This window comes from Pseudoalteromonas sp. JC28 (assembly GCF_013319255.1).
Lineage (GTDB): Bacteria > Pseudomonadota > Gammaproteobacteria > Enterobacterales > Alteromonadaceae > Pseudoalteromonas.
Genome location: NZ_QOKX01000005.1, coordinates 403,699 through 449,694, shown reverse-complemented (window position 1 = coordinate 449,694; position 45,996 = coordinate 403,699). Strand labels below are relative to the sequence as shown.

Genomic DNA, 45,996 nt, shown 5'->3' with positions numbered 1-45,996 from the left:
CGGGGTTGCATCTGCGTGAGGCTCAACAATACGCAAACCAAACACCCCAATTTTAGCCTTGGATAACTCAGCGCGGACTTTCGACCATTGTTTTACCAAATACTCTTGGGTTTCGCGTGGCGATGCGTTGTTATATTTGCCGCTACAGGCGTGGTACTTAGACGGCGCAGTAACGGTGTAGAACATGCACGCCATGCCTTTTTCCTCTGCCCATTCTTTATAGCCACGAATGCGAACTATCATTTCAATGCGCCTAATTTCGGGGTTAGAAATGGAATGGTCAAAAACGTGTTTTAGGTCGATGGTTTCGCCGTCCTTGCTTTCAAGCTGCATGGACTCAACCCATTCACGTTGTGACTTTTTGCTGTGGCGGAACTCTTGAACTGCATCTTTGCTGGCATACGGGGAGACCCCTTTTTTAACCAGACCCATAGTGATATTTAAATGCTCAAGCGTGGTGTCGCGTAAACGGTTTAGTTTGCGCAACCACCATTTATCACATTGCATGCGGCGTATACCGCGTTCTAATCGGTCTGCTAGCAAATTGGTATCGCAACGCTCCCAACCCTCACTCGTAAGTTTGGATTTGGCGGCGTTAAAAGTGGCTTGATATGGGGGCGTCACCCCTTGCGACATCGTGAAATCATGCATTGCAATATAACTGGCAAAAACCAGTTGCTCAGCACCTTCAAGGGTTGTGCTTTCATCAAACTCAACAATACCCATTTGCTGGCAAATCGTGGTGATCTGCTTAGCTTTATCTTTACGGGCTTTTTTGCTGTTTAATTCGCGGATAGTAAGTGGCGAACGGTCAACAATTTCAGTGACTCGCTCAATGGTTTTTCGCAGGTAAATATTGGCTGAGCGCTCAGGGTTTTTCGCTGTCTCTGAGTTAAAGCGTTTCGCATACCCATGCGCAGCAATGCGGCGTAAGCGGTTAGTAGGTATTAGCGCCAAGCGTGATTTAACTTGCTCCGCAATCTTATCAAAACCGAACTTACCCCAACAATGCGGAGCAGCCCTAGTAATGGTAATGGGCTGCATCTTTTCGCTATTGCCGACAAGCTCCCAGCAAATGGGAAGTGAACGTGAATCAATCATTCGATTACTTCAACTTCTCTTGCCCATGCTGCGCACTCTTGCCCCGCATGGTCATAAAAGTAATATAAGTCGCGCGATAAGTCGTGCGAAACCTTGTGAACTTCAAACACCTTCCCTTTTTTGGCGCCGTGCTGCTCATCAATAGGTAAGTCTACAAGTAACTTGATTTTCATTTCACCACCCCTTCTACTTTACGAATAACCGAACCAGGAGCGCCGTTTTCTTCAAAGTATTGAATGCAGTCACTACATAACCACCAATCAACCACCTCGCCAGTTGGGGAGTTTTGCGTAACTAAACCAACGACCTCACGGCCAACGCTCTGACACATTTCACAACCCAACAATTCGTCAAGCAGCTCCTGCAGCGCCTCGCTAATATCAATCACTCCGCGCTCGTTAAGTGTGGCAATATCACAGCGAATTAATTCAACAGCCGCCGTGTTCTCCCGCACTACAGCCTTTACCTCTTCCTTTTCTTCTTGGGTTAGTTTTTGGTAACACGAAATAACACCCCAGTAGTGTTCGATTCGTTCGTTTGTTAAAACTAATAGCGATTTCATTTCGACTCGCCACTCACGAGAAATATCACTCATTTCTCTACCCCGCACTTTTCAACCACATTGCAAACGGCTTCATCCACTTTATGTGCAATGTGGTGCATGCCGCACTCGTGAAAGCTATCTACAGTGTCCAACCACAAATCGACAGATGACTGACCAACTGGGTACGTTGTCCCCTTTGTCAAAAATGACAACGTTAAACAAATCCGAATTCCGCCATTAAGATTGCTGTAATATGTGTTTGATTTCATAACACCACCCTTTTGCTTGCGCTCATTCGGTTGCGTGCTGCCATGGCTAGCGCTGATTTCAATAATTGGTTGCTGCGTTCGCCGTTGCGTTGGGCTCGCGTCTCTTGCTCAATGCGTTGCTGCTCAGCTTCGCGCTGTGCTTTGTGTGATTTGATTTGAGCGCGTAATTGGCGGACTTTCATCAGCTGGAAGTCCCAATGTGATGGCTCGGTGATTAACTCGTCGATTTCTACGATTGAATGACTCATGGTTCACCCCTCAATGACCATAAATTTATTCATTAGCGCAAGTGTCATTTGGCAGTCAGCAAGCGCGCGGTGCGCATTAAACTTTGAAGTATCAATGCCCTGTTGCTCACACGCATTGACTAGCTTTTGCCATTTAAAATCACCGTAGTAATTAACTTCGCCGTAATATTCGGCATAGTCTTTCATCACGCAGATAGAATCTGCTATTCGATTCCACAGCAATTGCTCAAAACTGATAGATTGGGAGATAATGCGCAAATCATAGTCGGCATTGTAAATGCACAGAGTTCTTCCACTGATAATGCTTTTAACTTTGGGTAGAATCTCATGAAAAGTTGGCTGGCCTTTTACCATCTCGTTTGTGATACCGTGTATCGCAATTGCCCCATCTGGGATTTCTGCCATCGGGTCAACTAGCGAATTCAGCAACGTATTACCTAAGCCGTCAATTATCGCGATTTCACACACCACAGCATCATCACCTAAGCCCGTAGTTTCTGTATCTAAAACAATGATGTCTTTTCTGTTTATTGTATTATTCATGCCCCAACCTCCAGCGCAATTTCATTGGCAATTGCCGCCATAAAGCTCACTTTTTCATCTCGCGTGGAGCTTTTGCATACCGAAACAATTGGACGCCCCAACCTCTGCCCCTTTAGAGATGAAAATGCAAATGACCCCTCCTTATCTTTGAATACCTGATGTTGAGTCTTGATATCATCCATAGTCACCTCACCACCCGTAAATTCTGCGATTTTCTCAATCACTTCATCTGGTGCTTTTCGGTAGCCGTAGGTGTAGGCCATAACTGCCGCTTCAGAGCGACCCAAAAAAAGCCCTAGCTCCTTTCTAGCGACAGCAGAATCTTTCTGAGATTTAAACCATTCAGCCAAATTCATGTTACCTCCGTATATTAGTAAAGTATTCCGTATAAATTTACCAACCCACACATTACAAAGTCAACAGAATTTACTTACAAATTGACAATTGATAATCACATCATAGGGTTGTAATATCTTTACTAGGTATAAAACACAAAGATCTCACTCATGAAACAAGCACCTTGGGCTAAGGCCGTGCAAGCCATAATGAAAAAGAAGGGAATTAAACAGCGTGACCTCATGGAGGTTTTTGACGTCCGTAGTCAAGGCGCTGTCAGCCATTACTTTAGCGGAAGAAACAACCTATCAGGTGAGCAGATAAAAAGGCTTACCTCTTTTTTGGGAGTTGACGAGAGCGTTTTCCATGAGAGTGAATTTGAGGAAGATTTCGCCACTAGATTAGATGTGGATGCTCTTACCGAGTCATTTCAAACCATCGCTAGGATAGATAATCTATCTGACACAGAAATAGTTAACTTTTTTGATGTTTATGAGAAGATGAACCCCAATAGGGTTGCGGAGGTTTACGAAGTACTTCAAAAAATAAATCAAACTAAGAAAGATGAACTTAGCACCGCTCTAATGTCATTAAAAAAGGCTCCCTAAGGAGCCTTTTTACTTACCAATTACCTCTAGCAACCTATCTCTCCTTTTCAGGAGTATAGTCCTACTTGCTAGACTATCGGCTTTATACACCTCACTCCCCAAACCCAAGGCTTTGCATTCAAGGTAGTGCTCAATATCAACAACATTCGTAAAGTCTGCTGTCGACGCTGACTCTTTATAGTGGGTATGCGAACGACTCACCTCTTTGTACGCCAGATAAGCAGTTAACAACACAACCCCAAAAACAACCATGCCAACAATAAGCTCCATCTAACCACCGTTTTTTACAAATATTCTTCATTTGTGCTTGAAATAACTCTAGGCAGAACAATACACAAAACACAAACAATAAGCAACATAACATTAACAGTGTTAATTGCGTGTGTGTAAAATAACGCAAGTTCGGATGTGCCGAATACTACTTTTTCAAGCAGCCTAATCAAGTGAATGAACACTTGCGAGGCATAGAGATAAATGACCGCTAGAGTCATCTTGCTCATTTTCAACCTGAAGTAGTTATGGTTTATACGGATAACGCACATTGCCAATATTTGAATAGCACAAAAGGCAAGGTGAAACACAGCCTTTGGCACAACCCCAACATTGTTAACAGCGTATGTATAGAGATAAGGAGTAATGTAACTCATCAACAACGAAAACAAGACTAGGTAAGTTAAGGTAACACTATTACTATCTGCCCGCCTGTAAGCAAACAAATACAGCAACCAACAAAAAACATACGCTAAAACAATATGCTCACCAAATCTTAAAAGCTGCTGCTCAACTAACGTTAACATTAGATTTCCTATTTATAGTTTACTTCACCGCTCCACCAGAGTGACTAACGCCACTCTTGCTCACTTCTGGTGACTTTTTGTCTACTGGGTCTAACCCACTCCCACTTGTACCCGCCGCAACCTTTTTGCAACTGACAACATCAATAACCGAACCTTGCTTTACAGAACTAAAACTAAGTTTTACATCTTTCATAAACCCTCTCTTGTCCATTTATATTATCAAATTACTATCAAAAAATATTTTTTACAATAAATTTTACTGTATTACTTTACAATCAAGGTAAAGTTTACATATTATTTTACTCACACCAATGGTGCAAAGTAATCATATCAAAGAACGAACATTAATCAGAGGGCTTTAAAAATGGAAACATACGTACAGCTAGGTTGGGTATTACCACCAGTATTTGAGCGATTAAAAGGGATTAAAAAGGATATGCTGGATTGTCGCCGCAAAGACGGAAAAATCCCAGAGGGGCATATATGGCGAAAAGCGCCAGACGGGCGCGTCTATTACCATTTCGAGCGTTGGAATGAATACGTAGAGAACACGCTGTAATGAGCGATTTAAAGGACTATGCCGACCAGTTCGAAGGCATTGAGATACACGGCAAATGGATTCGTATTTTTTTTAGGTTTCGCGGTGTACGTTGCCGCGAAGCACTAAAAGGCTTAAAGGTTACTAGGTCAAACATTAAGTTTGCCGTTAATAAACGCGCGGCAATTCTCCACGAAATTGCCACCAACACATTTGACTATGCCAGACACTTTCCTGATTCACAGCGCGCGCACATTTGGAGTGCGCCACAAAACGAAATTCCCACCGTTCGTGATGCGTTGGAAGTTTGGTTAAGCGTTAAAAAAACCCAAATTGCACACAGCACGCATCGTTCTTACGACAATAAAATCAAAAATCACATCCTGCCTAAGTGGGGAGCGCATAGGCTCAACCAAATAAAACAGAGTGATTTAAAGGTTTGGATTAGCGTTGACTTGGCGAACCTGAGCAATAAGACCATCAATGAGTTATTGATACCGTTTCGTGGTGTGTTTCATGATGCAAAGGCGGATAGGCTATTAGAGTTCAGCCCATTTGACTACATTGACAATTTAAAGGTGGTTAGGGATGAGCCAGACCCATTTACAAGGGAGGAAATAAACACGTTTGCAAACACGCCTACAAGCCGCCCACAGGAAGTGAATGCGTTTGTATTTTGTTGCTGGACGGGTTTGCGCCTGTCTGAGTTGTTGGCGCTAGCGTGGGAAGATGTAGACCTAGACAAAGGCACTATCAAAGTGCAGCGCGCTATCGTGCTTGGGCGCTATAAAGTACCCAAGACGCGCGGCAGTGTGCGAACGGTACATTTGCTTGCGCCAGCACTTGAAATAATACGCAAGCAATTGGCACTTAGCGCAATGTTAGCACCGCGAAAAATCACAGTGACGCAGCAGGATAATAAAACGGCTAAATCGGAGAGTGTGCGTTTTGTGTTTGTGAACTCACTTTCTCATGACGAACTAAAAGGCGAAGCCCCCTACCGTGACCGCTTTTTTAAAACCCATCTTAAAAAGGCCAAGATTCGTTATCGTGGTCCAAGTCAAGCTCGACACACTTTTGCCAGTCAATTGCTAACTGCGGGTGTTAACGAACGTTGGATTGCAAATCAAATGGGGCATACATCAACCAAGATGATTGAGCAGCATTATGGAAAATGGATGGAACAAGAAGTGCCAGATATGGCTAGTAGAGCAAGCAAATATTTAGGATTTGAAGACACTAAAATCACTCCGCGTATCCCCAAAATGTCCCCAAAATAACAAGCGAGCGTGATAAGTGATTGATTTTAAAGAGGAAAAAATGGCGGAGAGAGAGGGAGTCGAACCCTCGATACGCTATAAACGTATACACGAGTTCCAGTCGTGCGCCTTAAGCCACTCAGCCATCTCTCCGCACTGAATTGCGGGGCTAATACTATGAAAAGCCTCGCACTTTATCAAGCAGTTTTTTGCTTTTAGGATCTATTTGTCTATTAATCCTACTATTTCTGCAAGGATGCAGAAAAATCTAGCATGCGATTGAGCGAACGTAGTGCGCCTTCACGCAACTCCATATCAACGAAGACTTCTTTGCCCTGTGGGCTGATAAGCGCTTCTTCAATTGCCTGTAGGCCGTTCATTGCCATCCAAGGGCAATGGGCACAGCTACGGCATGTAGCGCCTTCACCAGCGGTTGGTGCTTCGAAGAACTCTTTCTCAGGGCAAAGTTGCTGCATTTTATAGAAGATACCGCGATCGGTAGCAACGATAAACTTCTGATTATCCATTTCTTGCGCAGCTTTAATTAACTGACTCGTTGAGCCTACTGCATCCGCTAAGTCTACGATTTCCGCAGGAGACTCAGGGTGAACCAGTACTGCGGCGTCAGGATGTAGCTGCTTCATGTCTTTAAGGGCTTTGGTTTTAAATTCATCATGAACGATACATGCACCGTTCCACATGATCATATCTGCACCCGTTTTCTTTTGAATATAAGAACCCAAGTGCTTATCCGGACCCCAGATAATTTTTTCACCTTGCTCATCAAGGTGCTCAACAATCTCAAGCGCGCAAGAAGAGGTGACAATCCAATCCGCTCTTGCTTTTACCGCAGTTGAAGTATTGGCGTATACCACCACTTTTCTGTCTGGGTATTGATCACAAAACGCAGAAAACTCGTCGATAGGGCAACCTACATCCAACGAGCAAGTTGCTTCGAGTGTTGGCATCACAACGGTTTTGTGCGGTGTCAATATTTTTGCCGTTTCGCCCATAAAGCGCACGCCGGCTACGATGATCATGTCTTTGTCTTCTTGCTTAGCGCCAAAGCGTGCCATTTCTAATGAATCAGCAACACAGCCGCCAGTTTCTTCAGCAAGTGCTTGGATCTCAGGATCAGTATAATAGTGGGCAACCAGTACCGCATTCTTTTCAACTAATAGCGCTTTGATACGCGCTTTATACTCTGCTTTTTCTTCAACGGTAAGAGGGGCAGGTTTTGGAGGGAAGATATAATCTTCCGGCATAATACGTTCAGCTAGACTCATTTCTCGACCACTAGTCCACATTGCATAATTAGGTGGAATTATACGAAAAATACAGGGGTAATCCTAGCGATTGTTTAGCTCTAAATGGCGAGTTTAAGAAAGTATTTTGAATAATATATGAAGAATAAGAGGATGGTGGGTCATGATGGACTCGAACCATCGACCAATGGATTAAAAGTCCACTGCTCTACCAACTGAGCTAATGACCCGCTCAAGCATTAAAAGTGCTATTAATTCATCCTGAAGAGGTGTTCTGGCTCGTCGTCCTGACTCGCGTTCAAAAAGCTGCGAAGCGATGCTCCGGTCTTTTTTCACCCAACTGAGCTAATGACTTGCTCAAAACTGAATTAGTATGCTTGTAAAGTGGTGGGTCATGATGGACTTGAACCATCGACCAATGGATTAAAAGTCCACTGCTCTACCAACTGAGCTAATGACCCGCTCAAGCATTAAAAGTGCTATTAATTCATCCTGAAGAGGTGTTCTGGCTCGTCGTCCTGACTCGCGTTCAAAAAGCTGCGAAGCGATGCTCCGGTCTTTTTTCACCCAACTGAGCTAATGACCCGCTCAAGATTGAATTCGTATGCTTGTAAAATGGTGGGTCATGATGGACTCGAACCATCGACCAATGGATTAAAAGTCCACTGCTCTACCAACTGAGCTAATGACCCGCTCAAACATTAAAAGTGCCATTAATTCATCCTGAAGAGGTGTTCCAGCTCGTCGTCCTGACTCGCGTTCAAAAAGCTGCAAAGCGATGCTTCGGTCTTTTTTCACCCAACTGAGCTAATGACCCGCTCAAATATGAATTATAAAGCTTGTAAAGTGGTGGGTCATGATGGACTTGAACCATCGACCAATGGATTAAAAGTCCACTGCTCTACCAACTGAGCTAATGACCCGCTCAAGCATTAAAAGTGCCATTAATTCATCCTGAAGAGGTGTTCCGGCTCGTCGTCCTGACTCGCGTTCAAAAAGCTGCGAAGCGATGCTTCGGTCTTTTTTCACCCAACTGAGCTAATGACCCGCTCAGAATCGAATTCGCAAGCTTATTAAGTGGTGGGTCATGATGGACTCGAACCATCGACCAATGGATTAAAAGTCCACTGCTCTACCAACTGAGCTAATGACCCGCTCAAAATCGAATTCGCAAGCTTATAAGTGGTGGGTCATGATGGACTTGAACCATCGACCAATGGATTAAAAGTCCACTGCTCTACCAACTGAGCTAATGACCCGCTCAAAATCGAATTCGCAAGCTTATAAATGGTGGGTCATGATGGACTCGAACCATCGACCAATGGATTAAAAGTCCACTGCTCTACCAACTGAGCTAATGACCCGCTCAAACATGAATTCTAAAGCTTATAAGTGGTGGGTCATGATGGACTCGAACCATCGACCAATGGATTAAAAGTCCACTGCTCTACCAACTGAGCTAATGACCCACTTAACGCAGCAGTTTTTTGTTACCAATCGCCTGCTGCGGGCGCTTATAATACTTATTTAAATTTTGAGTGCAACTGAAATAGCTAGTTTTTTTCACTTTTTATGACTAAGCGCCTAATTTTAAGGCACTCAGCTCAAAAAGTGATAACTACATCTTCGCTAAACGCTCTGTTGCCAATTTTGCAGGCGTCGTACTTGGATACTCTTTAATCAATTTATTAAGGAGTGTCTTCGCTTCTGCTGCTTGTCCCTGTTTATGTATAATAGTGCCCAGCTTTAACATCGCTTCTGGACGTTTATTCGATTCAGGGAAATTATCAACAACGGTTGCGAAATGAGACTTAGCTTTACCATCGTCAGATTTTATTAAGAATAGCTGACCTAACCAGTAATGCGCGTTCGGCACATATACTGAGTTTGGATACTGCTGCAAGAAACTTTGAAACTCAGGGATCGCCGCATCGTAGCGTTTATCCTTCATTATCATGTTTACAGTACGGTCGTACGCTTCATTCTCTGATAGATTACTGCTAAATGCTTGTTCGGGCGTAACATCTGGCGTTGCCGCAGCAGTTGTTTTTGACTGGTCGTAAGCTTGGCTAACGCGATTTTCAATCTCTTGATACAGCTCACGTTGACGTTGTAGCACTTTTTCAAGCTTATAGCTTTGCTCTTCCGTCACACCGCGTACTTGGCTTACTTCTTCTTGCAGCAGATTAAGTTGTTGCTGTAGCTCAGCCTGTAGCAAATTGCGAGTTCTCATCATACTCTCAAGTTGAGAGACTCGTTCTTCCAGTGTTTGATTTGAATTTGCAGCTTCTGAAACAGGAGCGGGAGCAGCCCAAACTTGGGCGCTCCCGCTCATGAGTAAGAATGCTGCCAAAATAGTATTCGGCTTCATAATAACTCTTTCTTAGTACACCAATACCGCGCGGCGGTTCTTAGCGAATGCTTCTTCTGTACGTGACTTCACTAAAGGTTTCTCTTCACCGTAGCTCACTACAGAAATTTGGCTGTCAGAAACACCAAGGCTTTGAAGGTACTTAGCTACTGCCTTACCACGGCTTTCACCTAGCGCGATGTTGTACTCAGGCGTACCACGCTCGTCTGCGTGACCTTCTACTAGTACTTTCACACTTGGGTTTTTCACTAGGAAATCAGCGTGCGCTTGAAGTAATTCGGCGTACTTACTCTGAATAGTAGATTTATCGAAATCGAAGTATACGATCTGTTCTTGACGTAGTGCTTCGTATTTCTCTCGTAGTTTTTCTTCTGCTGATTTCTCACGAGAAATAGTGTTTACGTCAACAGTGTTATTATCTTGATTGGTTGCCGCTTGATTGCTTTCGCTCGCCGCGCCCTCGTCAACACTTGAAGATGAGCTACATGCTGCAAGTGTCATCACTGGCAACGCGACCATTAAGGCTTTTAGAGTTTTGTTAAGTTGCATCGAGTATATTCCTATATCTTTATAAATCTAACCAGCAAAATTACTGTAAAAACGGCGACCAGGCTGGTGCCTTAACTTGGCCATCCAAGACAGGTAACCTTGCCTTAAAACGACCATCCATAGACACCAATGCCAATACCTGCTTATTATTGTGCAAGGTGCTGTATATTATCATCGAGCCATTTGGTGCAATACTCGGAGACTCATCTAATCTCGTACGAGTGAGAACTTGAAACAGCCCGGAATCTAATTCTTTTTTCGCAATGTGGTAACGGCCAAGCGTGCGGTTAACCATAATCAGACGCTTTCCATCTGGTGTGATCGAACCTGCTAAGTTCATGTCGCCGTCGAACGTCACTCGCTTAGACCTACCAGTTTTTAAATTTAACTTATAAATCTGAGCATTACCACCCCTTTCAGATGTATACACAATTTCTTGACCGTTTGGGTGCCAAGAAGGCTCAGTATCTATACTACGGTGTCGAGTTAAGCGTGTTTCTTGACGAGTTTTAAGGTCAATTAGATAAACTTCTGTCGCACCACCTGAGTCCTTAGAGAGTACCGCAAGTAATTTAGTTCCATCAGGAGAAAACTGTGGCGCACCATTAATACCTGGATGGCTAGTGATCAGTTCACGCTTTCCTGTATAGATATCTTGAATGTAAATTTGGGATTGGCGATTTTCAAAAGTCACGTACGCAAGTTTGTTTGCATCTGGCGACCAAGCAGGCGACATTAACGGCTCTTTTGAGCGCAATAACACCTGCTCGTTGTAACCATCATAATCGGCAACAACTAATTGGTATGGCTTATCCTGTCCGTCACGCACGATAATGTAGGCAATCTTAGTTCTAAATGCGCCTCGCTCACCTGTTAAAGCTTCATATACTACGTCGCTAATTTGGTGCGCGTAATTTCTAAAGCCTGTACTGCTAACAATACTTTGGCGTCCTTCAAGCACATGATCGTCGCTTTGCATTAAGCGACCATTCGACATTATGCGAGTTTCACCACCGGTCAGCTGTGCTCTGATCACGTCAATCAGTTCATACTTTACCAAGTAACGTCCAGCAGATTGCTGGGTCACGGTGCCTACAACTACCGCTTCAACCCCTGCATCGACCCATGCAGCGTAGTCGATTTCCGAGTCAGTTGTTGGTAATTGAGGCATGTCAGCCTCGGCAACAGGCTTAAATTTACCGCTGCGCATCAAGTCTGCAGAAATAACGTCACTTAAACTCGACGGCATTTCACCAGTGCCATTATATTTAAATGGTACAATTGCGATGGGTCTAGCACTGTCTACCCCTTCTGTTATCACAATTTCAAGTGCGGCTTGCGCAAACTGTGAAACACCCAGAGTAAAAACCAGCAATAAGGTTGTGAACTTCTTTAGCATGTTCGTCCTTTAAAAATTTGGTTTAATTGTTAAATTGATATTCTTAAGCTGTTCAAACACGTCTTTATCTTTAGAAACAGGTAAAGTATCTGCCATTTTCACAGCACGGATAGCGGCTTCACATACAAGCTTATCGCCACCCAATGACTCTACATGCGTCACAAGGCCATTAAAGGCAAGACGAATGTTTACTCGGCATTGTTTACCTTTCATTGTTTCATCAATAAGCAAGTTTGCTTGAATGCGTTGCATAATAAGCGCTTTAAACTTATCCACTTCGCTCAATACTTGCTGTTGACGGATCTTAGCTCTTGCTGCCTGCTCTTTGGCAAGCTGGTCACGCAGCATTTGTTCTTCAAGTGCCTTTTGACGTTGACGCTCCGCTTCTTCCGCTTTTCGTTTTTCCTCAGCTTCGCGACGTTTCCTCGCCTCTTCGGCCTTTCTTAAGCGATCTTCCTCAGCTTGGCGTTGGGCAGCAGCCTTTTTAGCAGCTTCTTCCGCAGCGGCTTTTTCAGCTCTCGCTTTATCAGCCTGTTCACGTTGCTTTTTCTCAATTTCGCGAGCGCGTTTAGCTTGCGCCTCAGCTTGGCGAGTCTCTTCCAACTTAGCTTGACGCTCTTGCTCCAGCTTTTTTATGCGCCGAGCTTCGGCTTCACGGTCTTTTCTAGCTTGCTGTGCTCGCTGTTCAAGATCGCGAATACGGCGATCTTCAGCAGCTTGCTTTTCTTCTTCACGCTTCTTTAAATCAGCAATCTTTTTCTCAACCGCTTGCTGATCAACCGACACTGCAGAAACCGCCCTTTCAGGCTTTTGATCTTTCTGCTGTGGATTTAAGGTGACTTCCATCACAGTAGGTGTTTCAACTTGAAAATTTGCCGTAGCAAATAGCAGACCGCCAATCGCGCCATGAAGCAATACTGACTTAACTACGCTGCTAGATAATGAACTCATTACTCATCCTCAAATGATTTAGTCATTAAGCCAACAGAAGGAACACCCGCTTTTTTCAAGAAGTCCATTAAATAGAGTACTTCTTGATATGACACTCTGCCTGAACCTTTGATCATCACAGGAGTATCTGGATTTTGTTCTAACTTTAGTTTAATCACCGCAGCTACTTCTACGGCATCCATCGGTGCTTCAGGATCGGTACCGACAGTAACAAAATAGCGACCTTCAGCATCAATGGTGGCAATAATCGGTGGCGAGTCTTTGGTTTCAACCAATTCAGACTCTTCCATCTGAGGTAAGTCTACTTTTACGCCGTGTTGGATAAGTGGAGCCGTTGCCATAAAAATGATTAACAGCACCAACATAACATCAATATAAGGAACGACGTTGATCTCCGCGACGGGACGACGTCTCTTACGCTGATACATTTTGTTTTGCCTCTACTTGTGTTGCAGCCTGACGATAAAGAATGTTAGCGAACTCTTCCATAAAGTTAATGTACTGAGTTTCTAGCTTTTCTACATTTTTGGCAAATCGGTTATACGCCATAACCGCTGGAATTGCCGCAAACAGACCCATGGCTGTTGCAATCAACGCCTCAGCAATACCTGGTGCAACCATTTGCAGTGTCGCTTGTTTCACTTCGCCAAGCGCGATGAAAGCATTCATGATCCCCCAAACGGTACCAAATAGACCGATATAAGGACTGATAGAGCCAACTGTCGCTAAGAAAGAGAGGCTTGATTCTAACTTTTCAATTTCACGAGAAAGCGCGACACGCATTGAACGGTGAGTACCTTCAACAACAATCGAAGGAGATTGGATATTGCCTTTTTTATGCTTTGCAAATTCTTTAAAGCCGGATACAAATAACGCTTCTAACCCTGTTGCACTACCAGCCCTTGCAGCTATTTCATTATAGAGTTTGCTAAGATCCATACCGGACCAAAATTTTTGCTCGAAATTCTTTGATTGGCTTTGGGCTTGAGAAATGACAGTTTTACGTTGAAAAATAATTGCCCAAGAAGCAATAGACAATCCCACCAGGGTCAACATTACAAGTTGTACCAAAAAACTGGCTTTTAAAATTAGATCGACAAAATTTAGTCCCGATTCCACGTTATTATACTCCCAAAAGTGTTTCGGCAATGGTAGCCATTTATATTCTTGCGCTCTACTGAGCAATATCTAGAAATAGACTAGATTTACTACCAAAAGGTTCAGCTAGTTTAACCACACTACAAATACCTTACAATCTCAATACTGCGAATTCATTGTATTTGACGATAAATAGAGCAAAACAGTGTAACTCCCTTTGCTTTACCCAAACTTAAGCAAATTCGGCAATCTCCATCACAGTCTCTAAATATGACCCAAAACTGCATAAAATAGGAGTTTTATGCACAAATAGAGAATAAAACCTCAAAAAACAAATTGGTCTTACCAATTAACAACAGATTATCTAATATTTACATTTTGCGCATTTAACATACAACCCCATATTTTACATGAACTTATACAAATACATCGCCACATTTAAGCTCACTTTTTAGCCTCAATAAAAATTCTGATATTAGTTTTTTTTATCTGAAAAAAGAATTTTTCTAGTTTGATGAAAAACCAAAACCTCTTTAATATACACCCTGTACTGAGCGAGCAGCTGAAGTTTCAGCAAAGCACAGTTACTTGCAATAGGATTCTGATTTTTCGTATTGCTTAGATGATGCATTTTGTGGATAAAACCCAAAGTAACTCATCTTGTTCCCTGGATTACTTCCTTCAACTTGTTGTTTTGCCCGCATTATTTGCGGGCTTTTTTTTGCCTGAAATTTGGTGCACGCCCCTTATTACTCTCCTCGTTTTCTTTAACACTCGATTATTTTGCGGTTTTTATTTAGCACTTGGTTTAAAGGACGAGGCAATCTACAAATAGTTTAAGCAACGTATAACACACAGGTAAATTACTTCAGCGGTAATGAATCTTGCTTGAATTGAGCTGATACAAAATTATGGATTTATGCAAACGTGATTTGCAAAACTCTAATGTAGAAATGAAATAGCCGAGTGAATACTCGGCTATGAAGAACAAAGGTGTTTGTTACCCAGCTTGGATTATTCTGGCTTGCTTAGCTCAAAATGCATATAGGCTTTATCAGAGACAATACGTCCTCTTGGCGTGCGTTGAATAAAGCCTTGTTGGATCAAAAATGGTTCTATCACATCTTCGATGGTTTCTTTTTCTTCTCCAATCGCCGCAGCAAGGTTATCAAGACCAACCGGGCCACCGGTAAACTTTTCTATGATTGCCAGCAGATATTTGCGATCCATATAATCGAAGCCACATTTATCAACATCGACCATATCCAGCGCCAAGTGTGCAATCTCTTCAGTGATAGAGCCATCGCCCTTCACTTCAGCAAAGTCTCTTACCCTGCGTAGTAAACGATTTGCTATTCGTGGTGTACCGCGCGCTCGACGCGCCACTTCAGTTGCACCCGACTCGCTGATCTCTAGATTTAAATGATGCGCTGAGCGCGTTACAATCGAAGACAAATCCGCAACCGAGTAAAACTCCAAGCGCTGCACAATACCAAAACGATCTCTTAATGGTGAGGTTAATGAGCCGGCACGTGTCGTTGCGCCAACCAAAGTAAAAGGCGGTAAATCCAGTTTAATCGAGCGTGCTGCAGGGCCTTCACCAATCATGATGTCCAATTGGTAGTCTTCCATAGCGGGATAGAGAATTTCTTCCACCTGAGGACTTAAACGATGGATCTCATCAATAAATAACACATCCCCTTCTTCAAGGTTAGTGAGCAATGCGGCCAAGTCTCCCGCTTTTTCAAGCACAGGTCCCGAGGTGGTTTTTATATTAACCTCAAGCTCGTTTGCGACAATGTTCGCAAGCGTGGTTTTACCTAAACCCGGCGGACCAAATATCAGCAAGTGATCTAAGGCTTCCTGTCTTGAACGTGCCGCCGCTATAAAAATTTCCATTTGCTTTTTGACATGCGGCTGACCGGTATAATCATTTAGTAATTTAGGTCTAATCGCCCTATCTACTAAATCTTCATTACCTTGGATCTCAGGTTCAATTAATCTATCTGCTTCAATCATAGTTACATCATCGATTTAAGAGCGTCTTTAATGATACTCTCGGTCGTCATGCCTTCTCTGTTTACGGCTTTTACCGCTTTTTGTGCTTGAACTTGTTTATACCCTAATGCCATTAAGGCTGCAATCGCTTCATCTGCTGGGGTATCACTTACCGTCGGATGCTCTTGCGGCGCAAGTACAGCGGCATCGCTAAACGGTGTGAGTAAGTCATTGCCAAAGTCTTTTAGCTTATCTTTCATTTCAAGCACTAGGCGCTCAGCGGTCTTTTTACCAACTCCTGGGATCTTAACCAAAGTCGTTGCATCGCCATGATTCACGCAGCTAACAAATTGCTCTGCCGACATGCCCGACAAAATTGCAAGTCCGAGCTTTGGACCGACTCCGTTTGCTTTAATTAACGTGCGAAACAATGCACGTGCTATCTTGGTATTAAAACCAAACAGTAACTGCGCATCTTCACGCACCACAAAGTGAGTAAATACGGAAACCGGCTCGCCCACGCTCGGTAATTCATAAAAACAGGTCATTGGCATTTGTACCTCATAACCTATACCTGCAACATCAATTAATATCTCTGGTGGCTGCTTTTCTAACAGTGTTCCGCTTAATTTTCCTATCATCGTTATCTCAACCTTCCTCTTACGGTTTTACGCGCTGCGCCTGCCATTTTTATTAAGTTTTGCCTTGAGTGCGCGTGACAAATCGCCACCGCCAACGCATCTGCTGCATCAGCTTGGGGTGTGCCTGGCAATTTTAATATGCGCTTTACCATTTCCTGTACTTGGGCTTTGTCTGCACCACCGGTACCCGCAACGGCTTGTTTAACTTGCCTTGCCGAATATTCACTCACAACCACTGACTGCATGGTCGCTGCAACAATGGCCGCACCTCGCGCTTGACCAAGTTTTAAGGCTGAGCTTGGATTATGCGCAACGAACACTTGCTCAATCGCAAAGTCGCTCGGCGAAAACTGCTCTATGAGCTGTGTGATCCCTTGATAGATCATTTTTAATCGAGTGGGAAAGTCATGTTCACCAACTTTAATGCAACCGCTCCCCAAATATTGGAACTTTGCACCTTGGTGAGCAATCACACCATAGCCTGTAAATCTTGACCCCGGATCAATTCCTAAAATGACAGCCAAACGCATCGTCTCTTGGTTTTTTGGTTATAATGCCAAAATACTGTATAGATTACCAGTTATAAGCTAGTTCATCTGATCAAAAAAGGCGACCTAAGTCGCCTCTTTTACATCAGGTTGACGAACTTACTCGCCTTCACCTTGCTCTGTTAACTGCTTTTCTATTGAGATAGCAAGCTCTTTTAGCGCATCTGGGTTTGCAGGGCTTGGCGCATCAGTCATCAAGCACGACGCTTGCGTCGTTTTCGGGAACGCAATAACGTCACGGATGTTGTCAGTGCCACACAGTAGCATCACCAAACGGTCAAGACCGAATGCCAAACCTGCGTGCGGAGGCGTGCCATACTTCAGAGCATCAAGTAAGAAACCAAACTTCTCTTGCTGCTCAGACTCTTCAATGCCTAGGATCCTGAACGCAGCCTGTTGCATTTCGTTGTTGTGAATACGAACCGAACCGCCACCGACTTCGTAGCCGTTAAGTACCATATCGTATGCATCAGAAAGTGTACCTGCTGGATTTGCTTCAAGGTCCGCAGCACTTACGCCTTTAGGCGCGGTAAACGGGTGGTGTACCGCGTGTAGGTTACCTTCGTCGTCTTCTTCGAACATCGGGAAGTCAACAACCCAAAGTGGTGCCCACTTAGTTAGATCTGTGATTTCTAAATCAAGACCAATCTTCAGACGTAGCGCGCCCATCGCTTCGTTTACAGTATTACGCTTGTCTGCGCCGAATAGAATAATGTCACCTGTGTTTGCGCCTGTGCGCTCAAGCAGTGCATTGATCACTTCTTCATTCAAGAACTTAGCGATTGGTGACTGTACGCCTTCGCTACCCGCATCACGGTCGTTCACTTTCATCCAAGCAAGGCCTTTCGCACCGTAAATACCTACAAACTTAGTATATTCATCGATTTGCTTACGTGAAAGTTGTGCGCCACCTGGTACTGATAGTACTGCAACACGACCTTTTTCGTCATTCGCTGGGCCACTTAGTACTTTAAATTCAACGTCTTTTACGATGTCTGCAACGTCGATAAGCTCAAGCGGGTTACGTAGGTCTGGTTTATCCGAACCATATTTGCTCATCGCTTCGCTGTATGGCATCACAGGGAACTCACCCAAATCAACGTCTAGGAAAGACTGCCACATTTCACGGATCATTTTTTCTGTCACGCCACGAACTTGGTCTGAGCTCATAAATGACGTTTCGATATCGATCTGAGTGAACTCTGGCTGGCGATCGGCACGTAAGTCTTCATCACGGAAACACTTTACGATTTGATAGTAGCGGTCAAAACCAGACATCATTAGTAGCTGCTTAAATAGCTGCGGCGACTGCGGTAGCGCATAGAAACTGCCTTTGTGGACACGACTTGGTACTAGATAGTCGCGTGCACCTTCAGGTGTCGCTTTCGTTAGTACTGGCGTTTCAATGTCTAAGAATGCATTTTCATCCAAGAAACGACGCACGAAGCTACTCGCTTTAGCACGCATTTTAATGCGATCGCTCATTTCTAGACGACGTAGGTCTAAATAACGGTACTTTAGACGACGCTCTTCAGAGTTTTGCTGATTGAAGTCAAGCGGTAATGGTTCTGAACGGTTGATAATGGTTAAGCCAGTGCCTAAGATCTCAACTTCACCGGTTGCCATGTCTTTGTTTACTTGGCTTTCAGGACGCGCACGGACAACACCTTTGATCTGAACACAGAACTCTTGGCGCAACGTATTCGCTTTATCCATTAAGCCTTCCACTTCAGGATCGAATACCACTTGCACAAGCCCTTCTCTATCTCTTAAATCGACAAAGATTAGGCCGCCAAGGTCACGACGTTTATTGATCCAACCACATAGTTCAACTTCCTGATCTACATGGCTCTTATTTAGTTTTCCGCAGTATATAGAGCGCATAAAATTCCTGTCAGTCCAGTTTGCTCTTACGACTAATCACTTCTCACCACACAATATGAATTCACAGTATTGGTAAGCCAGTCGCTAAGACTCATTTTCAATAACCGCCAATTATATAAAAATACGCTGCATTGTCATCCTCAATCTAAGGATCTGATACACTATTCACACATTTAATCGTTGTTTTGATCACTATGTTGTATCTGGGTTGCCCACAATGGAGTAGCGCACACTGGAAAGGTCGAGTATTTTCCAGCCATTGTAGTGCCACAAATATGCTCAAAGAGTATGGCCAAATTTTTAATAGCGTTGAAGGCAATACGACTTTTTATGCCGATCCAAATCCGCAGACCGTATTAAAATGGCTAGAACAAGTGCCCGATGACTTTCGCTTTACGTTTAAAATTCCTAAGCGTTTTAGTCATGAAATGGCACTTAGCCACTGCCAAGATGAATTATTGGCTTGGTGTAAAAACATGGCGCCGCTGTTTCCTAAATTAGGCGTGTTAATGCTGCAATTACCTGCGCAGTTTGCGCCTGAACATATAAATAAAATGCGACAATTTTTATCTTGGTTGCCCAAAGCGCTAACTGTTGGTGTTGAAGTACGGCATTGGGACTTTTACCGCAAAGGCGATGCTGAGCGCAGATACAACCAATATTTAATCGAAAATAACTACAACCGCATCGTGATGGATACTCGCGCACTCTTCAGCGAGCCTGCCAGTACTCCTGCGATAGTAGATGCACAGCAAAAGAAGCCGCGATTACCTGTGCATGCAATTGCCACTGGAGACAGCCCTATTCTGCGATTTGTTGGTTGCTCTCAGCTTGAGTCTAATAGAGACTTTTATCAGCCTTGGTTAACTAAACTCAATCAATGGCTCAGCGAAGGTAAATCACCTTATGTGTTTTTCCATACCGCAGACAATTTTGATGCGCCATTTTTAGCGAGACAATTTATTGCAGATTTAGAGATACATCATCAAGTAAGCAATCCATTCCCCGCTGAAAAAGAAGCAAAGCAAGAGGCGCTGTTTTAATGTCCCATCCCTATTTTTTAAACTACTCAGAGCAAATCCAGACTCAAGTCACTCAATTAATAGAGAGCAAACGACTCAGTGCTTTTTTCAAAAGCCGCTATCCTGAACCGCATCAAATCAAAAGCGATAAGCTACTTTACGAATATGTGGAAGGATTAAGACAGCAGTACTTAAAAAATACCCCACGGGTATCGCAGGCCAAGTTTGAAAAGCGCAACAATATGGTATTGAATGCGTTAGGAACCCATACGTTCAAAACCACACGACACGGGCAAAAACAAAAAACGTCGCACCAAATACACATTGCAGCACAGTTAAAACACGCACCCGAGGCAGTGCTACGAGCATTGGTTGTACACGAGCTAGCGCACTTTAAAGAGAAAGACCATAACAAGGCGTTTTACAAGCTTTGTCAGCATATGGAACCCCACTATCATCAACTTGAGCTAGAGTTACGGCTATTTATGCTGATGTGTGAAACAGAAGGCAACACCAATTACACTTAACTTAAGGGTAATTGGTGTTTTGAGAAATTAGCGTTTACAGCTTGGTGCAAAACCACCCGTACGCGCTTTGTTAGCGGTTGCTTGGGCAGTTGTCATGTTTGCTTGTAATTGCTTAATTCGATTTTCAGGCGCAGGGTGCGTCGACATAAATTCTGGTGGACGCTGTTCGCTCATTTTCGCCATATTTTGCCAAAGCGCAACCGAGCCTTCAGGATTAAAGCCTGCCTTGGCCATTAGATCTAGGCCGATAACGTCCGCTTCGCTTTCATGAGAGCGGCTAAATGGCAGCGCGACACCATACTGCGCGCCAAGACCTAATCCCTGCATAATGGCATTGCGATATTCGATATTATTCATTTCAAGCACCGCCGCCCCTGCTTGCAGGCCAAACTGCAACACACTGTTTTGCGATACACGCTCATTAGCGTGTTCAGCAATAACATGTCCTACTTCATGGCCCATCACCGCAGCAAGTTGATCTTGGTTTTCTGCAACTTTGAGAATCCCCGTATGAACCCCGATTTTGCCGCCGGGTAGTGCAAATGCATTAGCAGAGTCATCTTCAAATACCACAACTTCCCATTGCTGGTTTGCGTAGTTTGCTGGGAGTTGTGCTATTAAGGCATTTGCAATACACTTAACGTAGCGATTGGTTTTAGCATCAGTATCAACTTTTTGCTCTTGCTTCATTTGTTCAAAGCTTGCAACACCCATTTGGTCCATTTGCTGCTCGGAATAGAGTGCTAACTGAGTGCGTCCGGTAGGCGATGTTTTGCAGCCAGCAAGCGTTGCTGCCACAGCTATCGCGAGAACCAGTTTTTTCATAACTTGTTCCTTTTCTTATTTTATAACTTAAGTTTCTCTAAGTTTACCGCAATTTCGTCACTTAACGAGACTAACTTAGTACAATATAAAAAATTTTTCATGAACTTCTGCTGATCAGAACGCCGTCTTTTCGTTGCTCCACTCTAGTGCACCGAGTTCCATTTCCATATAAAGCGTCTCTGATTGGTGTATTTATTCTGCTTAACATTAACAAGGTAACAATACCAACATATGAAGTCATCAACACTCCCAGCAATACTCTTGCCATTACTGGCTAGTATTGTCGCGATAACGCCTTTGGCTATCGACTTGTATCTCCCCGCGATGCTTGCGATTGCAGACAGCTTGAATAGCCCGCTTGAGCAAGTACAGGTTTCTCTTAGTAGCTATTTAGCAGGTTATGCTGTCGGCATGATGGTGTTTGGCCCCCTTGCTGATAGATTCTCAAGACAGACGTTAGCTATTTGGGGCTTGGTCGGCTTTACAGCATCGTCAATTGGGCTTGCGCTAACGAATGACATCGATATGTTTTGCTTCTTACGTGTTGTTCAAGCATTTTGTGGTGCCGCAGCGACTGTCGTTGTACCAGGCGTGATCCGCTATTATTACAAAGAACACACAGCCAAAGGGATGTCTTATGTTTCGATGATCATGATGATCGCGCCACTTATTGCTCCCTCTCTTGGTGCGTTGATCTTGTTGTACTTTGATTGGCACGCCATTTTTTGGTTCTTAGCGGTTTATGCGGTACTGGTTATCATCGCATTACAGTTTTTCTGTATTGCAATTCCAACCAAAGCCGATGTACCGCTTAGCTTATCGTTCTTCTTAAAAAACTATCGCATTGTGTTAACACAAAAAAAGGCCCGCTACGATATTCTTTCTTCGATGCTGGCATCATTCGCATTCTTTTGCTTTTTAACCTCAGTTTCGTTTATCTATCTTGAATATTATGGTGTGTCGGAGCAGCTGTTTGGAGTGTTATTCGCCATGAATGTGATTGCATTGATGCTCGGTAACTTTGCCAACACGCGTTTAGTGCCAAGGCTTGGTTCTAGGAAAATGCTCAATATCGGTCTTACTATTGGTATCGTCTTCGCGACACTACTGGTCATACTCAGCAGCCAATCAGTCTCGGTTTGGGTGCTAGCTTCTGCCATTGCACCTTTGATGATGAGTTTGGGGATCATTGCCAGCAACGCTGATGCGCTGATATTACTGGGCTTTGAGCATCAAACCGGTACCGCTACCGCGGTGATAGGCACGCTACGATTTGGTAGCGGCGCTTTGGTCGGCCCCTTACTTGCACTCGCGGTTCCTGAGTCACCTTTGCCGTTCTCATGCTTTATGTTCGCTGCCATTGTGTTGACTATCGTCTGCCAATTGTTAAATAGGCGTTTTGAGAAAAGTCTCAACGCCACAGAAATCAAAGAGTAAATCACAAAAAGCCCCGACTTGCGGGGCTTTTCTCTAAAATCGTTATTATATCAGGTTAATTTAGCTCTTTATCTTTCCAGAACTTAGTGCCTTTTACTGTTGCTTGCAGTGCCAAACCACTTTCAGTAAAGGTGTACACAGTAACATCACCATAATAGGCTTCGCCTTCTACCGACGCACCTTTTTTAGCGGCTTTCGCTGCAGCATCTGCATTTCCGCCAAACGTCCAGCCTGAAGTAACAAACTTATTCATTGCTTCAGGAGTATGGAATACCATCACAATACGATAATCTTTTACACCGAGACCAAGACCTACACCACCTTCAGCCATATTCATATAAGTGTTACTTCCTGCCGTATTATCGTGTACGACACCGTAACCTGTTCCAGCTGCAACAAATAGCAGATTAATATTGGCATTAGAAAAAACAGCATAGCCCGGCGCTGCCGCAATTTGCGAACGCGTATCTGGCTTTTTGCTGTAAAGCTGAGTAAGTACATCGTTTTTCATATCTAGGATGGCACGTTGCTTTTCAACCTTGTCACCATCGCCCATTGAAGCACATGCACTAAGCATGACGGCCAAAAAGCCAGCCATTAAATGTTTAACGTTTACCATAGGTTCTTCCTTTCCTGCATTAATTGAAAATAACATTACCTATCATAGACGCTTAGTTTGAATGCTGGATTAATTTAGAGATATGTTTCGAGCCTTGCCAAACCAGCGGCAAAGTTACGCTTGCCCGTTCCTAAACGGAAGTGGCACTCGCTCTCCAATAGAAATAACTTTGCGGGTAACAATAGCGTGTTCGAGGTCTCTGCAAATTGACGTGACCACTTTTCAGAATCCCGTACTGAATTAATCTTCAGTAATGACAACACACCTCCACGAGGCTCAACCCAAGTCACTTTTTGCGAGTATAAACTGACAAATTCACGCATCAATTGGACGTTATTTGCAATGATGTTCGCATTATACGCTAAGATAGTTTCACTATGCAGTAATGCGGTCGTCGCCAATAAATCATCTACTTTACTGCCACAAATGCTTAAGTAACTTTTACCGGCCAACAGCGCATCTGCTAGTGCTTTCGAACCGCAAATTGCCCACCCTACTCGGATGCCAGGTAAGCCCATACTTTTGGATAATACGCCTAACGTAATCGACCGCGGATAAGCCGAAAAGCGCCCACTTACTGCGCGGTCATCGCCATGGCTCTGTGCTGATACTTCATCACTTAAAATGTAAGCACCACACTGCTCTGCTAGCTGCTGTATTTGTCCAACTTCTTTGTCAGTCAAGCCTGTGCCCGTTGGATTATGAGGGGCATTGACGATAATGAGTTTGGTTTTTGTCGTCACTGCGTTTTTGAGTCTTTCTATATCAACCTGCCAGTTGTCCTCTTCTCGCAATGCCACCGTGTTGACGATAGCGCCAAACTGTTTGGGAAGTGTTGCAAGCGATGGGTAACTTGGCGTACAGACCACCACCTCATCTTGTGGGTCTAGTAATTGCGCCATCGTAGTGAAAATAGCTTCTTGAGCACCGCTAAATGACACGATTTGATTAAGATCCACACATGCCGTCGTCGGCAGATGATAAGCTTTAATCGCCGCTTTTAGCCCTTCACTGCCCGCAATCGGATTGTAACCCAGTTCAATGTCTGGCATTTTACCGCCACCAAGCTCAATAAGTTCGCCAAGCGTGACGCCTTGAGCGCAGGAATCACTCAAGTTGATGTCGATGGGAGTAGCCAAGCTTTGACTAAACTTAATGTGATCGGGTAATACTAATTCCATTCTCTAACCTAAAAAGTCATGCCAGCACTTTGGCTGGCATGTGTATCAACGACTATTTAAGACGCCATAGCGTAAGTTGGCATCGCTCTAGTTCAACTTTACGTGCGTTTTTGCTTATGGCGGACATTACTTCATCTTCAGCCAACAGTTCAAAATCTCGTCCCAGTAAAATTTCTAAACCATCACGGCCCGTGACGTTCTCACCACTGACCTTATAACCGCCCAACCAGTTTTGTGCTTGGGTTAGCGCTTTATCCCACTGATAGGCTGAGCTTATCGCAAGGATCCCGCCTGCATTCAAGCGCGATTTAATTTGGTTTAAAAAGGTTTTTGGTGAATATAAGTATTCCACAACACGATGACACAAGATTAAGTCATACTCGGCGAATTGTGGTTTAAGGTTATGCCCATCCCCTTGGCAGAAATGGATACGCTCACTGAGTTCATTAAAACCTAATTGCGAAGTAGACACTTCGTGGAAGTCCACAATTTCACCTTCAATCTCGGTAGCAAAGCGTACCGGCGTGCCTTCTTTTAAGGCCAACGCGTGTTGAATATTGCGCGCAGTAAAATCAATGCCATCTACTTGAGTAAAGTGTTTCGCTAATTCAAAACTTGCACGACCGACCGAGCAACCCAAATCCAGCGCTTTATCTGTATTACCTTGATAATGCACCATTAGCTGTGAAACAACACTTTGCAATGGATTGCCAAAATGCATAACTGGCTTTCCGTAGTGGCTATGTAGCGCATTGGCAACGTCCGCATCCATTTCACACAGGTTGACCTTTTGCACTGGCACTTGTGATTCTTCACTTTCGATGTATCTGAATCCTGCATGTTGGAAGAAGTGGCGTCTAAAGGCATAACGTGAATCTCGCACGGCTTCGTTACCTGTAGAAATCCAGGAGCCACCTTTGATCAAATTGTGTTTACCGTCAAAAGTAGGGGTTGAGAAATCATCGTATAAAGGGTGCACTTTAAAGCCGCTGTATGCGTCGATCGGACTTTCCGTCCATTGCCAAACATTGCCGATGATGTCGAATAAACCTTCAGTTTCAAAACGGTTAACCGGACAGCTTGAAGCACATACCTCAAGGTTGATGTTTCCCGGCGCTTCGCTCCATGTCGGCAGATCAACATCAAGCTTATCGCGTAGTACTTGCCACTCTGCTTCTGTTGGTAAGCGTACAAAGTGCTCACTTTGCTCAGACTTCCAGTTACAAAAAGCCTTCGCTTCAAGGTAATTAACCTCAACTGGCCAATTGAGTGGTAAAGGGATTTCTTCGGCTAAGTTTCGTTGCCAAAATCCTGTGTCTTTTTTTACCCAAAAACGCGGCATGGTTGATTTAGTTGAAGCCAGCCAAGCTTGACCTTCAGCCGTCCAAAACTCAGGCTGATTGTAGCCACCAGCTTCGACAAAGGTTAAAAACTCTTGGTTTGAAACCACATATTTACTGGCCTTGAATGGTGCCACTTTGACGTCTTGTACACCATATTCGTTATCCCAACCGTAGGTTTGATTTGATTCAGGTTTACCGAGGCGAACATCACAACCGCTTACTGAGATTAGGTTGTTGTCAGGTGCATCACCGTACTCATCACACGCTTCCCAACCGGGTTGTAAAGTCAAGTCAGCCAGCGGCAACATCCGCATTATCACAGAAGAGGTTTCTAGGTGGATACGTTCGTGTTCAATACCCATCAAAACAACCCACACAAGGCTATCTTGCGTAATTGGTAGAGTAATATCCATCTCATCGATTAACCCGTTAATAAGTGCATTCACTTGTTGGCGATAAGCACGCACTTCTGGCACTGTTGGCCAATCGTAATTATTGCCATCAAGGTCATCCCAAGACATTTCGTCTACGCCAACTGCACAGGTAGATTCAATGTGTGGATTAACGCGTTGAGTGATATATTTCCCTAACATCAACTTATTAACGTAAAAACAAGCGGTATGACCGAAATAGAAAATGAGCGGATGCCGTAACCGCTCAGCCTTCACAAAATAGGCGTCGTCATTGTTGATATTGCTAAATAATGATTCGTACTGCTGCCAGCTATTGTTGAAGTATGCTTTGATCTCAGCGCGCTTTTTCTCCACGTCGCCACCTGAAAGCCAGATTGGCTTTAATGTATTTGGTCTTTCCATACAATTATCTTCTTTAAACTTGCTACTTCGATACATACACCATTTCAATGCATGCAGCTTTTAAACTTTGCTCACTTTGCCACTTAATGCCAATGGCATCTTGCTATATACGTTTGATAATCTAGCTTAGACCACTGATATCAACTTTTTATGACCTTAACTTATTCACATTTAATTTTCACTGCCGACAAGACTATTTTCGGAAAAAACTTCACTTGGTACATCTGGCATATGTGATAAAAATAAAAAGAGCGCAACTTAGGTCACGCTCTTTTGGCAGCCGGGCTGCATCACAATGAAATTTACGCGACCACGGGCTCTAAAGACTCAGCTGAGCTGGACTCCAATGTCAAAAACACCAGCACCATGATATTGGCGATGAACCACAAGTCTTTAATCACAAATTGTCCTAAACCACCAAGCAAACTCATGTCGCTGAACGCACCGGCTGCGGTAAACAAAAAGCTTTGTGTCATAACAAACACCGCAAGACACCCAAGGCTTGCAACGCCAATCAAGACTCGCTGATTAAACCAAATGCCAATGCCGAGCAAGCCTGCCATCAAAACGTCATAGACGCCTATAACATTTGAGGCTTCTTGCACGGAAAACAAGTCATACATCCAAGACATAAACGGTGAAGTTTCCACTAGCGGCACGATTGCCTTTGCTTCGAGTTCGAGAAATTTCATTCCGCCAATCCAGACTAAAACCAATGCCACCGGGAAATAGTTCGCCCACACTAGCGTTCGCGTGTTGATATGATGACGACAGTATAGAAATAGTGCGATGGGTACTAACGCAAAATACTTGATGATCCCTTGCCCAGAACCAATAACGGGAAAGCCGCCATGAGCTGCTATCCAGCGGTTTTCGGCAAACAACGTCAACAAAGTAAATAAACTAATGATGGCGATTAAGGCAAGCGGCCACGCCGCAGGAATAATCTTACATTGCTGTAAAATGACTAGACCCGCGGCAACCATTAACGCAAAGCCAAATACAATGCCAAGTGTGGCAACAGGCACCCACTCTGTTAACCCGTAAAAGCTAAAGGTACCGGAAATGGTACTTGGCCCAGCGCCAAACAAAAATGAAATGCCAAGCAGTAATAAGCTCACTGCTAACACGCCTGAAATAGAATAATCGATAGTTCTAAACGACATATCTAACCTCTTAATATGCTATTGTCTATAAGACCCGAGGTTTGAGAAAGTTCATTCAGCGTTTGTGAAGTTTATACCCATTGCAAGGTATACTAAGTAGTTAGGTCCACAACCCAGTTCAATGCCAGTGCGTCGCAAAGTCAATGAGTCGCGTTAATATTGGGCTTTGAAATTTATCTTTACGCGTCACCAACCAAAACTGCCTCGGTGCGGCTTTTAAACCTGAAAGCGCCTTAATTCGTTGCTGTGCTATGGCATGTTCAGCGGAGTATTTTGAGATACACGCTAAACCGAGCCCTGCCGCCACACCATTTATAATCGCCTCGGTGGAATTTAACTCAAACGCGGTTCGCCACGACGTAAGCTGCGCTGCAATATTCGCTAAGAAAAATTCTCGACTGCCGGAGCCTTGTTCCCGCAACAACCAACGAGATTGACTTTGTATCAGCGTTTGAAAGTCAGTTACCGCAAAGTCCATTGCACTCACGATACACATTTCATCTTCAAACCAAGGCATGATGTCTAAACCTTCGCCTATCACTCGGCCTTCAACAAAACCAATGTCTAATTCGTAGTCACGAAGCATAGCGCACACTTTCGCCGTATTGGTGATAAACAACTGCTGCTGCGTATGCCCTGTTTGCTGCTGAAAAGCCGCTAGCATGGGAGGCAGCAAATGATTGCCTAAGGTATCGCTGGCACCAATTTTAATTTCGCCATATAGCCTCTCGCTTTCTTTAAATAGGGACTCTAGGAAGCGACATCTATCTAGCACTTGATGCGCATGCGGTAGTAATAACTCTCCGGCTGGATTTATCATTAATCGATTATTTACACGATCGAATAATGGTTGTTCGAGGTGACGCTCTAACTCCGCCAGAGCCATGCTAACAGCAGCCTTAGTTAAACATAGCTTATCCGCTGCAGCCGTGATCGAACGCTCTTGCACGATTACCGTAAATACATTGAGTTGCTTAAGGGTTATCATTGGCGTTAAGAATTACTGAACACTAATTTAAATATATTCAGATATTCTTAATTAAAGCGCAAGCGTATTATTCCCTCATCGAACAATTATTGTGAAATTACGCATGGCTACTCTTCATTCTTACAGTAAAAAACTCACCGCCAATATCCCCACCCCTATGTCTGGTCTTGCTCTTGGGCTGGCTAGTTTAGGCTGGTGTATCAGTAACCTCTTTCCCGCATTTTTTGTGTTAAAACCTTTAAGTGCACTGCTGGCTGGCTTTATTTTATTGCTGTTAGTGCTTAAGTTTATTCATCAACCCGCTCAATTAAGAGCAGATCTCGCGCATCCAGTGGTTGGGAGTGTCTTACCAACCAGCGCCATGACAATCATGGTTATTTCTCATAGCATCGCGGCCTATTCTCACCTTATTGCAACTGTGGTTTGGCTACTCGCCATTGCAGTTCATCTGGGTTTGCTAGCCAGCTTTGTGTATTTTCGCAGCCGCAATTTTGAGCTTAACCAGCTTGTGCCAAGTTGGTTTATTCCCCCAGTGGGGTTTGTCGTTGCCGATGTCACCTTTAACGGCATGTCAGCGTTGCAACCATTGGCGATGGGGCTCTGGTACTTGGGAGTGATATTTTACTTACTGCTGCTACCGTTCATGATTTACCGTTTATGTAGAGGCAGTGCCATACCACAGCAAACCCAACCAACAATTGCAGTCATGGCAGCGCCTGCTAGTCTATGTTTAGCAGGATATTTAAGTGTCCATCCAATGCCAGCGGCTGGCGTGGTGTTTGCCCTACTGAGCGTCGCTATTATTATGACCCTAGCGATATACCTTGCTTTTATTCAGCTGCTACGGCTGCCATTTAGTCCTGCCTTTGCGGCATATACCTTTCCATTAGTCATCGGCGTCACCGCCATTAGTAAAGTCGTCACTTGGCTAAGCAGCGAACACTTAAGCCCAGGCTGGTTAAGTGTGTTGCAATACCTAGTTTGGCTTGAACTTGTCGTTGCGATCGCAGTAATTAGCCACGTTTGTATTCACTATGCGCGATTCTTACTAAAAATAAGCACTGCCAATTCAGAGAGTTAAAGCTAATATTGCAATAACCTAAACACACACCATTTACTTAGCATGCTAACTATTTTAGAATACTTAGCATGCTAAGTAAATATATCTTAAGTTATGTCGTCACTTCCCTTTCATGAAACGCTCGATCTTAGTCTCTGTGGCAAGTTAGGCCGAGTCCATAGAATTTGCCGTCAAGCCGTAACCCAAGCTGTGGAGCCACTCGGTTTTACCCAGCCACGCTGGACCGCCATGATGCATATTCATCATTTGGGTGAAGGTTGCACACAACACCAATTGGCGTGCAGTTTAGATATCGAAATGCCGAGCCTGACTCGCACGATGAAACAGTTAGAAGAAAATAACGTGATAGAGCGCCGCATTGATAAGCAAGACAAACGCTGTCGTAAAATCTACTTCACCGAACACGGGCAAGCCCAGTTAGCGCAGCTAAAGATGCGGATCAGTGAAGTGAAGGCACTTTTATATCATGGGCTTAGCGATGACGAGCTCAATGCTATCGCACATGCGTTGGTCAAACTTGAGAACAATGCTCAGCAATGTTGTGACAATATTTCTGAAAATGGGAGTACCAGTGAGTAAACTTAGTCCAGATCAGCAATTTTCCCGCTACGTAAAGGTTTCAATCGCCCTTTTTGCCCTCTGCTTTAGCTATTTTATCTTTGCTGATCTCTATATACCAATGACGCCTCAGGCACGTGTGTATCATCAAGTAACCAAAGTGACGCCTAAAGTCAGTGGTGAAGTGCTTGCCGTGAATGTCAGCAATAATCAAAGAGTTCAGCAAGGCCAACTACTACTTACTATCGATGAAGCGCCGTATCGTTTAGCATTAGCTAAGACTGAGCTCGCTTTGGCAGAAGTTAATCAACAGAACAAACAATTAGACGCCCAGATAGTTGCCCAACAAGCACAAATAGAGGCTGCTGTAGCCAAGTATGATGAGCAACAGCGACTTTATAAACGCAGCCAATCTTTGCTGTCACAACACGCAATTTCAACGCAGGAATCAGATCAAATTCAAGCAAATTTTGCGACGGCTAAGTCACAGCTCAGTGCACTCAAAGCTAATCTACATGCGCTTGAAGTAAAGCGTGGTGCAACCGACGAACAGAATATTGCACTAATGCAAGCACGAAATGCCGTAGAGCAGGCTAAATTGCAACTCAGCTACACCGAAGTCCGCGCGCCCCATGATGGCATCATTAGTAACTTACAGATCACCACGGGGACCTATGCTCGCACGGGTGTGAGCCTAACCAGTTTGGTTTCGGACAATGTTGACTTAGCTGCGGATTTCAGAGAAAAATCGCTTTACCACGTCAAACTTGGTGAACAAGCGTTAGTGAGTTTTGATGCGTTACCGGGCAAAGTCTACCCCGCCGTGATCCATGAATTTTCTGCTGGCGTCAGTGATGGACAACTCAATGCCGACGGCCAATTAGCTGCTGTTGAGACCTCCAATCGCTGGGTGCGAGATGCGCAGCGTCAACGCGTTCATTTAGCATTTGATGAGCCATTACCTATACTAGCAAGTGGTGCCAGAGCGACAGTTCAAGTCCTGCCTGAAAGCACTTTGCTTGCAACCCTTGCACAAGCGCAAATCAAATTCGTCAGTCTACTTCACTACGTTTATTGATATGAAAGTTGCACTGAACGCCAATGACCTAAGACAGATGCTGCGTATTGCAACTGGGAGTACGCTAGGCTTTGCACTAAGCAAACTGCTCAACTGGCCGTACGGTATCTTTTTTACCGTATATCCCATGCTGCTACTTGGGTTAGTACCAATGTTAAACGCACACATAGTGCGCCAGTTTATCTTAAGTGGGTTGGTCTGTGCCTTTTCGGTATTGGTGCTACAAGGGCTATTTGGCTTCCACCCTGCGTTAATGTCCTTACTCACCTTTGCCTTATTTGCCTTTTTGTTTTTGCAAATGAGCAAAGGCGTTAATTTCTTATTTGGTGCAATGAGTGTGGTGGGACTATCAATCCAACTTCATTTTGCCAGTTATGCTTCAACCAGTGGTGGCTTATATTCACTCATAGCCAGTAACTCTCTGGCTATTATCATTAGTATCGCAACCGCATATGTAATGCATTGGTTATTTCCGGACGTTATTGTGCGTCAATTACCGCCACGGCCAGCAAAAGATGCTGCAAGTATTCGCCATGAAGTCTTACTGTGCGCCACCGTAGCCACACTCTCATTTATGATATTCCAAATCCTAGATTTACAAGATTCCGTTTCCGCCCAAGCGGCATCAATATTAATCCTCTTTCCACTGAGTTGGAAAGCGGCGGGCACAGCGGGCTGGCAACGTGCAGTTGGCACGCTGATAGGTTGTAACTTGGCGTTAGCAGCGCAAATCCTACTGCAAACCTATAGCCAAATTTTACTTTTTCCAATTTTGATTTTATGGATCTTAGTCTTCATTTTTAGTCGCTACCACTTGTTAAGTGGTGGTGCTCCTGGGATTGGCTTTGGTATTATTACCACTTTTGGGATCTTGTTTGGTCAGTCTCTCGCACCAAATCAAGATTTGATCTACAGCGCACTGTATCGCTTCAGTTCGGTGAGCGTTGCAATTACGGTAAGTCTCTGTGCAATCTACCTTATTCATCGCCTACTTAACCACTTTAGTGCAACGCGCCACCATACCTACACCTGAATAAAAGGAATCCACTTGAAGCTTGGAAAACGCTTACAGACTTTGCATGATGTTGTTACTGAAGACTATCAACATATTTGGGACTGCTGCTGCGATCATGGCCAGCTTGGCGCACAGTTTTTAGATTCGAGCCAAGCGCACATACACTTTGTTGATGTAGTCCCAGCGCTTATCGCGAAAGTAAAATTGGATCTCACACGCTTCTTTCCAGAAGCCGAAACGCGCTATAGCCTTTACACCCAAGACGTTGCGAAGCTCCCTCTTGCACAATACTCAGGCAGGCAATTAGTGATCATCGCAGGTGTTGGCGGCGACTTAACCGCAGAACTGATGACAAGTCTTTGCTGCAATTTGCGTGACGAGGTCGATTTCTTGCTTTGCCCAGTTCATCATCATTATACCCTGAGGCAAACCTTGCAATCTTTGCCACTTAAGCTGACCCATGAATCACTGGTTGAGGAAAATCGACGTATTTACGAAGTGCTCTATCTTACTTCAGGTAAGACTGGCGCTGCCATAACCCCGTTGGGCGAAGCGATTTGGCAACAAGGAACGCTTTCCAAACGCTATTTAGAGAAAACGTTGGATCATTATGCACGAGTTGCCAAAGGCAAACCCGAAGCGCAAGCCATTTTATCGGCTTATCAACACCTTACACTATAAAACACAGCGCACTCAGCCAAACTAACTGAGTGCCATAACTTAATCGCTGATAGAGCCCACTATTACGTTTTTGTTTGTAAGCGTTGGCAAGCTGATAGCTAAAACCGACACAAACAAGTACACAAACGGTAGAAAACCAAGCAAATAGCGAGTTTAACGGGCTTACAAACCAGACCAATAAAGGGGCGATGAGTAAGCTTAATAGCATTACCATGCCCGCGAAAGAATGAATAGTACACGCTCGACTTGGCGAGGTTGTGTATGGATCGGGATCCATAGGAAAGAAACCTGCAACAGCGGTTGCTAGACCATGACAAACAATCAAACCGCCAATAACACCTAACGCCCAGTTCCCTTCGGGTACCAAGATGATATAAAAACCAAAACAACAAAATAGCAAGGCTAAGGGGTAATTATTAACTGCGGGAGACAATCGTTCTGTTGGGCTACCACTGGCACCTAACTCACTACAAAATTGATTTTTGTGACTATAATTTGGATAACGCTTGGCAACGCCATACACCCCTACCAGCATCCATATACTTGCTAGTATGCCAAAATAACTCACCAACTCTTGCAACATCACGCCTATCCTTAATGCGCTAAATTTATGTCTACACACTTTATACTAATTTAGGAACATACGAAACCAAGCAGCTGCATTCAATTTAGTGTATTTTCCAGCGCTCCAAAATAGCTTGTTGTTGACCACTTTGACTTAATTCCGCTAGTGCGTGCTGCAGGCGGTTCGCAAGCTCATTGGGAAACTCTGCATTCACCGCCAGAGCCAACTCACTTGGGAAATGCTCAAGAAGTAACTTATGCTCAATTGCTTTTGGGTCCAGCTTAAGGGCGTTTAGTTCTTTCTCGAGTGTTAGTGTGTTGGTTAGTACAAAATCAATCCGGCCCTTAAACAATAAATTCCAAAGACTTTGGTAGTTTGACACTAATACCAACTCATAACCTTCAGAAAAGCCAGCTTGTTTGAGAAAGGTTTCACTATAGTAACCGCGTATGGTTCCAGTACGATAGCGCTTTGCAGCGTCAAGATCGTTTATTGGCGTTTGAGATTGTTTCAGGCCAATAAGTGATGCGGACGTATGGCACATTGTCCCCAAAAAGCGGAAATAGACTTCTCGAGTTGGTGTTTTTAGCCAAGATAACAGCACCACATTAGGTTTAGTTTCTAATTCGTGTAACGCACGTGCCATCGGCATTATTTCAATTTTAGCAGTAACATTTGCTTTATCTGCTACCGCTTGAGCAAGCTCAACTAGGCCACCATCCACTTCTCCTTGGCCATTAATAAAATGATAGGGAGGCAAGTCTTCCGCTACAAAATGCACTGTTTCTTGCGGCGAAGCAATTATTTTGGTTGATGCAAGTAGCGCTACAAGGAATAAAATTTTCCTAATCATTTTATCTCAATAAATTAAATAATCATTCGGTCAGTGTGCCCGTATTTGCATTGCAATTCAATCAGCAGCAATGGCTAGATTGCTTCAGAAAGTATTTCATTTGATAATCCAGTACATCATGTAGTAATGGTTTTACCTCGCCATGGGTACAGTTAGCTACTTATGACCCGCGTTTACCGCTGCCAGACCTTGCCAATCTTCTAAATCTTGTTCTGGCTTTTCAGCACGAAATTGTTGATACAAGGCAATACCTTGCTCATCTTCTAAAATATCGACTTGTACGCCCTTACTTTCAAGTAACGGCTCATTGCCTGAAGCATTAGTGATATCCCCTACCACGACTCGCTGAAAACCACGCATGTAGAGTAATGTTGCGCATACGTCACAAGGACTTAGGCTGGTATACAAAGTGGTTTTACTAAAATCAATCCGTCCCGCATCTCGAATTGCCGAGGTTTCACCATGGTTATATGGGTGGCTCTCTTGCACTAACGTATTATGTCCTTTACCTACAATTTGATTGGTCTCGTTATCAACAATAACCGCACCAATTGGGCAACCTCCCTCTTCATAACCCTTTTTTGCCAGCAAAACAGCAATGCGCATAAAGTCTTGATCGCAAAGCTTACGCGTAAAGTCGCTATCGAGTAATACGCCAAGACTCTTGGTTGGCATATGTGCAATGGCATTGAGCGCTTCGCTATTTACTTGGGTTTCTGCGTTGAGTAATACAGTCATTTTTTTATTCCTTGTTGTATTATCTGAACCGAGCTTAACACTATAATTTGGCGCAATTATGAAGTACCCAATCACATAGCTTATCTAACCAAGGTTTTGCCACATCAAGCGGCCAACCACAATTGATCCGCAGATGATCTTGATACAACTCACGACTTGTAAATAAGCTGCCTTGGCGAATTTCAACACCAAGTTCAGCGAGCCGTAAAGCGAGTGCATCACAGTCAATATTAGGCAGTTTCAGCCATAAAGCCATCCCGCCCTGAGGGGAAGATATTTTACAGCCCTTTGGTAAACGCGATTTCAAATAGCTTTGGTAAGCGAAGCAGTGTGCCGCTAAGGTGCGATTAAGCGTCCGTAAATGGCGCTGGTAATGTCCTGTCTCAATAAATCGTGATACCGCCATTTGTAAACATTGATTTGGCATGCCGTGAAATGCCTGCATGAGCGCGGCCACTTGGCTTTGATAACGCCCAGCTTCACACCATCCAACTTGCAAGCCCGGCGCTAACGTCTTAGACACTGAGCTACACCAAATTACATATCCGGCTTTATCCCACGCCTTTATCGGTAAAGGCATTGTGTGATTATGGCTCAGCTCCCCAAAGACGTCGTCTTCGATAATCGCCACTTGATACCGCACAGCAAAATCCGCAAGCCACGCTTTTTGTTGCACAGATAGACTGTGCCCCGTTGGATTTTGATGGTTTGCCGTAAGCAAACACGCAGATACCCTTTGCGTTGTCACTACCTGTTTCAAGGCTTCTAGGTCGAGTCCTTCGGGCGTCGTTGGGATCTCAATCACCTTGAGCTGTAGCGTTGCAAGCAGTTGCAATAAACCTTGATAACAAGGTGATGGCACTACCACACAATCCCCCGCTTTTGTAACAGCCTGCAGTCCCGCCATCACGGCTTGAATACAGCCGCCAGTCACCACGAGATTATCAGGATTCAGCGCCAACCCCTTTTGTTTAAAGTGCTTGGTTAGATTCTCTCTAAGCGACCTCAGTCCCATCGCATTGGGATAATGAAAATGGTGATACTGAGGAGAGTCGAACGCTTGCTTTATAAACTTAGTCAGGCGATTTATGGGCATCAACTCGGGTGCTACTTGCACCGTCGATAACATCGTATTGAGCCCTACGACAGAGGGTCTTAACGCACTTTTGGGAAATTTTACTTCACTCGTAAACGTGGCAAAGTCAATGTCACTATTTTTCGCTTTCGGTTTACAAATATAAAAGCCAGACTTCTCTTGAGAAGCTAAAAAGCCATTATCCTGTAATTCCTCATAGGTTCTAATCGCGGTACTCATGCTCACGCCATGCTGCTTGGCAAAGATCCTAAGTGAAGTCATTTTTTCACCGCATTGACGCTCACCGGCGTTTATCTCTGCAATCACCTGCTCACTTAATGTAATAAACTTCCTCGCCATCTGTACCCCTAACAACCAATAACTTTGTATCTGTACTGGATTTTTACCGAAGTTACACTGTAATTCCAGTATTCGTTCACAAATGGGATTGACACATGACCATGACACACAACCAATGGCAAGCATTACCCCAATTGCTCACTGAATTTTCTAAACTTACCGAGGCATTTATACAGTCTAACAATAGCCGTCCAGTCGCAGGTCGAGATACTGCTCCGCCCGACCTAACACTCACAGAGTCTGGAATTGCATTTGAATCACTAATAGAGATTTTTAGTAAACAAGTAGTGCCAAACTTAAGCACCAGTATTGGACCTAGGTATTGGGGATTTGTCACCGGCGGCGCAACACCTGTTGCCACCTTTGCCGATTGGCTAGTGTCAACCTATGACCAAAATGTCTCAAAAGGCGATGGCTCCATTGCGACCAGTATAGAGCGGCAGGCCATTCGCTGGCTAACCGAATTATTCGACCTACCAGCAAGCTTTGATGGTCTTTTTACTACAGGGGCGACAGCAGCAAATTACTTAGGTGCAGTCATAGCACGCCAGTTTGCAGGGCATCAACAAGGGATCAATGTGGCAGAAGAAGGAGCCTTCGGTTTGGAAATTGAGGTTTTTTGCGCGACGCCCCACGCGAGTATGATTAAGGCGCTTGGTCTTGCAGGCCTTGGCCGCAACCAAATCACTAGAATCGCGACGCAAGTAGGCAATGAGGCTACAGATATTGCAGCGCTTGAGTCAGCGCTTGCAACAAGTAACGCCAAAGGAAAAGTTGTCATCGCCAGTGCCGCCACGGTTACTGGCACTAATTTTGATGATTTAATTCAGATCCGCCATTTATGCGATAAACACCAAGCTTGGCTGCATGTTGATGCTGCATTTGGCATTTTCGAGCGTCTGGTCTCTGGCTCAGAAAGTCGCACTAAGGGGCTAGAGTTAGCCGATAGTATCACCTTAGATGCACACAAGTGGCTCAATGTACCATACGACTGCGGTATTTTTCTCACTCGTCATTTGCACTATCTGGTTGAAAGCTGTGATGTTCCAGCGCCTTACTTAGTCACATCAAAAGCCGATCCTGACTTTTTTTCGATGGGTGTAGAAAACTCTCGTCGATTTAGGGCGCTGCCCGTTTGGATGTCATTACTTACGTATGGTAAAGACGGGGTCCGTCAATGGGTAAGCAAAAATATTGCGCAAACTAAACAACTTGCAGACTGGTTTACTGATTCTCCAGACTATGATTTAGTTTATTACGGAGAGCTCAACGTAGTGCTTTTCAAGCCAAGTGGCAAAGATGACGCAGCAACAACCGCCCTTCTTCATGCCATTAATGCGGACGGCCGTATATTTGTCAGCCCAGGGAGTTGGCAAGGACAGAAGGTGATCCGTGCTGCGCTCAGTAATTGGCAAACAGAGCAAGTTGATTTAGACATAGCAAAAAGCGCATTAACCGAATTAGCTAAGGCGCTTTAAGATTATAATATTTGAAGTTAGCTAACGCTGTGATTAGGAGTAATACTTTGCGCCAATTTGCGACTGTATTCCTCAAAATCAATATTGCTTTGCTCACCAAGTCCAGCCACCGCATGAGAAATAAACTGCGGTGGTACAAATAGATAAGTACGTTTTTTAAATTTCCAATGACGCACGATGTGCTTGGGCTGATGCTTGTCTTCATCTAACCCAGCCAACGAAAATAAATCTTGCCAGTCACTCTCGGTATCGCCGGTCGACTGGGCAACGCTTTGTGGTTCGATACTGAGCAAAATTGCCGACGTTTGTGGCACGCCCATCAACAGCTCACCAATAAAAAAGATGCTACCACTGCGGCACAACTGCTGCTGCGCTTCCGTCATCTCAGATTGCTCTGCCATCTTCGCCCTTTGATATTGCATACCATTAAACATGGACTTGGCAAAAGGCAGCTGCTTTTCAGAAAACTCTCGATTTAAGACATGCTGAAACAACGCTTTGCCAAGCGTATTACCTACGCCATCGTGACTAAAAGTGCCTTCTTCCACATTGGTTTCAATGAAAAGCCCTGACTCTACCAAAATATTTTTCACAGCTTGGTAGTTAAATATTGAAAACGGCTTACCCGTCACCGGATTTGTTGTCGACGTCACCGCTTTTGTCATCGCAGCAAAAAACACACTAATATCAACGAATGCACTTTTTAAGTCAGTGTCAAAGCTCTGAATGCTATCCGCCGTTGCACACAACATGATATTACCCGTTTCATTAAACACATAATGTTTAGTAATTGGGGTATATATTGGCTTTGATTGCAGTTTTGACGGTTTATCTTGCTTGCTAAACCAAGTTGAGAACATTTTTTACTCCCAACATTAACTGTCCTTTTTAGTCGTTTTACTGGCTGCTGTGGTTTGCGGCGGTGCGGCTATGACACTTCGCATTGATTCAATCAGGTTATTAAACTCTGGATCTGACATCGCCTCATTGAGCGATGCCGCTTGCTTAACAAAAGCAGGAGGAACGAATAAATAAACAGACTTACAAAGTGTAAGTTGTATCTCCGTATGGCCCCCTTTTAAACAAGGGCCTGCTTGCCACACCGATTTGACATCATTGGCATCCGCTGAGATAACAATTGGCGCAATAGAAATAGCACCGAGTAAATATTCGCAAACAAAAATGATGGTGCCGACCTTTTTGTCTTGACTGTCGGAACTCGCACTAATACTTACCGAGGCTTGCCCCATACCAGCGATCATATCCATCAATGATTTACCTATGGAGGCTAAATTACCACTGAGCCCTAGTAAAGTTTGAATCAACTGGCTCGATAGTGTGACCCCTGTCTGTTTACTCTCAAACTGAATATTACTCTCTGTCACTTTGACAAAAAGACCTGAACTTGAGACTAATTTATTGAGCGCGTCATAGTCATATAAACTCGTGCCTGACTCTGCCATCGCCTTGGTTAAAGCAGCAAAAAATACACTCACTTCACCAAACGCATTTTCAGCTTCTTGCGGCAATACACTTCCACCTGCGGTACTGTTTAGCGTACTTGCGATAAATAAGTTGCCGGTGGCATTCACTACAAATTGTTTAGTCGCTGGCACTTCATTGCTGTTTGTCGTCGTTAAATTAGCGGCTCTGGTTTGTGCATTACTCACAACAGTGCCGGGTTGAGGTGTTGACATACTCGTTCCTTAGATCTTGGTCTAGCAGATATTCTTCTTATGTCGATTTAGTGTAGTCGCATTTTCAATTACTTAAAATTTACTTTTGTGATTTTTTACAACCCAACCTATGTCGTAAAAACAGCACTAAAATAAACTGGTGGGCGTACCCTGATGATGTAACAACTGCCACTTATCATTTTGCTCGACCCATAAAGATGATCGATAGGCATGCTCTGAAAGCGTGCCATCAGTGTTCCGCCATGCGGAGCGATAAGTAAGAAGCAAAGCGTCACTATTCATATAAGCACAGTGAAACTGCTCTGCTACTACCTCCCCATCTGGCCATTCTTCTTCATTCATTAAGCATAGGATCTGGCCTAAGTTATATTGGCTTCCAGAGCGTCCAACCTCAATAAATTGAGGGTGAAGGAGTTCGCGACACAGCGCCATATTATGCCTATTTTCTTTGCGGTGAAGCGCACACTCCTTCGCGATCACTTGCTTAATAATTGACGTTGAACACATCAGAGCAGGCTAAGGCTGTTTATCAAATACGATGACGCCCTCAGGGATGGTATACCAGTCTTGCTTTTCACTAACCCATGCATGGGCCGTCGGTTGAATAAGGCGAGTATCGTCCAAATTACTTGGTTTGAGTTTAATTGAATTCGGCTCTGCTGGATTAAAGTGGTAAATGCGATTGCCGCAAGTTGGGCAAAACTTAGCTCCGCTAACGTTACCGCTGTCAGCAGGGCGTCGCCATTCCTTCATCGGACCCGAAAATTCAATATCGTCTTTATCAACAATGGCTGTAATGCTAAATGCGCTGGTTGACAGTTTTTGGCAAGCCTTACAATGACAGGCGACCACCATTTTAGGTGCTGCTTTTAACGTGTAGCTTACTTCACCACATTGGCACGAGCCGTTAATTGGAAATGTCATAAAATATCCTTGCTTAAGTTCGGTCTAACTTCATTGGAACAAATCTAATACCGTTTTTCTGTGCTTCTTGCCCTGTCGCCTGAAAACCTAGCGCAAGATAAAACGATGCTGCATTAAGCGATGAACATAGCGAGATTTGAGCTGCGGATGTACTCGCTAACACAGTATCTAATAACTGCCGGCCAACCCCTTTACCTTGAGCTGACTTAGCAACAAATAAATGGGTGAGGTAGTTACCGTCTCTTAATAAAGCAAACCCGATCAGCTCACCGTTTATCAACGCCTTGGCACCGACAAAGTTGGCGTTGCACATGACTTGAGTTACTTCAGGTATTATTTCGTTTAGATAAGTGTCTTTGCCAAGCTGCGAAAAATTCGGTAAGACGTCAGCCTCTGAGACTTCACGCATTAACCTTTCGATGGCATCCGCATCCTCGCCCTGAATCGCATTGATGGTAATCTTCACTTATGACCTTTTGATTTATTGCGTGCTTACATTTCTGGCAAACATTATCCCAAAAAAGCAATGCATTGCCGCTAGGCTAAATATTAACTTACTTAAACTGGCATCGAAAAACCAAATGCCAATAGCAAATACGGGATGCATAGCAACCATTACCCACCAGCACACTCGGCCAATGTTGTAGAGTGGGTAGCCATGTTTCTTTTGGAAATTTAATAACCCAAACGCCCAAGGCAACAAAGTCCAGACAAGTGACATACAAAGCAATAGCGTCACAACAACCTTAATTAATACTTCCCCGAGCATCTATAACCCCTCAAGTGAGGTACGCAAAACCTCTTGAGGTTTAATATTGAGCCCATCGCGTCCAAACGCAAAACTATCTCGCTTATAGCGGGGGAAAATATGCAGGTGATAGTGGCTCAATTCGTTAAAATGCCCGTTGTTTTGCACCAGCGTAATCCCATCTGGGGAAAATTTACGCTCAATTCGCACATAAAGGTCACGCGCAACGCGGTGGATTTCAGCCAGTATGGATTCAGGGACCTGAAGAAGCGTTTCATAAGGGGATTTGGGGCAAATTAAGATATGGCCAAAGTTTATGGGGTCATGATCGGCAAACGCAATCACCTGCTCTGATTCATATACAATAACCGCTTCAATATCTCTAGCAACTATCTGTTCTACAATCGTCATCAGCTACTTCTCCTTAACCTGATTACATAGAGTAATGTACCTGAGCGACTCTCTTCCTGCCAGTGATATATTCTATTTTCTCCTTTGTTAAGTGAATAATTTTCAAGCCCAAATTAACTCACAACCTATTTAAACCAGTTACATTATTCAATGAATAACCCTACAAGGAATACAACATGTTAAAAACGTTAGTTACGGTGGCTTTATTAGCTTCTGAAAGCGTAGCCAGTGCCGCAAATCACGCAGCGACCCATCATGCGATTCATTATGAAGGACGCGTCAGTAAAAACCATGCCGATGGCAGTGTGAATTTTAATTGGCCGGGTAGCCAGCTGCATACTAAGCTCACTGGTCGTGCCTTTCATATCGAGTTGATGGGCTATGGCGATCAATTCGATGTATTGATTGATGGCAAATTTACAAAAAAGCTAAAGACCAACGCCAATGGTGTTGCGGAGACCTTCACGCTATTTGAAAGTACAAAGACAGAAACCGTCACAATTGAACTCGTTAAACGCTGGGAGCACTACGAACACAATACCCAGATCCTAAGTGTTGATGTGAATGGAGTGAAATTCTTGATTTAAGTAACGCGCGTAAAGCATTTCCGTATATGAGCGCGCAACAGCTGGGAGCCAGTTTTACCCAAGTTTCATACTCAGGTTTAGGCTTAATTCGAAATTGGGGCGGCAATCAACCACATCATACGTTGCGTAGTTACTACGACAAAATGTCAGCAGTATTTACCTACAACACTGACTTTGAAGACAAGTTTCCACAGCTTATCGTCATTGAAGTAGGCACCAATGACTTTGCACCAATGACTTTGCACCAATGACTTTGCACCAATGACTTTAGTACCGATCCAACCCCTGCAGAGCCTTGGCAAACTATTGATGAAGTCAAAACGCAGTGGGTAAAAACGATGGTCGTTTTCACCAAACAGCTGCGTGTAAGATATCCTGCAGTCCCCATTATTTATATGCCTCGTCCGGCATATCCATATAATTTTATTATTCCAGCAACTCACGATGCAATTGCAAAGCTTAATCAGCAAGATATCAGTAAACTATACAGTCATACATTCGACTCACCATTAGAAGGCTGTGTGTGGCATCCAACCGCTTCAGAGCATCAAGACATTGCTGAGAAACTCGTTACCTTTATCAAGCAGCAAGCACTTCTCTGAGCATATGTTCAGCGTTATTCAGTGAGATTAAGCTCGATGTACTGAATAACACGCAAACCATTTACAAACTTTCACATTGTTTTTTATACAAAAATTCACAACAAAAAATCAACTCACCCGCTTTAAAAACAAATTAATGAGAACGATTTTTATTTGTAAAAATAATACTTGTTGAGATTTATACTTTTTCAACACGTAAAGCCGGTACTTTGAACGACCTACATTAATTTCACTTTTCACAACAAAAATCACCAAGGATAACCTTTTGGCAATAACTCCCCTCTTTTCAAGCACGCAAAAACATGATTAATATCGTTACGTTATAACATTTTTAAAAATAATCATTTGTATCAAATAAATGATGGTTCTTTTCACATTCGTTTTTGCAGTTGGAATAACAAAATGACAAGGTCACTCCTGACAGTTAGCGTGCTTAGTAGCTTATATTCTTCACTTAGTGTTGCCGAACAATCCATTGAAACAATTGATGTGCATGGCACTCGCGCGCCTCTTTACAGCACGAGAGACGTGAACGCTTCGGCGTTGGGGATGAAAGATCCACAGCTTCTTCCTATTTCCATTCAATCATTTTCTGAAGAACTGATCAGCAATCAAAGAGTAAAAACGCTAGGCGAAGTGCTTGCCAACGATGCTTCTGTTCAAAATACCTCAATTGGTACGGTTTTCGACTTTGTGAGTCTGCGTGGCTTTCAACTAGATTGGACTAACGGTCTAAGACGCGACGGTTTAGCGCTTGCCCCCTACCAAGATGTACCGCTAGAGAATATTCAGCGCATTGATATCGTTAAAGGCCCGTCAAGTCTCGTATCAGGCTTTAACAACCCCGGCGGTACCATCAACTATGTGACAAAGCGCCCTACCATGGACGCCTTTTTGGATGTCACAACAGAAGTACGTAGCCGTGGAGGAAAGTATTTACACATCGACCTCGGTGGGCCAATTTCCGAAGAGCAAACGCTCGGCTATCGTATTAATGCCGCAGCAGAGAAAAACGGTGACTTTACCGGTGGTGATGACTTAGAGCGCTATTTCTTTAGTGCAGCACTGGATTGGCAAGTCTCAGACCGCCTATTTATCCGATTAGACGGCGATTACCAAGACAAAAGCACTGTATCACAGCCTTTGATAGGACTTGCCAGCGACCCCAATGATCCTGACCGTAAAATATTACCGCCCTATGTCGACACCAGTGATGTATTGCTCGGACAACCTTGGGCAAAGTATCAAACCGAGTCATATAACCTTGCCGCACGTGCTGATTTTTGGTTGAACGACTCCTGGCAATGGGTAAACCAAGCTGCGCTTTCTGGTAATGACAGGTTTACCGTTTTTCCTGATATCTACTCGGTTGATACACAAGGTAATGTGCTGTCTGCCGCTATCCACATTACCCCAGACGAAACGTATGACACACTCTCCGCACATAGTTTTGTCAGCGGTCAACTTACCACCGCTGCAATTGAACATGAGCTAGTCGTCGGCGTTAGTATTCGTGATTATGAGTCAAAGGATGGGCGTTGGTTTGAGTTAACCAACCCCGTTGGCAATATTTTCAATCCAATTCATAGCAGTAAACCGCAGTTCCCTGATTATCCAGAACCAACCAAAACTGAAGCCTCTGAAAGCGCGTTATTTATCACAGATACCTTGCACTTTAACGATGTATTTTATGCCACCTTAGGGCTGCGTCATATTCAATACAAAAAAGAGCAAACTCTACCTAGCCAAACTAAAACCACGCTAGACGACCGAACTTTTAATACCCCCATCATAGGTCTTAACTACAACCCAAGCGATCAGCTCGCGTTTTATGCCAGTTACTCAGAAGGCGCGGGGGAAGGCGGCGTTGCAGTCATCGGCAGCGGTGCAATAAACGAGGGCGAATCACTCGGCCCACAAGAAAGCGAACAAATTGAAGCTGGCATAAAATACCAAACGGACACCATGAACTACTCGATAGCCGTCTTCGAAATAGAAAAAATGTTGGAGTACCACAATCACATTACTAACTATTTCGTGCAAGACGGTGTCCAGTCACATAAAGGTATTGAGCTCAATGCTAGTGGTTCATTGGCTCACGGTCTTGCAACCGTAGCATCCATCACCTTGATGGACCCCAGCTTAGATAAGCTCGACGGCGAGCCCGCGCTTAATGGCAACACCCCAGCCAATGTGCCTGAATTTCAAGCAAATCTCTATGTCGACTATCAGCTGCCATTTTGGGAGGCGTTAAGCATCAATGCGGGTATTTTCCATGTTGGTGAGCGCGAACAAAACGTCAATAACACGCTAAAGCTACCAGCCTACACGCGCTTCGACTTGGGCGCTAAATACCACTTTACTGACATTAACACCACGCTACGACTCAAGGCCGAAAACCTGTTCGACAAAGAATATTGGCTATCTGGCGGTGCCAAAGGCATAGACTGGGGAGTCGCTCCCGGTCGTGGCCGCACCTTTATCGCCTCATTAAGCGTGAGCTTTTAAGGATAATTCATGACTACACCTGTTATTCAAATCAATAACCTGCAAAAGCGCTTTGGTGAATACCAAGCGTTACAGGGATTAAACTTGAGCGTACATCAAGGTGAAATTCTAGCGCTGCTAGGCCCAAATGGTGCAGGTAAAACCACCACGATTAATTGCTTACTGGG

55 protein-coding genes and 9 tRNA genes (1 of these 64 only partly in view) are annotated in these 45,996 nt (G+C 44.1%); 17 read left to right on the top strand and 47 right to left on the bottom strand.

Annotation, left to right across the window (positions count from 1 at the left end):
• From DS891_RS14055 to DS891_RS14025, 7 genes are all read right to left on the bottom strand, one after another.
• Positions 1–1,101 (bottom strand): replication endonuclease (locus tag DS891_RS14055; RefSeq protein ID WP_217448644.1); only part of this gene is annotated, 1,101 nt, incomplete at its 3' end.
• Positions 1,098–1,274 (bottom strand): hypothetical protein, encoded by a 177-nt coding sequence (locus DS891_RS14050; RefSeq protein WP_174170108.1) that lies wholly within the window; start codon positions 1,272–1,274, stop codon positions 1,098–1,100. The genes DS891_RS14055 and DS891_RS14050, both read right to left, overlap by 4 nt.
• The gene (locus DS891_RS14045) at positions 1,271–1,696 is read right to left on the bottom strand and encodes a hypothetical protein (RefSeq protein WP_174170107.1); all 426 of its coding nucleotides are present in this window, start codon (positions 1,694–1,696) and stop codon (positions 1,271–1,273) included. Before DS891_RS14045 ends, DS891_RS14050 begins: the two co-directional genes overlap by 4 nt.
• A complete protein-coding gene (locus DS891_RS14040; protein ID WP_174170106.1) occupies positions 1,693–1,914 on the bottom strand; it encodes a hypothetical protein in 222 nt (73 codons plus the stop codon). The genes DS891_RS14045 and DS891_RS14040 overlap by 4 nt, the downstream gene beginning before the upstream one ends.
• The gene (locus DS891_RS14035) at positions 1,911–2,162 is read right to left on the bottom strand and encodes a hypothetical protein (RefSeq protein WP_174170105.1); all 252 of its coding nucleotides are present in this window, start codon (positions 2,160–2,162) and stop codon (positions 1,911–1,913) included. Before DS891_RS14035 ends, DS891_RS14040 begins: the two co-directional genes overlap by 4 nt.
• A 3-nt stretch (positions 2,163–2,165) precedes the next feature.
• Positions 2,166–2,705 carry a 3'-5' exonuclease gene (locus DS891_RS14030; RefSeq protein ID WP_174170104.1) on the bottom strand — a complete coding sequence of 180 codons (540 nt, stop codon included), beginning with the start codon at positions 2,703–2,705 and terminating at the stop codon, positions 2,166–2,168.
• Positions 2,702–3,061 carry a hypothetical protein gene (locus DS891_RS14025; RefSeq protein ID WP_174170103.1) on the bottom strand — a complete coding sequence of 120 codons (360 nt, stop codon included), beginning with the start codon at positions 3,059–3,061 and terminating at the stop codon, positions 2,702–2,704. Before DS891_RS14025 ends, DS891_RS14030 begins: the two co-directional genes overlap by 4 nt.
• Before the next feature lie 150 nt (positions 3,062–3,211).
• On the opposite strand from DS891_RS14025, the gene DS891_RS14020 reads away from it, so the two are divergent.
• Entirely contained in the window at positions 3,212–3,649 is a 438-nt protein-coding gene (locus tag DS891_RS14020) for a helix-turn-helix transcriptional regulator (protein WP_174170102.1), read from the top strand.
• A gap of 9 nt (positions 3,650–3,658) precedes the next feature.
• On the opposite strand, the gene DS891_RS14015 is transcribed toward DS891_RS14020, so the two are convergent.
• From DS891_RS14015 to DS891_RS14005, 3 genes are read right to left on the bottom strand one after another with little or no spacing between them, the layout of a single operon-like run.
• Positions 3,659–3,919, bottom strand: a complete 261-nt coding sequence (locus DS891_RS14015; protein ID WP_174170101.1) for a hypothetical protein — start codon at positions 3,917–3,919, stop codon at positions 3,659–3,661.
• A 14-nt stretch (positions 3,920–3,933) separates the two neighbouring features.
• Entirely contained in the window at positions 3,934–4,446 is a 513-nt protein-coding gene (locus DS891_RS14010; protein ID WP_174170100.1) for a hypothetical protein, read from the bottom strand.
• Positions 4,447–4,465: 19 nt separating this feature from the next.
• Positions 4,466–4,639, bottom strand: coding sequence for a hypothetical protein (locus DS891_RS14005; RefSeq protein ID WP_174170099.1), 174 nt, complete (start codon positions 4,637–4,639; stop codon positions 4,466–4,468).
• A 171-nt stretch (positions 4,640–4,810) separates the two neighbouring features.
• On the opposite strand from DS891_RS14005, the gene DS891_RS14000 reads away from it, so the two are divergent.
• Together DS891_RS14000 and DS891_RS13995 are read left to right on the top strand one after the other, a co-directional pair.
• A complete protein-coding gene (locus DS891_RS14000) occupies positions 4,811–5,005 on the top strand; it encodes an excisionase (protein ID WP_099028856.1) in 195 nt (64 codons plus the stop codon).
• On the top strand, positions 5,005–6,264 hold the full coding sequence (locus DS891_RS13995) for a DUF3596 domain-containing protein (RefSeq protein ID WP_099028857.1): 1,260 nt from the start codon (positions 5,005–5,007) through the stop codon (positions 6,262–6,264). The genes DS891_RS14000 and DS891_RS13995 overlap by 1 nt, the downstream gene beginning before the upstream one ends.
• A 41-nt stretch (positions 6,265–6,305) precedes the next feature.
• On the opposite strand, the gene DS891_RS13990 is transcribed toward DS891_RS13995, so the two are convergent.
• From DS891_RS13990 to aspS, 20 genes are all read right to left on the bottom strand, one after another.
• Positions 6,306–6,396: transfer RNA gene (locus tag DS891_RS13990), tRNA-Ser, on the bottom strand.
• Positions 6,397–6,485: 89 nt separating this feature from the next.
• Positions 6,486–7,529 (bottom strand): quinolinate synthase NadA, encoded by a 1,044-nt coding sequence (gene nadA / locus DS891_RS13985; protein WP_010605119.1) that lies wholly within the window; start codon positions 7,527–7,529, stop codon positions 6,486–6,488.
• A gap of 133 nt (positions 7,530–7,662) precedes the next feature.
• A tRNA-Lys gene (locus DS891_RS13980) sits at positions 7,663–7,738 on the bottom strand.
• A 155-nt stretch (positions 7,739–7,893) separates the two neighbouring features.
• A tRNA-Lys gene (locus tag DS891_RS13975) sits at positions 7,894–7,969 on the bottom strand.
• A gap of 155 nt (positions 7,970–8,124) precedes the next feature.
• Positions 8,125–8,200: transfer RNA gene (locus tag DS891_RS13970), tRNA-Lys, on the bottom strand.
• A 155-nt stretch (positions 8,201–8,355) separates the two neighbouring features.
• A tRNA-Lys gene (locus DS891_RS13965) sits at positions 8,356–8,431 on the bottom strand.
• Positions 8,432–8,586: 155 nt separating this feature from the next.
• A tRNA-Lys gene (locus tag DS891_RS13960) sits at positions 8,587–8,662 on the bottom strand.
• A gap of 29 nt (positions 8,663–8,691) precedes the next feature.
• Positions 8,692–8,767, bottom strand: a tRNA-Lys gene (locus tag DS891_RS13955).
• Between the two features lie 29 nt (positions 8,768–8,796).
• Positions 8,797–8,872 (bottom strand) — tRNA-Lys (locus DS891_RS13950).
• A 29-nt stretch (positions 8,873–8,901) separates the two neighbouring features.
• Positions 8,902–8,977: transfer RNA gene (locus DS891_RS13945), tRNA-Lys, on the bottom strand.
• Positions 8,978–9,126: 149 nt separating this feature from the next.
• Positions 9,127–9,879 (bottom strand): tol-pal system protein YbgF, encoded by a 753-nt coding sequence (gene ybgF / locus DS891_RS13940; protein ID WP_174170098.1) that lies wholly within the window; start codon positions 9,877–9,879, stop codon positions 9,127–9,129.
• A 12-nt stretch (positions 9,880–9,891) separates the two neighbouring features.
• Positions 9,892–10,428 carry a peptidoglycan-associated lipoprotein Pal gene (gene pal, locus DS891_RS13935; RefSeq protein WP_010605122.1) on the bottom strand — a complete coding sequence of 179 codons (537 nt, stop codon included), beginning with the start codon at positions 10,426–10,428 and terminating at the stop codon, positions 9,892–9,894.
• 40 nt (positions 10,429–10,468) lie between these two features.
• Positions 10,469–11,827, bottom strand: coding sequence for a Tol-Pal system beta propeller repeat protein TolB (gene tolB / locus DS891_RS13930; protein ID WP_010605123.1), 1,359 nt, complete (start codon positions 11,825–11,827; stop codon positions 10,469–10,471).
• 9 nt (positions 11,828–11,836) lie between these two features.
• Entirely contained in the window at positions 11,837–12,778 is a 942-nt protein-coding gene (gene tolA, locus DS891_RS13925) for a cell envelope integrity protein TolA (RefSeq protein ID WP_010605124.1), read from the bottom strand.
• A complete protein-coding gene (tolR, locus tag DS891_RS13920) occupies positions 12,778–13,206 on the bottom strand; it encodes a protein TolR (protein ID WP_010377593.1) in 429 nt (142 codons plus the stop codon). Before tolR ends, tolA begins: the two co-directional genes overlap by 1 nt.
• On the bottom strand, positions 13,193–13,897 hold the full coding sequence (tolQ, locus tag DS891_RS13915) for a protein TolQ (protein WP_010605125.1): 705 nt from the start codon (positions 13,895–13,897) through the stop codon (positions 13,193–13,195). The genes tolR and tolQ overlap by 14 nt, the downstream gene beginning before the upstream one ends.
• A 993-nt stretch (positions 13,898–14,890) precedes the next feature.
• Positions 14,891–15,895 carry a Holliday junction branch migration DNA helicase RuvB gene (gene ruvB, locus DS891_RS13910; RefSeq protein WP_010605126.1) on the bottom strand — a complete coding sequence of 335 codons (1,005 nt, stop codon included), beginning with the start codon at positions 15,893–15,895 and terminating at the stop codon, positions 14,891–14,893.
• Between the two features lie 2 nt (positions 15,896–15,897).
• A complete protein-coding gene (gene ruvA / locus DS891_RS13905; RefSeq protein ID WP_010605127.1) occupies positions 15,898–16,515 on the bottom strand; it encodes a Holliday junction branch migration protein RuvA in 618 nt (205 codons plus the stop codon).
• 2 nt (positions 16,516–16,517) lie between these two features.
• Positions 16,518–17,039: a crossover junction endodeoxyribonuclease RuvC gene (ruvC, locus tag DS891_RS13900; RefSeq protein WP_010605128.1), complete on the bottom strand. Its 522-nt coding sequence runs from the start codon at positions 17,037–17,039 to the stop codon at positions 16,518–16,520.
• Between the two features lie 123 nt (positions 17,040–17,162).
• A complete protein-coding gene (gene aspS, locus DS891_RS13895; RefSeq protein ID WP_174170097.1) occupies positions 17,163–18,947 on the bottom strand; it encodes an aspartate--tRNA ligase in 1,785 nt (594 codons plus the stop codon).
• Positions 18,948–19,141: 194 nt separating this feature from the next.
• On the opposite strand from aspS, the gene DS891_RS13890 reads away from it, so the two are divergent.
• A complete protein-coding gene (locus DS891_RS13890) occupies positions 19,142–19,990 on the top strand; it encodes a DUF72 domain-containing protein (RefSeq protein ID WP_158299115.1) in 849 nt (282 codons plus the stop codon).
• Positions 19,990–20,496 (top strand): M48 family metallopeptidase, encoded by a 507-nt coding sequence (locus tag DS891_RS13885; RefSeq protein WP_174170096.1) that lies wholly within the window; start codon positions 19,990–19,992, stop codon positions 20,494–20,496. Before DS891_RS13890 ends, DS891_RS13885 begins: the two co-directional genes overlap by 1 nt.
• A gap of 27 nt (positions 20,497–20,523) precedes the next feature.
• On the opposite strand, the gene DS891_RS13880 is transcribed toward DS891_RS13885, so the two are convergent.
• A complete protein-coding gene (locus tag DS891_RS13880) occupies positions 20,524–21,321 on the bottom strand; it encodes a M48 family metallopeptidase (protein WP_010377574.1) in 798 nt (265 codons plus the stop codon).
• Between the two features lie 231 nt (positions 21,322–21,552).
• On the opposite strand from DS891_RS13880, the gene DS891_RS13875 reads away from it, so the two are divergent.
• On the top strand, positions 21,553–22,758 hold the full coding sequence (locus DS891_RS13875) for a Bcr/CflA family multidrug efflux MFS transporter (RefSeq protein ID WP_174170095.1): 1,206 nt from the start codon (positions 21,553–21,555) through the stop codon (positions 22,756–22,758).
• Between the two features lie 55 nt (positions 22,759–22,813).
• Here DS891_RS13875 and DS891_RS13870 read toward each other — a convergent pair whose 3' ends face one another.
• The 5 genes from DS891_RS13870 to DS891_RS13850 all read right to left on the bottom strand — a co-directional run bounded on the left by DS891_RS13870 (position 22,814) and on the right by DS891_RS13850 (position 28,870).
• On the bottom strand, positions 22,814–23,377 hold the full coding sequence (locus DS891_RS13870; RefSeq protein ID WP_174170094.1) for a YSC84-related protein: 564 nt from the start codon (positions 23,375–23,377) through the stop codon (positions 22,814–22,816).
• A 74-nt stretch (positions 23,378–23,451) separates the two neighbouring features.
• On the bottom strand, positions 23,452–24,558 hold the full coding sequence (locus DS891_RS13865; protein WP_174170093.1) for an aminotransferase class I/II-fold pyridoxal phosphate-dependent enzyme: 1,107 nt from the start codon (positions 24,556–24,558) through the stop codon (positions 23,452–23,454).
• A gap of 52 nt (positions 24,559–24,610) precedes the next feature.
• Entirely contained in the window at positions 24,611–26,716 is a 2,106-nt protein-coding gene (gene ovoA, locus DS891_RS13860) for a 5-histidylcysteine sulfoxide synthase (protein ID WP_174170092.1), read from the bottom strand.
• A gap of 302 nt (positions 26,717–27,018) precedes the next feature.
• Positions 27,019–27,882 (bottom strand): DUF417 family protein, encoded by an 864-nt coding sequence (locus tag DS891_RS13855; protein WP_174170091.1) that lies wholly within the window; start codon positions 27,880–27,882, stop codon positions 27,019–27,021.
• 118 nt (positions 27,883–28,000) lie between these two features.
• A complete protein-coding gene (locus DS891_RS13850; RefSeq protein WP_174170090.1) occupies positions 28,001–28,870 on the bottom strand; it encodes a LysR family transcriptional regulator in 870 nt (289 codons plus the stop codon).
• 103 nt (positions 28,871–28,973) lie between these two features.
• Between DS891_RS13850 and DS891_RS13845 the strand changes: the two genes are divergently transcribed.
• The 5 genes from DS891_RS13845 to DS891_RS13825 all read left to right on the top strand — a co-directional run bounded on the left by DS891_RS13845 (position 28,974) and on the right by DS891_RS13825 (position 33,283).
• Positions 28,974–29,951 carry a TDT family transporter gene (locus DS891_RS13845; protein ID WP_174170089.1) on the top strand — a complete coding sequence of 326 codons (978 nt, stop codon included), beginning with the start codon at positions 28,974–28,976 and terminating at the stop codon, positions 29,949–29,951.
• A 93-nt stretch (positions 29,952–30,044) separates the two neighbouring features.
• Entirely contained in the window at positions 30,045–30,530 is a 486-nt protein-coding gene (locus DS891_RS13840; protein WP_039497284.1) for a MarR family transcriptional regulator, read from the top strand.
• A complete protein-coding gene (locus DS891_RS13835) occupies positions 30,523–31,587 on the top strand; it encodes an HlyD family secretion protein (protein WP_174170088.1) in 1,065 nt (354 codons plus the stop codon). The genes DS891_RS13840 and DS891_RS13835 overlap by 8 nt, the downstream gene beginning before the upstream one ends.
• Before the next feature lies 1 nt (position 31,588).
• Positions 31,589–32,620: a DUF2955 domain-containing protein gene (locus tag DS891_RS13830; RefSeq protein WP_174170087.1), complete on the top strand. Its 1,032-nt coding sequence runs from the start codon at positions 31,589–31,591 to the stop codon at positions 32,618–32,620.
• A 15-nt stretch (positions 32,621–32,635) separates the two neighbouring features.
• Positions 32,636–33,283 carry a tRNA (adenine(22)-N(1))-methyltransferase TrmK gene (locus tag DS891_RS13825; protein ID WP_174170086.1) on the top strand — a complete coding sequence of 216 codons (648 nt, stop codon included), beginning with the start codon at positions 32,636–32,638 and terminating at the stop codon, positions 33,281–33,283.
• On the opposite strand, the gene DS891_RS13820 is transcribed toward DS891_RS13825, so the two are convergent.
• The 4 genes from DS891_RS13820 to DS891_RS13805 all read right to left on the bottom strand — a co-directional run bounded on the left by DS891_RS13820 (position 33,273) and on the right by DS891_RS13805 (position 36,874).
• A complete protein-coding gene (locus tag DS891_RS13820) occupies positions 33,273–33,866 on the bottom strand; it encodes a DUF998 domain-containing protein (RefSeq protein ID WP_174170085.1) in 594 nt (197 codons plus the stop codon). The genes DS891_RS13825 and DS891_RS13820 overlap by 11 nt on opposite strands.
• Positions 33,867–33,951: 85 nt before the next feature.
• On the bottom strand, positions 33,952–34,701 hold the full coding sequence (locus DS891_RS13815; protein WP_174170084.1) for an ABC transporter substrate-binding protein: 750 nt from the start codon (positions 34,699–34,701) through the stop codon (positions 33,952–33,954).
• 156 nt (positions 34,702–34,857) lie between these two features.
• Positions 34,858–35,439, bottom strand: coding sequence for a nucleoside deaminase (locus DS891_RS13810; protein ID WP_174170083.1), 582 nt, complete (start codon positions 35,437–35,439; stop codon positions 34,858–34,860).
• Between the two features lie 40 nt (positions 35,440–35,479).
• Positions 35,480–36,874, bottom strand: a complete 1,395-nt coding sequence (locus tag DS891_RS13805) for a PLP-dependent aminotransferase family protein (protein WP_174170082.1) — start codon at positions 36,872–36,874, stop codon at positions 35,480–35,482.
• Positions 36,875–36,969: 95 nt separating this feature from the next.
• On the opposite strand from DS891_RS13805, the gene DS891_RS13800 reads away from it, so the two are divergent.
• On the top strand, positions 36,970–38,352 hold the full coding sequence (locus DS891_RS13800) for a pyridoxal-dependent decarboxylase (protein WP_174170081.1): 1,383 nt from the start codon (positions 36,970–36,972) through the stop codon (positions 38,350–38,352).
• A gap of 17 nt (positions 38,353–38,369) precedes the next feature.
• On the opposite strand, the gene DS891_RS13795 is transcribed toward DS891_RS13800, so the two are convergent.
• The 7 genes from DS891_RS13795 to DS891_RS13765 form a co-directional block, all read right to left on the bottom strand.
• Positions 38,370–39,212, bottom strand: a complete 843-nt coding sequence (locus tag DS891_RS13795; RefSeq protein WP_102057051.1) for a hypothetical protein — start codon at positions 39,210–39,212, stop codon at positions 38,370–38,372.
• Between the two features lie 15 nt (positions 39,213–39,227).
• Positions 39,228–40,049: a hypothetical protein gene (locus tag DS891_RS13790; RefSeq protein WP_010605150.1), complete on the bottom strand. Its 822-nt coding sequence runs from the start codon at positions 40,047–40,049 to the stop codon at positions 39,228–39,230.
• Between the two features lie 126 nt (positions 40,050–40,175).
• A complete protein-coding gene (locus DS891_RS13785) occupies positions 40,176–40,556 on the bottom strand; it encodes a DUF4440 domain-containing protein (protein WP_102057052.1) in 381 nt (126 codons plus the stop codon).
• Positions 40,557–40,565: 9 nt separating this feature from the next.
• Complete coding sequence (locus tag DS891_RS13780) at positions 40,566–40,973, bottom strand: GFA family protein (RefSeq protein WP_010605152.1); 408 nt, start codon at positions 40,971–40,973, stop codon at positions 40,566–40,568.
• A gap of 13 nt (positions 40,974–40,986) precedes the next feature.
• Positions 40,987–41,439, bottom strand: coding sequence for a GNAT family N-acetyltransferase (locus DS891_RS13775; RefSeq protein ID WP_174170080.1), 453 nt, complete (start codon positions 41,437–41,439; stop codon positions 40,987–40,989).
• A gap of 15 nt (positions 41,440–41,454) precedes the next feature.
• A complete protein-coding gene (locus DS891_RS13770) occupies positions 41,455–41,742 on the bottom strand; it encodes a hypothetical protein (protein WP_174170079.1) in 288 nt (95 codons plus the stop codon).
• Positions 41,743–42,132: an HIT family protein gene (locus DS891_RS13765; RefSeq protein ID WP_010605155.1), complete on the bottom strand. Its 390-nt coding sequence runs from the start codon at positions 42,130–42,132 to the stop codon at positions 41,743–41,745.
• Positions 42,133–42,308: 176 nt separating this feature from the next.
• Between DS891_RS13765 and DS891_RS24565 the strand changes: the two genes are divergently transcribed.
• From DS891_RS24565 to DS891_RS13750, 5 genes are all read left to right on the top strand, one after another.
• Complete coding sequence (locus tag DS891_RS24565) at positions 42,309–42,719, top strand: hypothetical protein (protein WP_254605872.1); 411 nt, start codon at positions 42,309–42,311, stop codon at positions 42,717–42,719.
• Between the two features lie 26 nt (positions 42,720–42,745).
• Positions 42,746–42,970, top strand: coding sequence for a hypothetical protein (locus DS891_RS24560; RefSeq protein WP_254605870.1), 225 nt, complete (start codon positions 42,746–42,748; stop codon positions 42,968–42,970).
• A gap of 87 nt (positions 42,971–43,057) precedes the next feature.
• Positions 43,058–43,321 carry a hypothetical protein gene (locus DS891_RS24555; protein WP_254605868.1) on the top strand — a complete coding sequence of 88 codons (264 nt, stop codon included), beginning with the start codon at positions 43,058–43,060 and terminating at the stop codon, positions 43,319–43,321.
• A gap of 402 nt (positions 43,322–43,723) precedes the next feature.
• Complete coding sequence (locus DS891_RS13755; RefSeq protein ID WP_174170078.1) at positions 43,724–45,829, top strand: TonB-dependent siderophore receptor; 2,106 nt, start codon at positions 43,724–43,726, stop codon at positions 45,827–45,829.
• A 9-nt stretch (positions 45,830–45,838) separates the two neighbouring features.
• On the top strand, positions 45,839–45,996 hold the 5' end (the start) of the coding sequence (locus DS891_RS13750; RefSeq protein ID WP_039497249.1) for an ABC transporter ATP-binding protein. It continues 562 nt past the right edge of the window; only the first 158 of its 720 coding nucleotides appear in the window; the start codon lies at positions 45,839–45,841; the stop codon falls past the right edge of the window.

Bases quoted from the DNA above. Each gene is read 5' to 3' on its own strand.
- tolR (WP_010377593.1), bottom strand. From the start codon at position 13,206: ATGTATCAGCGTAAGAGACGTCGTCCCGTCGCGGAGATCAACGTCGTT.
- DS891_RS13875 (WP_174170095.1), top strand. From the start codon at position 21,553: ATGAAGTCATCAACACTCCCAGCAATACTCTTGCCATTACTGGCTAGT.
- DS891_RS14005 (WP_174170099.1), bottom strand. From the start codon at position 4,639: ATGAAAGATGTAAAACTTAGTTTTAGTTCTGTAAAGCAAGGTTCGGTT.
- DS891_RS14050 (WP_174170108.1), bottom strand. From the start codon at position 1,274: ATGAAAATCAAGTTACTTGTAGACTTACCTATTGATGAGCAGCACGGC.
- DS891_RS13780 (WP_010605152.1), bottom strand. From the start codon at position 40,973: ATGACATTTCCAATTAACGGCTCGTGCCAATGTGGTGAAGTAAGCTAC.
- DS891_RS14030 (WP_174170104.1), bottom strand. From the start codon at position 2,705: ATGAATAATACAATAAACAGAAAAGACATCATTGTTTTAGATACAGAA.
- DS891_RS24555 (WP_254605868.1), top strand. From the start codon at position 43,058: ATGGTCGTTTTCACCAAACAGCTGCGTGTAAGATATCCTGCAGTCCCC.
- DS891_RS14020 (WP_174170102.1), top strand. From the start codon at position 3,212: ATGAAACAAGCACCTTGGGCTAAGGCCGTGCAAGCCATAATGAAAAAG.
- nadA (WP_010605119.1), bottom strand. From the start codon at position 7,529: ATGAGTCTAGCTGAACGTATTATGCCGGAAGATTATATCTTCCCTCCA.
- DS891_RS13850 (WP_174170090.1), bottom strand. From the start codon at position 28,870: ATGATAACCCTTAAGCAACTCAATGTATTTACGGTAATCGTGCAAGAG.
- DS891_RS13790 (WP_010605150.1), bottom strand. From the start codon at position 40,049: ATGTCAACACCTCAACCCGGCACTGTTGTGAGTAATGCACAAACCAGA.
- DS891_RS13855 (WP_174170091.1), bottom strand. From the start codon at position 27,882: ATGTCGTTTAGAACTATCGATTATTCTATTTCAGGCGTGTTAGCAGTG.
- DS891_RS14015 (WP_174170101.1), bottom strand. From the start codon at position 3,919: ATGGAGCTTATTGTTGGCATGGTTGTTTTTGGGGTTGTGTTGTTAACT.
- DS891_RS24560 (WP_254605870.1), top strand. From the start codon at position 42,746: ATGAGCGCGCAACAGCTGGGAGCCAGTTTTACCCAAGTTTCATACTCA.
- DS891_RS13815 (WP_174170084.1), bottom strand. From the start codon at position 34,701: ATGATTAGGAAAATTTTATTCCTTGTAGCGCTACTTGCATCAACCAAA.
- DS891_RS13870 (WP_174170094.1), bottom strand. From the start codon at position 23,377: ATGGTAAACGTTAAACATTTAATGGCTGGCTTTTTGGCCGTCATGCTT.
- ybgF (WP_174170098.1), bottom strand. From the start codon at position 9,879: ATGAAGCCGAATACTATTTTGGCAGCATTCTTACTCATGAGCGGGAGC.
- DS891_RS13805 (WP_174170082.1), bottom strand. From the start codon at position 36,874: ATGGCGAGGAAGTTTATTACATTAAGTGAGCAGGTGATTGCAGAGATA.
- aspS (WP_174170097.1), bottom strand. From the start codon at position 18,947: ATGCGCTCTATATACTGCGGAAAACTAAATAAGAGCCATGTAGATCAG.
- DS891_RS13995 (WP_099028857.1), top strand. From the start codon at position 5,005: ATGAGCGATTTAAAGGACTATGCCGACCAGTTCGAAGGCATTGAGATA.
- tolA (WP_010605124.1), bottom strand. From the start codon at position 12,778: ATGAGTTCATTATCTAGCAGCGTAGTTAAGTCAGTATTGCTTCATGGC.
- DS891_RS13765 (WP_010605155.1), bottom strand. From the start codon at position 42,132: ATGACGATTGTAGAACAGATAGTTGCTAGAGATATTGAAGCGGTTATT.
- DS891_RS13885 (WP_174170096.1), top strand. From the start codon at position 19,990: ATGTCCCATCCCTATTTTTTAAACTACTCAGAGCAAATCCAGACTCAA.
- DS891_RS14045 (WP_174170107.1), bottom strand. From the start codon at position 1,696: ATGAGTGATATTTCTCGTGAGTGGCGAGTCGAAATGAAATCGCTATTA.
- DS891_RS14010 (WP_174170100.1), bottom strand. From the start codon at position 4,446: ATGTTAACGTTAGTTGAGCAGCAGCTTTTAAGATTTGGTGAGCATATT.
- DS891_RS13890 (WP_158299115.1), top strand. From the start codon at position 19,142: ATGTTGTATCTGGGTTGCCCACAATGGAGTAGCGCACACTGGAAAGGT.
- DS891_RS13785 (WP_102057052.1), bottom strand. From the start codon at position 40,556: ATGTGTTCAACGTCAATTATTAAGCAAGTGATCGCGAAGGAGTGTGCG.
- DS891_RS13880 (WP_010377574.1), bottom strand. From the start codon at position 21,321: ATGAAAAAACTGGTTCTCGCGATAGCTGTGGCAGCAACGCTTGCTGGC.
- DS891_RS13755 (WP_174170078.1), top strand. From the start codon at position 43,724: ATGACAAGGTCACTCCTGACAGTTAGCGTGCTTAGTAGCTTATATTCT.
- DS891_RS13830 (WP_174170087.1), top strand. From the start codon at position 31,589: ATGAAAGTTGCACTGAACGCCAATGACCTAAGACAGATGCTGCGTATT.
- ruvB (WP_010605126.1), bottom strand. From the start codon at position 15,895: ATGATTGAAGCAGATAGATTAATTGAACCTGAGATCCAAGGTAATGAA.
- DS891_RS13820 (WP_174170085.1), bottom strand. From the start codon at position 33,866: ATGTTGCAAGAGTTGGTGAGTTATTTTGGCATACTAGCAAGTATATGG.
- pal (WP_010605122.1), bottom strand. From the start codon at position 10,428: ATGCAACTTAACAAAACTCTAAAAGCCTTAATGGTCGCGTTGCCAGTG.
- tolB (WP_010605123.1), bottom strand. From the start codon at position 11,827: ATGCTAAAGAAGTTCACAACCTTATTGCTGGTTTTTACTCTGGGTGTT.
- DS891_RS13800 (WP_174170081.1), top strand. From the start codon at position 36,970: ATGACCATGACACACAACCAATGGCAAGCATTACCCCAATTGCTCACT.
- DS891_RS14040 (WP_174170106.1), bottom strand. From the start codon at position 1,914: ATGAAATCAAACACATATTACAGCAATCTTAATGGCGGAATTCGGATT.
- DS891_RS14025 (WP_174170103.1), bottom strand. From the start codon at position 3,061: ATGAATTTGGCTGAATGGTTTAAATCTCAGAAAGATTCTGCTGTCGCT.
- DS891_RS13840 (WP_039497284.1), top strand. From the start codon at position 30,045: ATGTCGTCACTTCCCTTTCATGAAACGCTCGATCTTAGTCTCTGTGGC.
- ovoA (WP_174170092.1), bottom strand. From the start codon at position 26,716: ATGGAAAGACCAAATACATTAAAGCCAATCTGGCTTTCAGGTGGCGAC.
- DS891_RS13865 (WP_174170093.1), bottom strand. From the start codon at position 24,558: ATGGAATTAGTATTACCCGATCACATTAAGTTTAGTCAAAGCTTGGCT.
- DS891_RS24565 (WP_254605872.1), top strand. From the start codon at position 42,309: ATGTTAAAAACGTTAGTTACGGTGGCTTTATTAGCTTCTGAAAGCGTA.
- DS891_RS14035 (WP_174170105.1), bottom strand. From the start codon at position 2,162: ATGAGTCATTCAATCGTAGAAATCGACGAGTTAATCACCGAGCCATCA.
- DS891_RS13845 (WP_174170089.1), top strand. From the start codon at position 28,974: ATGGCTACTCTTCATTCTTACAGTAAAAAACTCACCGCCAATATCCCC.
- DS891_RS13770 (WP_174170079.1), bottom strand. From the start codon at position 41,742: ATGCTCGGGGAAGTATTAATTAAGGTTGTTGTGACGCTATTGCTTTGT.
- DS891_RS13810 (WP_174170083.1), bottom strand. From the start codon at position 35,439: ATGACTGTATTACTCAACGCAGAAACCCAAGTAAATAGCGAAGCGCTC.
- ruvA (WP_010605127.1), bottom strand. From the start codon at position 16,515: ATGATAGGAAAATTAAGCGGAACACTGTTAGAAAAGCAGCCACCAGAG.
- DS891_RS13795 (WP_102057051.1), bottom strand. From the start codon at position 39,212: ATGTTCTCAACTTGGTTTAGCAAGCAAGATAAACCGTCAAAACTGCAA.
- DS891_RS14000 (WP_099028856.1), top strand. From the start codon at position 4,811: ATGGAAACATACGTACAGCTAGGTTGGGTATTACCACCAGTATTTGAG.